We start from the raw sequence: 57,671 nt of genomic DNA, 5'->3' as shown, positions 1-57,671 counted from the left end.
GCGCCCAGCACGATCAAGCCATTCTTTTCCGCCGCCTCTGCAGTGGCCCACCAATTCTTTAGTGCTTGTTTCATGATCTCTTCCTTGATGTCAATGCTCAGTCTTCGCCGGTAATGATGAGCGCATCGCGCGATTAATTGCCATGCCCATTGCCCCCGACATGACGCCGAAGACGACCGCTTCATTTGAGAGTATCCGTACTGAGGGAAACGACTCAAAAAGAAATACCAGTAGCAGGGAGGACGCCAGTCCGAGTGCGGAATGTAGAAGCCAGATTTTTGTGGATAACTGCATGCTTTTCACTCAAATATCTCGTTTTTTTGCAAGAAATCTCTTGGTATGCGGCTCTTTACGAGGGCCGTTGCTTGTGAAAGTACGTGGTACCCTTCAATTCCCCGCTCGGCGAGAGCGCGTATCCCGGGATTTCTCCTACTCTTACCCAGTCGAGCTTTTCATACAGCTTTTCTGCATCACTACCCGATTCAGTGTCCAGCACTAGTGTATGTATTCCGATTGAGAAAGCATAGTCTTCGGCTTGTTCCACAAGTTTTGAGGCGATACCTTGCCCCCTGAATGCAGGATCTACAAATAGTTTTTGTATCTCTCCCCGCACGTATCCATTTTTCTTAGTGGGTCTTTCAAGTTGGACAGAGCCAACGATTTTTCCCTCTGCTTTTACTACCCAAAGATGCAGGTAGTCATTGAGGCTGACACGAACTGAGCGCCAGTACGATTCAGCATCCGAGGTAGTAAAATCTGAAAGAAATCCAACCGATGCACCGTTCGCAACGGTGGCCACAAGTCCAGCGCCTAATTCAGAAACTTCGACATCAGAAATTTCAGACAGCTTAACTATTTCCATATTACGAATTTTTTCCTAAAAGCTCGGGTTGGAGACGGTTGGGGCGCAAGGTGAACCGTCCAGGCCATGCCCTGCGCGACGAACGCCATTGATGACTATGTTTTGGGTCAACAGTGCAATATTTTTTTTACATTCAGCAATTAAGGCTAGCTTGTATAGCATCAAATCCAACGCAGAACCGCTGATTCGTATTCACGGTATTCACCGCCAAACTTTTCACGCATACACTGCTCCTCCGGAGTGATTTGGAAGGGGTTCATATACATCACGAACAGCGGGAGCAGCAGAATGCTTGCGATATTACTGAGAAAAACGGCCCAGCCGACCAGCATGAGCAGAAAACCAGCGTACATTGGGTTTCGGCTTATTCGATAGACTCCACTAGTGACGAGGCAAGTTGATTGATCTGGTACTCTGGGATCGACGGTAGTCCCCGCAGACCGAAACGCTAAAACGCCAAGTAAGATGAAAATCAGACCCGCTGACGCAAAGACTATGGCCGCGAGCGAGGAAGCGGCGAACGTAATGCTCAGTATTGGTAATAGCCCTGCCAATACCCACATGAAGCCTGCAAAGAAAAGTACTTGAACAATAGGTGGGATTTTCAGCTCCAATCTCTCCACTGCAACTCCTTTGGTGTCTGTTAAAGCAAGGGAAGATCACCGTCGGCTGCAGCGCCTTGTTAAATGCATTTGCTACGCAAGGTCTATGCGCATATACTATGCACATGATTCACGTGAGGACTGTGACCATGAAGTCAATTTATGACCATTCAGCGGCCAAGAAACCAACAAACCTTAGTCTAAACAAAGACTTACTCACTAAGGCTAAACAGCTAAACATTAACCTTTCCGCGACGCTTGAAAAGGCATTGGCTGCCGAAGTCAGCAAGCGACAGGCTGAAGAATGGCTAAAAGCCAATCAAAAGGGCCTTGAGGCATGCAATGAGTTCGTGGAAAAAAACGGCCTTTTCTCAGACGCGTTTAGGGGTTTCTAGTGAGCCAGTTTACCCTCTACGAAAACACGGATAAAACCACCAGAAAGGCCTATCCATACTTTTTGGATGTTCAGACTGACCTCATTTCTGTGTTGAACTCCAGAATCGTTATTCCGGTAATTCCCGCACAGAATCTTGAGCGAGAGGCACCTGAACGTTTATGCCCAATTTTTCAAATTGACAGCAATGAGTACGCGCTACTTACCCACCAGCTAACCAGTGCGCCGACATCAATATTGAAGCGCCCCGTCGAAAACCTAGAAACTTTCCGTGATGAAATTATAAACGCGATAGATTTTTTGATTACCGGCATTTAACGCCCCTTTGCAGCGAATTGTTAGACTGGTGGCCCTCAAGACTCCGTATAGTAGTTCATGATTTCCTCAGCCTTACGTTCTGAGATTACACCGAAAAGTACATTTGCGTCTAAGTAGGAAAGAAAATACTGAATCTCTAAAGAAACCCCTTCCGGCTCCAGATCTCGACTCATTTCATCTCTGACGATTTCTTCTATCTCTGAAATGACATTTTCTATAATCGACGCTTTTGATATACCTCGATTTTTTGCCGCATCTTTTGTTGCACAAATTGCGAGCTTAAGCACCTCAGAGGTGTCTGTAGAGTATTCTTCTACCACGCTGCCATAGCTATTATTTTCCATGGCAACGGTCATTTCTTCTAACCAATGCTTATTTTTTCTTGGTACTTTCATCGATTTTCACTTGAGCCTAACGCCCAGCGCTGGCTGTCGCTCTGCCGCTGATTGTTATGCTCCGCTACAAGGTTCCGAAGGTCAGCCACTTGAAGCAAGCTTTACTAAGCATGGTTTCGGCAGCCTCAGACAGCAGCTTTTCATCTTCCTTAGTTAATACACTTTTCCATCGACCGTTCTTTCCCTTATGAAAAAAGGTATCTGGGCCATTTTTAAACAGGCGATAGCCCCCAGGAAATAATTTATTGAGATTTTTCTTTGTAGATTCAAAGGAAGTGTAATTGGCCAGAGACTTCGCTTCCTCATCAGAAATCTCGACTTCAATAAATTTAGCGACCCGCTTAATTTCTGAATCACAATCAAGCAATAAATTGTTGTAATGCACGTGTAACACATTATCTAAATCTTTCACATCAAACCATGATTGCACATGCCTCAAGTTTGACCAGAAAGGATACCCCTCGCTCTCCCATTCAAAATACCCTTTTGTTAGCCATGACTTCCAGAATTCATGGATGCTATCAGGACACGGTGGTATAGGATGGACATCTGGCGGAAGGTCACTATTAACCAAATCAACATCCATATTTTTGTAGTGATTCCAGAGAGACATAAAGACATCCCTAGGATCACGATCAACTACAATATATTTAATACCTTTATCAAATTTGATTGCATCGAAGGGCAAATGGGTCTTAACGAACCTTCGTGAAGATTGGTCTTCAAGACGCGCAAGTGTCTCCTCCTCAGGTGCCGACCTAAAATCTATCCAGTGCCCCACCTCTCTCAACAACGGTGGATTTTTGATTCCATGCAAAAGTCCTAAAACAATCATTTGCATCCACGTAGTGCCAGATTTAAAAGGAGTGGCAATTACAATATCCCCACTTCTCGGTTCGAATTTTTTCCATCTGTCACTATCTAAGAAGGGGTGTAAATACCTTCTTCTGGCTGACATATTTTTCTCCGTGCTTACTGAGCATAACGCCACCATCAGCGGCGCGAGGAACGAGCGTCCGACTGCATGGTTTTGTTAGCCAATACTAAATTAGCAAAGCCCCCATTCGATAATCCGCCTAGGGGATTCATCATGTGTTTACCAATGATTTTCGAAAAACGTGAACTCAATATTGGTAGAAGCACTAATGACGCCGCCATTAAAATAACGATTTCATAGTCCTCATCAAAATACTTGTAAAACCCAACTGCTATCAAACCTTTCATCACGAAACCATGTAACACATATATATACAAAGAATCTTCACCATACTTTGTACCAATGCTACGATTATTTTTAGTTACCGATAATAATGCAATGCCAAGTAAAATGGCGGCAGCATATATTGAAGACCTATAGAAAAATCCCATTACCCAATCTACACCCAAGCTAGAGTAGGACCTGCTTCCATATAGCCAACCAAGTTTAATATCATTACTTTCAGGAACAGCTAAAATTAAAAGAAAGATACCTAATAAAACAACAGAACCAATTAGTTTGCTTTTATCATAGCTCCGCAATGTTCTAATAATTGTGGAATGATAATAATTGCCAATTAGGAAAAATGGGAAAAACACAAAAGTCCTTGAGAAGGAAAGATTGTAATTATATTCATTAACTCCACATGCAAGGCCTGCGAGTATTGCAAGCACAACAGGGAATCTAAATTGGTTAAAAATTGGCAACAATAGTCGCCACAAAACCAAGCTAAATAAATACCACAGAATCCAGTACGGAACCAGCGGCGTAACATTCAAGCTATTTCTTGAGAACAAGAAATAGTCAAACATTGAATAAGTTAATTCTAACAATACATATGGAATAATCAATTTACTTACAATATTTTTCACTACTGCATTGTTAATCTCCCTTGAAGATACCACCCCGGAAACATAAGCGAACATGGGCATGTGAAATATGTATATAAATATGTAAACGGATTTTGCCCAGTCAAACCGTCCAATAACAGGCTCGATAACGTGCCCAACTATTACTAGCGATATCAAAATAAATTTGAAATTATCTAACACTACATCGCGCATAAATTACCTTAAGTGGCTAACAGTTTTATTCAAAAGCCCCCAGATATAGACATTATGTCTATATCTGGGCATTTATATCCATGTGTAGCCATTATGTCCAAATGTAGGCATGGGCAATATGGCTATATCTGGGCATCTGGTTTGACGTCGATGCCTGAGAATCGATCGACCGCTTTCGGGTTGGCCGCTTTTTCTTCATGTCGCGTTCGCCTTTTCCCCTAGATATTCAACCGAAGATTCATGGCAATCTCGTCGATGAGGGGGCCGGGTACTTCATGGGTCTTGGCCAGTTCTCTCCAGCGTGAAACCTCGGTCACCACCTCGTCCACAATGCCGTCGATCTTTCTGCGGGAGAACAGCGGGCTGATTTTCTCCAGGCTGTAGAGGTCCGCGCGGGTGAAGTCTTCGCGCTTGCCGTTCAGGCTCATCCAGTGGCTGTTGATCCAGCGGCTGCCGGGCTTGTAGCTGTACGCGAGGTCGTAGGCGGGGGCCAGTTGCCAGGTTTTTTGCTTGAGCTGAAAGGCGAAGTTCTTGGCGTGGTCGTCGTGGTTGCGGGCGACGATGTTGAACACCATGCGCAGTAGTAGCTGTTCGGCGTCTTTGGCGCTGAGTTTCAGTTGCCGCGCGACGGCGAAGAGTTCGCCGTAGGAGAAGGAGCCGGGGGCCTTGTAGTCCACATGGGCCAGGCCGTTGAGGGTCTGGATGTGCCGTTTGTGGTTGCCGCGGCGGTCGAAGCGCTCGGTAATAAAGTGCCGGCGGTTACCTTCAGTGAGCAGGTGGCAGGGCATCATGTGGATACCGCAGTTGGTGGCCATTTCGTGGTAGACGTATTCCATGGCACCGAAGCCAAGCGGGTCGCCGAAGGTTTCCTGGTTTTTGTTGTGCTCGCTGACGCCGTCGAATTTCATCAGGTAGTGGGTGAAGCCTTCCGGTGCGTCAGCCTGCCCGGAGCGTACGTGGGTGAAGTCTTTGTTGAAGGCCAGCACGGCTTTGGGGCGGGCGCCGCCGGCGCTCATGCCCACGGAGAGCAGGGCGACCATGGCTTCACGGTTTGCGTCATCTTTGCCGAGCTCGATGTGAAAGTCGGCGCGGCTGTCGAGCACTTCCTGGGCGATACCCACCAACTCGTCAATGGCGATGTCCTGGGTGGCGTTGAGTTTTTTGATGCGGGTGGCGGGGGCGTATTCGAGAGCGCCCATGCCCCGTTTGCCGGTGTATTGCAGTCGTTGCAGCGGTGTGATGTCTTGCGGGTGTTTGCCCTGGGCGGCCATCCAGGCATTGAGTACGGCATTGCCGAAGTCATCGGGCAGGGAGTCGGCAATCAGCCCGGGCAGGCCGCGGAAGGTATCGAAGCGCAATACCGGGAAGCTATAGATGCGCGGTGCCAGGGGCATCTTGAGCGGGGAGAGTTCGATGCCGGTGTCGATGAAGGCCGGATCGTATTCGAAGGCGCCGACCCCGGTGTCGGTGTCGAAGCTGACGGCGCCGGCGGTGAGGGTCTTGCCGTCTTCGCTGGCGAAGTCCACACGGATGGCTTCCATTACCATTCCGGCTCCTCCTGTGTGTTTTCTTCCTCTTCACCACCGTGTTTGCCCCGTTGCCCGGAGGCGCGCTGGCGGCGCTTGCCCTGCAGTTTGGCAAGCTGGATGGGGGAGGGCGGTTGCGGTGGAAGGAATTTATCGAGCTGGGTGGTGAGGTCGAGGGCCTGGAGTATAGCCACCAGAACTTCCAGCTGCGTCTTGCCCTTTTCAGCGTTGAGCACCGCCTTGCGGCTGACGCCGGCGCGCTCCGCAACTTCCAGCTGGGTGAGGTCCCGGTTCAGGCGAGCCTGCTTGAGCCGTTGCCCCAGCACTTCGGCGATGGCTGCGGGAGATTTGCTGGTGTAATCCATAAAGTCCTTTTTGGCGGATATTGGGCCGCTCTTTAACAATTATGTGTCAGTTTTTGGACTTTGTTAAGGGTGTATTTAAAGTGCTCAAAATAGGATATAAGTCTATTTAAGACAGTTAAAGTCCAATTATATGGACTTTATGATTACTGCACCTCTAAAAGAGACTGCTCGGTCATTGACTTTCTAGGTGTGGCTCGACCGCTTTGACGCGCCGTTCCGCCGAGCTGGCGGTTTGCTCCAGCTCTCCGCCCCCGCCGGGGAGGATGGCTCCGCTTGCCGCTGCTGACACAATCGCTGCATAACCATAAGTCAGTCAGCGGTGAACCCAATGTCTCAAACTTCAACTACAGCGGCAGTTGCCGGCGCCAAGCCCCAGCTGAGTTTCTGGCAAATCTGGAACATGTGTTTCGGGTTTCTCGGTATCCAGTTCGGCTTTGCCCTGCAAAACGCCAACGTCAGCCGTATCTTCCAGACCCTCGGGGCGGAGATCGACGATATTCCGGTGCTGTGGGTAGCGGCGCCGCTGACGGGCCTGTTGGTTCAGCCGCTGATCGGCTACTTCAGTGACCGCACCTGGACGGGCTTCGGCCGTCGCCGCCCGTTCCTGCTGGCCGGTGCAATTCTGTCTTCTATCGCCATTCTGTTTATGCCCCACTCTCCCACTCTGTGGATTGCCGCGGGCATGCTGTGGGTGATGGATGCTTCCATCAATGTTTCCATGGAGCCCTTCCGCGCGCTGGTAGGCGATATGCTGCCCCAGAAACAGCGCTCGTTTGGTTACGCACTGCAGAGCTTTTTCATTGGCGTGAGCTCGGTGGTGGCCTCGGCGCTGCCGTGGATGTTGGCGAACTGGTTTGATGTTGCCAATACCGCGCCGGAGGGTGTGGTGCCGGATTCCGTGCGCATCTCCTTCTATGTTGGCGGTATCGGTTTCCTGTTGGCGGTGTTGTGGAGTGTGTTCCGCACCCGCGAATACAGCCCTGAAGAGCAGGCCGCGTTTGAAGCGGCGGAATCCCCGGAGCTGGCAGAGCAGGCGGGTGAGCCGGCTGCGGACCACAGCGCGGGCTACCGCAAGATCGGCGGTGCCATGCTGCTGGTGGGCGTGGCCTTTGGTGCCTTCGTGTGGCAGCAGGGGCTGGATCAGCAGCTGTACATTCTTGCGGGCCTGATCGCCGGCCTCGGTGGGCTGCAGTTGCTGGCGCTGGTGCTACGGCGCGGGCGCGCTGCCGATGCAAAAGAGGGAATGCTGGAGAGCATCGTCTCCAACCTCTATTCCATGCCGGATGCCATGAAGCGGCTGGCCTGGGTTCAGTTTTTCTCCTGGTTCGCGCTGTTTGCCATGTGGATTTACACCACCGCGGCTGTGACCAGTTTCCACTTCGGCACCAGTGAAGTGACTTCGCAGGCGTACAACGATGGCGCTGACTGGGTAGGTATTCTGTTTGCCACCTACAACGGCTTTGCGGCGCTGGCGGCACTGCTGATTCCGCTGATGGCCCGCCACTTCGGCATGCGCCTGTCGCACAGCCTGAACCTGGCACTGGGTGGCCTGGGGCTGTTGTCGTTCCTGTTTATTCGCGATCCCCAGTGGTTGCTGTTGCCCATGCTGGGCGTGGGCTTCGCCTGGGCGTCCATCCTGTCACTGCCTTACGCCATGCTGTCCACTCATGTGCCGCAGCGCAAAATGGGCGTGATGATGGGCATCTTTAATGGCTTTATCGTGATCCCTCAATTGCTTGCCGCCAGCGTGCTGGGCTTTGTGCTGCGCACCTTCTTCGATAACGAAGCAATTTATGCGCTGATGCTCGGCGGCGCCAGCTGGCTGCTGGCGGCAGTGTGTGCCCTGTGGGTCAGCGAGCCGAAAGCGGCTGAAGCCGATGGGAATCTGGCTCAGGCTGAGAGTTGAGGAAGTGGTTTTGGTCTCTGTGTTTCCTCTTTGACATTGCTAATTGATGTCACCTTTATTTTGCCCCGCTTGTCGGGGCTTTTTTTTGCCCGGGGAGAATATATCGCCAGTCATTGCGAGAATTTCTTTCGCGGCAATGTATTATTTGGGCGCCGCGGCGACACGCGCGCGCCGTATTTCAGAATAATAAGCAAGGACGACGTCATGCGATTTCCTCCCTCACCCAGAATTACTCGGGCTTTTTCCTGGTATGGATTGGCTCTGGCCGCCATGTTTTCACTCGCCGTGCAGGCTGCAGACGGTGCGTTGACCGCAAAAGATTACGGTGTTCTGCCGCAAGTGAGCATGTTGACGGTCTCACCCAGTGGTGACCGCATCGCGTATCGGGTGACCAACGAGGCGGGCGTTGACGTGGCAGTGGTGATGTCGCTGTCTGAACAGAAGCGCTTGAATGCATTGAATCTCTCGGAAATTACACCGAAGTCGATGTACTTTGCCAATGAGGACGAATTGATCCTGGTCGCCTCGCAGGTGCGCAAGATGTGGGGTTTCCGGGGCAAGATGGATCTCAGTACGGCCTATGCCTTCGGCGTTGGTAGTGGTGAAGTGCGGCAGCTGTTGACGCCGGGCGATGTGATCTATCCCGGGCAAACGGGATTGGGCAGTATTGTCGGCCTTTCGCCCGACAACAAATACGCCTATATGCCGGCCTTTGTACCGGATAGCAAAAACGATCAGAGCCCCAGAAAGTCGTTACTGCGGGTTGAACTCGATAGCCCACGGCGCCCAAGGGTGCATTTCAAAGGGCGCACCTCGTCCTGGGATTTCTTTGTCGACCATCGGGGAGAGGTGATCGCCCACGAGCTGTTCGACAACAGGCAGAATCTCCACCGAATGCTGGCATTGCACGGCGAGGAGTGGGAAGAAATTTATCGCCACGAAACCGAGATCCCGGCGATTGCGTTTGTGGGTATGACGCCGGACAGGGAGTCGCTTGTTGCAATTACCAACAACGAAGAAACCGGCCGCGATAATTTCTACACCCTCTCGCTGATTACCGGAGAATTCACCGATGTGGGTTTTGGCCGTGACGATGCGGATGTGGAGTACACCTACACCAGCCTCGACCGCCGGGTATGGGGGGTGCGTTATTCTGGGCTCACACCCAGTTACCGCTTCTTTGATCCCGCGCTGGATGCGCGTATGGAGAAAATTCAGTCGTACTTTGGCGGTCACTCGGTGTGGCTGCGGGACTGGACGCAGGGGTGGGAGCATCTGCTGATTTATGTCGAAGGCTCTCAGGTAGCGGGTGACTATTTCCTGTTCGCCGAAGAGGGTGCACCGGTAAAGCTGGCCTCTGCCCGCCCGCACATTAGCGGCGAGCAGGTTCATCCCATTGCCACGATTAATTTCAAGGCCCGCGACGGTCTGGTAATCCCGACATTGCTCACCTTACCGCGCAACAAAGTGAACGCATTGGAGAACTTGCCTGCGGTGGTCATGCCCCACGGCGGCCCGGCATCCTACGACCGCGTTGGCTTTGATTGGCTGGCGCAGGCGCTGGCGAATCGCGGCTATTTGGTGGTGCAGCCACAGTTCCGGGGCTCTACGGGTTTCGGGCTCGACCACTACAACGCCGGCAGCGGTGAGTGGGGGGCAAAAATGCAGGATGACCTGACGGATGCGGTCGACATGCTGGTGCGCAAAGGGCTGGTTGACCCGCAGCGGGTATGTATTGCCGGTATGAGCTATGGGGGCTACGCCGCGCTCGCGGGCGGTGCCTTCACGCCGGAAAAATATCGCTGTGTCGTTTCTGTGAATGGCGTCAGTGATCTGGAGCAGATGCTGCGAGCGGAAAAGCGCGACCACGGTAGCGATCACTGGGTAGTGGCGTATTGGGAGCAAAATATGGCGCGCGGCGAAGTGGATAAGGACATGTTGCGTGCAGTATCCCCGGCACGCCATGCGGAGCATTTCCAGGCGCCGGTGCTGCTCATTCACGGAGAGGACGATGTCACAGTGCCTATGCGACAGTCCAAGTACATGTACAAACGCCTGAAGCGCGAGAAGAAGCCGGTTGAATTTGTCGCGTTGAAGGACGAGACACATTACCTGACAACCGGCGATGCGCGGGTGCTTACCGCAGAGAAAATAGTGGCCTTTGTCGACAAGCACTTACAGCCATGATTTGAGATTTCACAGTGATTGGGCGAGGATAGCGGGTTAACCACTAACGGTAGCGCTCGCCCAATTATGTCTTTCCTCACCTCTCTGGAATCCGTCCTCAATACCTTCGTCGCCTACGCCTGGGGCACGCCACTGCTGGTGTTGCTGGTGGGCGGCGGCCTGTTTTTGCTGGTCAGCTCGCGCGGACGTCCTTATCGGCACCTTGGGCATAGCATCGATCTGCTGCGCGGTAAGTACGACGATCCCAATGATCCCGGCCAGGTACCCCATCGCCAGGCACTTTCCACCGCGCTTTCCGGCACCCTCGGCCTTGGCAATATCGCCGGTGTTGCCATTGCGATCAGTGCCGGTGGCCCCGGGGCCATCTTCTGGATGTGGGTGACTGCGCTGGTGGGTGTGGCGACCAAGTTCTACACCGCGACCCTGTCGGTGATGTACCGCGGTCGTGACAGCCGCGGCGAGATTCAGGGCGGCCCCATGTACGTAATCCGTGAAGGATTGGGCAAACGTTGGTTGCCGCTGGCTTATTTGTTTGCCATCGCCGGGCTGGGTGGGCTGCTGCCATCGTTTCAGGCCAATCAGACCGTGCAGCTGCTGCGGGTCTCCTTTGCTGAGCCTCTGGGCTGGGTGAGCCCGGAGAACGCGCTGTTATTCGAGTTTGGCCTGGGGGTTGTGTTGGCACTGGCGGCACTGGTGGTGATTGCCGGGCGCATCCAGCGTATTGGCCGCTTTGCGGTGCGCATTGTGCCGGCGATGGTGATTTTCTATTTGCTGCTGACCCTGGGTGTGATCGGCTACTTCTGGCAGGAAATCCCCGGTGCCTTTGCGCTGATTTTCAATGATGCCTTTACCGGCCAGGCAGTGGCCGGTGGCGCGCTCGGCACGGTGATCGCCACGGGTATTAGCCGGGGTGCTTTTTCCAACGAGGCCGGTATCGGTACTGAATCCCTCGCCCACGGTGCCGCCAAAACCACAGAGCCGGTGCGCGAGGGCGTGGTGGCGATGGTGGGGCCGATTGTGGATACCCTGATCATTTGTACCTGTACCGCACTGGTTATTCTTGTAACCGGCGTTTGGCAGCAGGGAGAGGGCATTGAAGGGGTGTCTCTGACGGCGAACGCGTTCAGCAATGTCTTCGGCGGCTGGGGCCCGGTATTACTGCTGATCATGGTGGTGCCGCTGGCGTTCAGTACCATTGTCACCTTCTGGTATTACGGCATGAAGTGTTTTGTGTTCTTGTTTGGTGACCGACTGCAGGTGGTTTACACCGTAATCTATCTTTCGCTGATCGTATTTGGTGCAGTGGCATCGCTGAACATCGTCAATAGCCTGCTGATTGGCATGTACGCGGTGATGGCGATACCCACAATGGTGTCCACGTTGCTGCTTTCCGGGCGGGTAAACCGCGCCGCCCACGACTACTTTGTGAAGACGCCAGAAGCATAATGGAAAGGTGGCTGAGTGTTTATTGGTCGACTTTAGGGGCGGTTTCGTTTGGCGCGTAAAAAATTATTGTGAAGGCCCTCACAAAGTCGGTGCAAGATTTGATTTTTGTCGCACTCCCTATGGGAACTGTCAGAGAAAACCGCTAAAAACGTTGTTTCACGAAAACAATAGCTCTCTACGGTTACATTAGGTTGAACAATGGCGAATCCCCTCGACCCTAAACCGGACGCAAGTCTGGATTCCAACTCTTTTCTCTCCGGAATGAACGATAGTGGTGCAACCGAGCGCCCGTTTGCGGACAAGCTCGATGCATCCATGGCGAAGGATCGCTCTGTAATCGGTAAGAACATCAAGTTCCGCGGCGAACTGATCGGCACCGAAGACCTGCATATCGAAGGCACCATCGAAGGCACCGTCATTATGGAAGGCCACGACCTGTCCATCGGTCGCGAAGGTGAGATCAATGCGAACATCCATGCGCAGAATATCGTGATCAACGGTACCCTGACGGGTGATGCGCTGGCAGACGAGCTGATCGAAATCCGCAATACCGCGGTTGTGAAGGGCAACCTGATCGCCCCGCGCATCCAGCTGGACGACGGCGGTAAGTTCCGCGGCTCCATGGATATGGTCGATACCGATGACGAGATGAAAGCCCGTCATTCCGAGTTCAAAGACAAGCTGGTTCACCCGAATCTGCCGCCAAAAGACGAAGCGCCGAGCCGACCCGCCGCGAAAAAGTCTTTTGCCCCGAAAGACACTGCCAAGGATTCGGCCAAGGAAACGGAGCTGGCTGACAGCTGATTCCTGCAGGAGCGCCGCATCCCCCGTGCGGCGCTGCCTTCTGCTTCCGTTTACAATCCCTGGCTCACGCCCCGAAATCCTGCGATAAATAATGCAACACCGATCTTTTGGCCTCGCTGCGTTAACGACCGAGATGGTCAAAAGTGGGGACAGAATCCTCGACCTTGGGCCACTCTCCTCCGGCACCACGCAAGCCTTTCTCGGCCTCAACTGCCAGTGTCATATTGAAGACTTGGTGGAATACCTGGCAGATAACCAGCACCGCGATGATCCGCTGGCCGCGCTGGAAGAACACCTGCTGCCAAAGCCCGCTAACCTGAAGTTTGATGTCATCCTGTGCTGGGATCTGCTGAATTTCCTCGAGCTGGATGTCATCCAGCACCTGATCCGCCTGCTGCAGCCGCATCTCAAGCAGGGCACCATCTTGCACACCATGCGTTACACCGGGCGCAATCAACCGCATAAGCCGCGGCGCTTCCGGCTGCTGGATAATTTCTGTTTCGAGTATGTGGACGACCCCAGTTATCCCGAAGTGGCTTCCAAGGGGCATTCCACGGTCACGCTGCTGAAATGCATGGACCGCTTCAGCCTGTTCAACTCCCTGATGAAGCGGGAGGGAATGGATCAGAATGTCACGGAACATTTCCTCGAATACGACAGCACCACCTCGCGCAATCAGGTGCGCAGTGGCGGCGCTTCGGATGTGAGCGCCTACTTTCGCCAGGTGCGCGACGATGAGCGCGTGCTATTTGCCGGTGTGAGCAAGGCCTTGGAGGCCCTGCCGGCCAACGCGACCGTACTGGATTGCGGGCGTAAAAACGGCCGCAATATCGATGCGTTGAAGAAGAAGGTGGGTTCACTCTATGTGGAAGACCTGCATGCGTCCCTGGCCTGGCGTCGGAAAATGCACGGGGAAAGTACTGACTTCAGTGCCTCCATGTTCAGTTTTGATCCCGGCACCAAACTGGATGGCGTGTTCCTGTGGGACCTGCTGAATTTCTGCAGCCCGGGACAGATCGAGGCCCTGGGGGAGCTGCTGGCGGGGCGCATGACACCCGGCGGGCAGCTGCACTTCTTGGTGTATAAATCCAGTCAGCACCCGGAGCGTCCGGCCATGTTCGAGGTGCTGGAAGATGAGCGGGTTGCGGTGACCGGGGTTTCCGAAAGCCGCACGGCTCGCAGCCTCGGCAATACGGCCGATCTGATGCGGCTGCTGCCCGGTTATCGTTTGTTCAGCCACCATCTGGCGCGGTTGCCGAGCGGTGATGCCGTGCAGGAATTTGTACTGCAGCTGAAAGGCTAGCCGGAACCCCTGAACTGAATAATGAAAAATTAATTCGAGAAGATTCCACAAGAGATTGCTTCCATGTCTGAATTCTTGCGCTCTATTTTTGTTGCCCTGAGCCCGGATGCGGTAACCGACGGGTTCCTCTCCGTGATGCTGGTACTGTTTGCCCTGGCGCTGGTGTGCCGGTTTATTCGTCGCGGTGGGGAGTTTGTGGAACAGTCTCCCGGGCTGCTTACCTCCCTGGGTATTCTCGGCACCTTTACCGGTGTGATTATCGGCCTGTTTGAATTCAGCCTCGCGGATATCGACCAGAGTATTTCCAATTTGCTGGAAGGTCTGAAAACCGCCTTTATTACCAGCGTATGCGGCATTGGCCTGTCGATCCTGCTGCGTGCCCTGACCCGCTTTATCCCGTTGCCGGGGGAAAACCTGCCGGTAACCGACTTGGCGGACGTGCGCGATGCGCTACAGCAGCTGCAGGTCGCATTGGTTGACGGGCAGGAGCGACAGTTGAAGCAGAGTGAGGCGCAGCTGGAGAATTTTTCCGGGCAGGTATCTCAGGCGCTGGTACAGGAAATGGAGCAGGTGGTTCAGCGTTTTAACGAGCGGGTGGAAAACCAGTTCGGCGAAAACATGACCCGCTTCGGGGAAAACTTTGCCCGCTTTGATGCCATGGTGGAAACCCTCACCCGCGAATACAAGGCCCATGAGGAGCGGGTGGAATATTGGTCCGAGCACTGCGATACGACGGTCATGGGGCTGGTGCAGGTGGCACGGGATCTACAGCAGATCCACCAGCAACTTGCGGATATTCCGCAGTTCTTCGAAGGCATGCAGGGCGTGAATGCACAGGCGCGCGAACAAATGCAGGCGCTCAATGAGCAGCTGGAACGCTACCGCGGGGTGAGTGTGCAGATGCAGGAAGTACTGCCGCACTTGGGTGAGCGCATCGATCAGTTTGTACAGGGCATCGATGTGGTACAGCAGGTCATGACCAGCGACATGAAGCAGTCACTGGTGAGCATCGCCCAGCAGAGTGAGATGCTGGGCGCGCAGATCAAGGCGGTGTCCGGCGCCTTCGAGAAAATGTCCAGCCTGGATGCCGACTTCATTCAGGGGTTGGTGCAGGAATCCATCACCACCCATCGCAATGGCATGCAGGAGCTGGCCCTGCAGCAGGCACGCACGCACAAGGAAATGGTGGATGCGCTCAGCCATGTGATTCGCAAAAGCATGGGCGACGCCGAGAATTCCATCGGCAAGCAATACCAGCTGGTGGAGCGCAAGATGGAAGAAGAGGTGGAAGGCGTTATTGCGGCCATGGGCCAGGCGCTGGCAACCATCAGCGGCCAGTTTACCCGGGATTACCGCCAGCTGGTGGCGCAGATGCAGCGTCTGACACAGGCTGCTCAAACCGCCGCTGCGAATGAGCGCGCGCGCGAGGAAATCGCCTGATGTCCACCAGGCCGGGGTTTCCCCGTTCCGGTTTGGCGAACCGCGGCGAGGGCGAATCCTCGTGGATCAGCGTGTCCGACCTGATGGCGGGGCTGATGATGGTGTTTCTGTGTATTGCAGTGGCGATGATGCGCTCGGTCATGATCGAGCGGGAAAAAATCCGCACCATCGCCATGTCGTACAAGGAAAACCAGCTGGCGATTTACGAATCACTGCAGAATGAATTCGCTCCAGATCTGGCGCGCTGGGGGGCCACCATTGACCGGGATACCCTGACGGTGGCCTTCAATAACTCCGATGCCATGTTCGATACCGGCGAGGCGGCGCTCACTGCTAGCTACAAGGTGGTGTTTGAGGAGTTCTTCCCCCGCTATATGAATGTGCTGGCGCCGTTTAAGGGGTCGGTAGAGGCGGTGCGCATCGAGGGGCACACCAGCTCCGGCTGGGGGCAGACCAGTGACCGCAATGACATGTACTTCAATAACCTGCGCTTATCGCAGGATCGCGCGCGTTCGGTGCTGCGCTACGTGTATACCCTGGATGAAGTGACCACTCACCACGCCTGGATGATGCAGAATGTGGCCGCTGTCGGGTATTCTTCCTCCCGACCCATCTACAATGCCGATGGCAGCGAGAATATCGAACAATCCAAGCGAGTGGCCTTCCGCGTGATCACCAATTCTGAAACCAAGATCCACAGCATCCTCGAGGAATCTTTCTGATGAGCCGCTGGAGCCGCCATCTGGAAGCACTCACCCAGGCCATTTCCGGTATGGGGGGCCGCGATGCGCACGACGCGGCTATCGGGCAGGATGTCCTGGAGCGCGAAGACCCGGAGGCCGTCGCAGAGTCCGCTGACGCCGCCGCGCCTGACCCCCACAGTGCGTCGGTCGAGCAGGCCCTGATCCGGGGAATGGAAGTTACTCTGGGAGACCTCGAGCAGACCGAGCACGGCTGGATGTACCGCGGGAGCCCGGTGATGGTGTATGCGGTGGATGTGGCTGCGGTGGAAGACCGGCAGGTGCGGACGGAATTCTTTCACCGTGTACACCTGGCCAGCTGTTGTGGCGCCCTGGAAGATCCCGCCCAGGTGGTCTGGATCGGTACCGCCCGGGAAGCACTGGCGGCACCCGGACTGAGCGGCACACCACACGCCTGCGAATATTGCCTGGCGAAAGTAAACCACCGCGGTTTTCGCGGCCTCGGCCCGCGGGACCGCACGCGGGTTGCCGAAGGGTTCAGTTTTCACTGGCATGTGAGCCAGTACGCGCAGGAGTTTTTCCCCAGCGAAGAAGCGCATTTCTGGGCGCCGGGTAAGCCGGTGCTGGGGGTGGGCGATGTCGAGCCAGAGGCCGCCGACCACGGTACCTGTGGCTTCTGTGAGTGGCCGGTACCCGCCGGGAACCACTGGTTTGTACCGGTGGAGCGGGGTGCGGCGCTGGGGCTGTCTATGGATGCCTGTATTCTTTGCGCCCAGCAGCAGGCCATGGGCGTACTGACATTGCCCGAGAACAGCGCACTGGCGGCTAGCCAGGCGCGGTTTGACGCGAAGCAGGAACACCCGGCAATGTCTGCGCACGACGCAGAAACGGAATCTGAACGCGACTGGTCCCGGGTGCGCCGGCAGCTGCCCTTGTCCTGGCACCCGCTGTGTGAGCAGCTGGAGCGCAAACTATCCGCCCCCGTAATGTTTCACCACTTTACCGGCTACGAGGGTGTAGCGGTGCTGGCGTGGCCGGAACATCGCCGGGGTATTGTTGCGACCGAGGAAGAGCGTGCACGTTTACCGGAAGGTTGGGATTTCTGGACCATGCGCAGTGTGCTGGGGAGCCTCGGCTAAGGCGCGCTACGGAATATAAAAAGGGCAGCGAAAGCTGCCCTTTTTCGTAGTGGTCGTGCGTTTATTGACGAACCGTGACCTTGGTGCCCGAGGGGGCATTTTCGAAAAAGATCTTCGCCATGTGCCAGGGCAGGCGAACACAGCCATGGGACTCCGGACGCCCGGTGACCTTGCCCGCATGCATACCTACCGCGCCATTGAAACGCATAAAGAAGTCCATCGACGCACCGCGGAATACGGTCCCCGCCGGACGCTTGTCGCGGCGCACATCGACGCTCGACTTGCGCACATAGCCGGCCCGGTCCACATAGTGCCCGAACAGATTGGAGCGGTGATCGATGTTTTTCTCTGAAATACGGAAGCTGCCAGTGGGCGTGCGGTAGCCGGCAATGCCTGTTGCCACCGGAGAGATGCCCGCGAGCTGGCTGCCCTTGTAGAAATAGGCCCGCTGTTCACTGATGTCGATGATGATGTGCGGCGCACCGCCCACAACATCCCGGCGCCACCAGGCACTTCCGTCGGTCATGGAGCGGTGCTGCTGGTAGGGATAGGGGTAGTCACCCGCCTGTGCCACCGGTGCAAAGACCGCCGACGCGGCGAGAACCAGGCTGGCGCCGAGGGCGATTTTTTTAAGAGCTTGCTTGATGAATGTGGAAGAGCCTTGCATGCGTACCTCATCTGCTCTCGCGAGCAACTTGCAGGGCGGCGTGCGGGTGCGCTGGAGGCATTCGTTCTCCAGTGAAATTCAGGGCGAACAAACCCCTGCACCGTCGTGCACTGACCAGACCTGTGAATTTCCCCAAAGCGGCGCGTCGGTGTATCCCGAATTGGCCGCGGGATGAGCCTGCCTATCGGCATCGCTGGCGAGCGAACCTCAGGGCAAGTGAGAGGCATGGTAGGGTCCGTGATTGGCGCTTTTTACATTGAAACGGAATGACGGGAGGCGGGGATATTATCTTTCGCTCGGGGGCGGTCACCGGTGATACGGGCAAAAAAAAGCCGGCTGGTAGCCGGCTTCAAACTTTCCAGAGAAACTGGAAATCGTGCTTTGACGAGAGCAACACTGGTTGACGATCTTATTGAGAGGTAATCCTTTGAGTGTGTAATGGAGCGCGGGTTCTGTGCAGTCAGGCAACCGCGCGCCAGTTTCTCGGATTTTTTCGCCGTTTTCTTTCCGTTTTTCTTCCGGCTTCCTCGCTGGTCGTCGAATACTGTTCTGGCTCAGTTGCGGCGGAATACGCGCGCGCCTGCCACCGGCAGTTCAACGGTCTCCGCGGTCACACTGCCGCTGAAACCGGCCGGGGTGATGTCTTCCGCCCCGACAAATGCTTCCGGCAAGGTATAACTCGCGGCTTCGCGCCCAAGGTTCAGCAGCACAAAATAGCGCTCGTCGCCGCTGCTGCGCTCGAATACCAGCAGGTCATTGCCGCTGTCGATAATGCTCTGCTCGGCGATCGCCAGTGCCGGCGACAGGTTCGCGTGCCACTGCAGCACGGCGCGGAAGCGGTTTAGCATGGAGTGCTGGTCGTCTTCCTGAACGGATGCCGCCAGGTGGTAGTGTTCTTCTGCGACCGGCAGCCAGGGTTTCACCTTGGAGAAGCCCGCGTTGATCTCGCCGCCGTTGAACCAGGGCATGGGCGTGCGGCAGCCATCGCGGCCTTTGAATTCCGGCCACAGGTTAATGCCGTAGGGGTCCTGCAAATCCTCGAACGCCACCTCAGCTTCCGGCAGACCCAGTTCCTCGCCCTGGTAGAGGCATACGCTGCCGCGCAGCATCAGCTGCATGAGCAAGAACAGTGGTGCGCGGGCGCTGGCGGTTTCCGGGTCGAAGCCCTTGTTCCAGCGGCTGAACGAGCGGGGTACATCGTGGTTGGAGATGGACCAGCACGGCCAGCCTTCCTCGGTAACCCGGCGGTTCTTCTCCAGAGTGTCACGCAGGAACTGTGCACTGCACTCTTCCGACAGCAGGTCGAACGAGTACGCCATATGCAGGCGGTGCTCGGTGGTGTAGTCGGCCATGATCTTGTGGGTATTGTCATCACCCACCTCGCCCACGGTCGCGGAACCGGGGTACTCATCCATCAGTGTGCGCACCCGCTGCAGGAAAACCAGGTTCTCCGGCTGGGACTTGTCGTGAATATGCCACTGGTATTCGTAACTGTTCACCGGCGGCAGGCCGTTCTTGTCCAGCTTCACCGGGCGCGGCGGGTTGTCCTGCAGGGAGCGGTTGTGGAACGCGTGGTTGATGGCGTCCAGGCGGAAGCCGTCGACTCCGCGGTCAAGCCAGAAACGCAGGTCGGCCAGCAGTTGCTCCTGAACTTCCGGGTTGTGCAGGTTCAGGTCCGGCTGCTCCTTGAGGAAGTTGGTCAGGTAGTACTGGCGGCGGCGGGTACACCAGCGCCAGGCACTGCCGCCGAAGTTGGACATCCAGTTATTGGGCGCGCTGCCATCTTCCTTTGCATCGGCCCATACGTACCAGTCGGCCTTGGGATTGTCGCGGCTCGCGCGGCTCTCCTCGAACCAGGGGTGCTGGTCGGAGGTGTGGCTCAGGATCTGGTCGATGATGACCTTCAGACCGAGTTCGTGCGCCTTGTCGATAACCTGGTCGAAGTCGTACAGATTACCGAAGATCGGGTCTACATCGCGATAATCGGACACGTCGTAGCCGAAATCCGCCATCGGCGACTTGAAGAAAGGAGAGATCCAGATGGCGTCGACGCCCAGGGATTTCACGTAGGGGAGCTTCTGGCAGATACCCTGAAGGTCGCCAATGCCGTCGCCGTTAGCGTCACAAAAGCTGCGGGGATAGATCTGGTAGATCACGCTGTTGCGCCACCATTCCCCGATTTGACTGCTGTTGGGATTACCGCTCATGCCTTGAGTCCGTTTTTGGATACTTATTAGGTTAGGGTCAGTATGGCGATGTGGCAGCACCCCTGCCTCCTCCCTTGCCGGGGGGGAGGGGGGCATCCGGTGGCCGGACAGGCGGGGTGGATGGCGGGTGCGGACAGGGAGGGAAGTCGCCCGGAAACGTGCCGGTCAGCCGCCCAAATTAGCCAAAGCTGGTACTGGCGTGCCCGCAATAATCCTTGAAGCCGATATTGGCGCTCTTTAAGATTCCACGCAGTTTCACAGGGATTTGAAATATTGCAAGGATTCGCATGGATACCCCACAAGTCGCCCCTCTGTCCTCACCTCAACGCTATCCACTCATCGCCGGTCAGCGCGCAGGCAAGCGCATTAGTTGCGTGCCCGAACTGAAACCGGTCTACGATCGCCTGCAGCAGGCCGCGCTGCGCAATCACCACTGGGCGCGGATTGCGGTGAAAGAGCTGAATGCGCTGACCACCGGCATGCTCGGTAAAAACAACGTGTACGTACGACCCGGCGAGCGTCAGTGTGGTACCGGCAGTGAGAAATACTATGTATTTTTGCCGGGCTTAAAAGCGACGGTGGTGCGCTGGATGAATGACCAGTTTTGTATTATGGAGCTGGTGTTGGATGATAATTATTACCGAACGCAGGATAGGGGCGTACAGCAAAGTCGATTAGGTACTTATCGCGCATCACTAGTGGCTGAAACCGGTGAATGGCGTGCGAAGTATGTTAGGGGTGGCAAGGTTAATCCCCAGATTGGGCGCCTTGTCGCAGTTGCAGATGCGAACTATGAATCTGCAAATGAAGCTGCGAACTACAGCATACCTGGTGCGTTAACATTCTTTGGGGATAACACATCCGCAATTGAGCGAACTGGCTGTGACCTTCACTTTACCCCGGGTCCGAAGCGTTTGGGTGGTTTATTCCGTTATAACTCTCTTTCCATAGACGGAAGCCGTAGCTCAGCTGTACATCTTGCGGCTACCATGGAAGCTGCAAGCACGATTGAATCGGTAGCTTGGGTTGCAGATTTCGGTGGCTCTGCCGTTCTTACCCAAGCAATGCAGATATTGGTCGATAAGGGACTTTCTTTAGAAGGGCACACTCTTTTTCTTCATCGCCCTAGGACTTCGCCCGCCAAGGCTCTTAAGCTTGCACACCAGCTAAAGCTGAGCCTGAATAAGCGGTTTGCAAACACCGGTGTAAACCCTCGTGGTGCATTGAGTCAATTTTCTGTCGCCGGTGCCCGGATGAATAATAGGAACGACCCTTATGGGCGCGATCAGCATGCCATGGCTTGGTTTAAAGGTGCGGTGGCAATTTCAACACCAGTTGGTATCGGAGCAGCACTTGCTAGCGGGCCTGCAATGGTTATGTTGGGGAGCGTAGCTACTGCTATCGGTGGGGCAGGCGCGGTATATGCCATAGGTCAAAGCGTAACCGAAGATATGCGACGCCGATTTAAACTCTAAGGAGGCCCTCAAGTGCGTAATATATTTAAGTATCCTCCACTGGAGTGGCGAAAACGGCACGAGTACACGATTCCTCAGGGACCGAATTATGCTTGGGCCTCACCGACAACTCTTAATATTGCGGGATCCCGCTTGGTGGTTAAAGCTCCTAGCCACAGCCCTCGGAATTTGATGATGAAGCAGACGAGATCATATCCGGGGAGCGATGCAATACTTGATGCACCGGCGGGCCTGCATACAGACTTTTCCATGCCCGGAAAGCGTTGGGGTATTGCTTGCCTCTGGTCGCGGAGGTGGGCGTTTTACGGGCCGTGGATGACTGGATGTAAAGCTGAGCTTTCTACTGCCATTGCCGTGGTCGGATGGTCAGATAGTTACCGAAATACCAATTTTTCGTTCCTTAATCCCAAGGCATTTGAAACGGTTCTGACTCACTACCTCAATGACCGTTATGGGCACGAAAATTGGGAGGGGGATATGGCTCATGTCCCTCGATACCATGGCCCTGTAGATTGGCGTAGCCACGATCATTTACCTGTTCCCGGCGCGAGCTTTAAGGTCTACAACCGGGCTGAAGATGTCCATGATCTTGTAATGCCGGATGACTTGTTTGTATTCCCTGTAAGCGATGAACATTTTGTGGTGGTTACAACTGTTCAGGACTACTACAGTCGCGACGAGAACGGTAATCTCGCGTTCGACAAAGGCCCGCTTCAGGAGCTACAAGACAATATATTTAACAGCATCACTCTGGAGCTGGGGCCAGAAACCCAGGCCAAAGTCGAAAAAATAAAAGCTCAGGTCGGCGATATGCAGCTGTGCAAAGAATTCGCCCCCCTGAAATGGCCCACCAGCATCTACCCGCCGGAGCCATCTGAAGCTCCGCAACAGCAAAGAACCCTCAAAGCCGGTTGTTAAGACCGGCTTGTGTTTCTCAGGGCTTGTCCTGTACCGAGCGCAACAGCTGTTCCGCCAATGCAATCGCCTGCTGGCGATCTTTCACATCCAGTTTCTGATACAGGCTGCGAATATGCGTCTTGATAGTGCTCGGCGCGACCTTGAAATGCCGGGCGATGCGCTCGTTGGAGAGGCCAGAGTGGATGGCGTTAAGTACCTGCCACTCCCGCGGGGTGAGGGGAGAGTGGCGTAGGAAATCGGGCACGGCGTCACTGGCGAGAATTTCGCGCACGATGGTTTCGTCCAGCTCAATGCGGATGCCGCCGCCCAGTTCCGGCTGTTGCTGGGCGAGCTTGATCAGCTGCTGGGCCTTATCCGCCTGAGCATCGTTCAGGGCGTTTTCCCCGGTTTCCTCCAGTGCGGCTTTTAACAGCACGATTATGGGTTTGCCGATTTGCAGGAAGCTCGCTCGCAGGTCGCTTTCCTGCATAATGGTGAGTGCAGCGCGCAGGTGCGCCAGTGCCGATTCGCGGCGCTCGCGTAGCCACGCCAGATGCGCCGCAAGCACCCGGTTGCGCAGCTGGTCGGTAATCAGGCCGCATTCTTCGGCAACCTGCTGCAGGCGCCCAAGCAGGCGGTTGGCATCGGACCAGCGGTGCAGTGAGATCAGGGCGCGTACGTGGTTGCGCCCATGGCACTGTTCGAAGTGGTTGCTGGGGCGGTCGGCCACCGCTTCGGCCTGTTCCTGCCAGCTGGCGATGGCCTCTGTATTTTCCAGGGCCTGCCATACACGCATGCGCGCCGCATCGGCGTTCGCCACCCAGTCGCGGTGATACTGCTCGCCGGTGAGCAGGTGTTCTACCCGCTCCATCCACTCCAGGCATTCATCTTTGTCACCCCGAGCAAGCGCGACTTTCAACAGCAATGTGTATTCCGGCAGCAGCCAGCGCTCGCCCACCTTGCGGTTGATCTGCATACCGCGCCGTGCGGATTCCGCGGCGCCGTCGAGATCGCCGGCTTCCCATTGCAGCTGGCCCTGCAGTCGGTAGATGAATTCAGAGATGGGCAGGCCCACCAGGTGATGCTCTTCCACCAGCCGCTGCGTGCGGGCCTGCAGGGCTGCAGCCTTCTTCAGCAGACCGTTGGCGAAGGCAATTTCGGTTTGTTGGCACAGGGCCCAGGCGGCATTGGGAATGTCCTGGCGGGCGAGGGTGGCTTGCTCCACCGCTTCCATGTGGTGCATGGCCTGGTCCAGCTCACCCAGGCAGAAACTGGTCTCGCCGATCACCAGCTGTGCGGCGATGCGGTCGCTCACCTGGTCTTCCGGCAGTAACTCCAGCGCCTCCTGGGCGTACTCTTTCGCTTTGAGGATCTGCCCGCGGGAAACGGAAACCTGTGCACGCATTGCGGCAAAGGCGCCCTCATAGGCTTGCCATTGCTTTGGGTCTTCCCGCTGCAGCCAGCTTTCCGCTGCCGCCAGCAGTTTGTTGCAGCGCTCGTAATCGAAGCTGTCGCGGGCAAGCCGGGCCGCCAGCAGGGTAAAGGAGGCGTGGCGCTTGATCTGCTCCTCGCCGAGCCAGTTGAGGCTGTCGTTCAGTACCCGGAATTGTCCCTCGCGCAGGAATTGCTCGCCCTGCTCGGCGATCAGCCGGTGGACCCGCTCGCGGTCCTCGGCCTTGAGCGCGTGGCGCAGGGCTTCCAGCGGTTGATTGAGCTCCTGCCAGGTATCGCTGGCGGTCTGGTGCAACTGGGTCAGCTGGTCGCCGTCGGATAATTGACGTTGCAGAAAGCGCGCGAACACCGGATGAAAGCGGAACCATTGCCGGCTTGAATCCTGGGCCTGCAGGAACAGTCCGCGGCTGGCGGCAGTTTCCAGCTGCTGCTGGCCACCGCTCTGGCCACTCAGGCGCTCTGCCAGCAGGCCGTTCACGCGGGTCAGGATCGAGGTCCGTGCCAGCAGCTGGCGCAGTTCCGGTTCGAGCCGTTCCAGTACTTCTTCGGCCAGGTAGTCGAGAATGTGCCCGTGGCCCTGCTCCAGTTCGCCGAGGTAGCGATCCACTTCCTCCTGGTTGCGCACCGACAGGGCGAACATCTGAATCGCCGGTGGCCAGCCCTCCGACAGCTGATGCAGCTGTGCCACGCGGTCGCTGCCGAGGGCGAATGGAAGGCGGCGGGCGAGTAGCTGGGTGGTTTCCTCGGTGGTGAGCGCGAGGTCTTCCGGGCCCAGTTCCAGTAGGCGCCCCTGCAAACGCAGGGCGCCGAGGCCCAGCGGGGGCTGGCTGCGACTGGTGATCACCACGCCAATACCGGCGGGCGCGTGGCGCAGCAGGAAGCGGGTCGCATCGTGCACCACCGGGTTGTCGATCTGGTGGTAGTCGTCGAGGACAATGCGCAGCTCGCTGGGCAGCTGACGCAGCTCTGCCAGCATTTGGCTGATGATGAGGGATGGGTCGAGGCTGTGCTGGGCGGCGAGAATCTTGCTGGTTTCGGGGACCCCGTTGCCGGTGGCGCGGTGCACGCTCTCCACCAGGTAGCGGCAGAACTGGCCGGGTTCATTGTCGCCGCCATCCAGCGAGTACCAGGCCACTGGATTGTCCTGCTCCACAGCCCACGAGGTGACCAGGGTGGTTTTGCCGTAGCCGGCGGGGGCGGTGACCAGTAATAGCTGGTCGCTCTGGCTCTGTTCCAGCAGCGATTGCAGCCGCGGCCGCTGTAACGTGTGTTCCGGGCAGTCAGGGAGGCTGTACTTGGAAGCTAGGAGCATGGCAATGACCGGTCAACAGGGCTTGGGCCGGGGTTTCCAGTCACCAACACATTATCTGGACCCCGGAAGGCGCAATTGTACAACGTTAGTGTGCCAGCCCCCCATTTGGTGCGCGTCCTCCCCCCTTGGGGGGGGGAGGGGTGTACCGCTGGGTGCCGCGCTGCCATGGGGTGTGGGGCGGCGCCGGACTGCAGGCTTTGCCCGCGGTGTTGACCGTAGGGGACAGAAATAGAAAGACAGAAAAAAGCCGGCGCAAGGCCGGCTTAAAGCAGAGATACGATGAGAGAGTTCGATCACCACGCGTTCAAACGATGTGATCTGGGGGAACTGGTATCTTTGAGTGGTCGCTGGCGTTGAAGTTCCTCGCTGGAAGGAAAAAAGCGAATTTTTGTGCAATTCCGTGGCAGCCACGGCGGTTTTGGCGCGTATATCGCCTTTTGTGGCGCGGTTCTTCCCATTGAGGGCGGAGGGTGGTAGCTTTTTCTGTTTGTGATGCCCTTTGTGGCGCCCGGGTCGCGTTTTTCCCGACCAGCGGCGCCAAACACGCACCATCGCACGGTAAACCAGAATAAAAACGGCGTGCAGGCAATCCCGGGCGAGGTGGTCGCATCCATAGCAAGTCTGGTTGCCGCCCAGAGAAGCACGCAGACAGCAGCACCAACAACAATACCAACAATAATTTTACGGGGAGCGACAATGGCTGATCTGGTCATCCTGGCGGCGCCGGGCATGGGTGCCGTGGACGAAGGCTTCGCCGAGCCACTGTTTCAGGCACTCAGGAGCGGACTGGGGGACGACTGGTCCCGCGTCCATACCGATACCATCCTCTACCAGGGGCACCTGCAACCGAATCTGGAGCGGGTGTTCGACGCCATGCAAAAGCGCGACATGGACTACCTGCGCGCGCGCAAGTTCATGCTCTACGGCCTCGCCGAAGCCGCTGCCCAGCTCACCGACATCGACCAGCGCGGTGGAAATTACGACAAAACCCAGCAGGCGATCTACCAGACGTTCGAGCGCGCCGCCAAGGCCGCCAGCGACACTGCGCCGGTGATTCTTGTCAGCCATTCCATTGGCTGTAGCATCCTGTCAAATTACCTTTGGGACGCGCAGCGCCCCACCATCAACCACGGGATCTGGCGCGATGGCGGCCCCAAGGGTGTACACAAGGGTTCCGCCAAGGATCTCTTTCTGCGCGGTAAAAGCCTCGCGCACTGGTATACCCTCGGTGCCAGTAATCCCCTGTGGACCGCCGCCATGGCCCGGGACCAGATCCAGGCCGTTACTTCCGACACCCGCGGTTACAACTTCCGCTGGAAGAACTTCTATCACCCGGACGACCTGTTCGGCTGGCCGCTCAAGCCCCTCAGTCCCTCTTATAACCAGGCCGTCTACCGGGACTATGAAACCCGTCCGCTGGCAGACTGGAGCGCCGCCAGCTGGGGGCCCCAGCTGGTGTCTCACGATGGTTACTGGCAGAGCCCGCTGGTGCAGAGGAGTCTGGTCGAAGACGTGAAAGAAGTGTTGAAAAAGTCCGCCGCGCGCCGCCCCAGTGCGCTGCAGCGAACGCCAGAGGTGGTTTAAGCCTCTGGATCGCCCACCCGGTAGCGACACTGCCACCCGGCCAGCAACGAAGTACCTGAGCCTCCTTAGCCGGATAAGACCCCGGGCGTTATACTCGGCACCGAAGACAACACAGGTATTCCCATGGCTCTGCAATTTCACTCGGTCCCCGTCACGCCCTTCCAGCAAAACTGCACCCTGTTGTGGTGTGATGACAGCAAGCGGGCCGCGGTTGTGGACCCCGGTGGCGATGTGGATCGTATTCTGGCCGCCGTCGAAGAGCGCGGTCTCAAGCTGGAAAAAATTCTCCTCACCCACGGCCACCTCGACCATGTCGGTGGCACTGCACCACTCGCTCGCGACCTCAAGCTTCCGGTAGAAGGTCCGCATAAGGCCGATCAGTTCTGGATCGAGCAAATCACCACCCAGGCGCAGATGTTCGGGTTCCCTCCAGTGGAAACCTTTACCCCTGACCGCTGGCTCAACGACCGTGACACCGTCACGGTGGGCGATGAAGTGCTCGAAGTGGTGCACTGCCCGGGCCATACCCCCGGCCATGTCATCTTCTTCCACCGCGCGGGCAATCTCGCGCTGGTCGGCGATGTGCTCTTCGCCGGCTCTATCGGCCGCACCGACTTCCCCATGAGTAATCACCAGGACCTGATCGACTCCATCACCCAAAAGCTCTGGCCTCTTGGGGATGCGGTCCAGTTCATTCCCGGTCACGGCCCGATGTCCACCTTCGGCCAGGAACGGCAGAGCAATCCGTTTGTTGCCGACAAGCGTTTTGGATGATTCAGCAAAGGTTCACAGGGAAAGGCGTGTAATAGGGCCATTCTATTGGCGGATCCCATTATGAAACTCTGGAAACTGGTCACCCTGCTCTCCATCCCAGCCTGGCTGGTGGTGGCCAGCGGCTGCGCGATTATTTCTGAAAACGAGTGCCAGGCGGGCCTCTGGTATGAGCGGGGTATTGAAGATGGCGCCCGCGGCCAAACCCAGGCTACCGTGTATAAAATTGCCCAGAAGTGCCATGAATACGGCGTGCGTACGGACACCTCGGCCTGGATGCGGGGTTATGAAGAGGGGATAGAGCGCTACTGCACACCGGAAAACGGGTTTGTGGTTGGCCGCCGCGGTCGCAACTATGAGGGTGTGTGCACCGGCCCCACCGCAGATCTGTTTCTCGCCAATTATGAACGTGGCCTCGCGGTGTACCAGGCCGAACAGCAATATGCCGCGCTGGTTGATCGTTACGAGAGTGCGGAGCGAGAGCTCTACCGGGTGGAGCAGGCCCTGGACGAAGCGGAAAGCAAAGAAGAGCGTCGCGCCCTGCGCGGCCAGCGGCGCAGCCTGCTGCGGGAAATGCGTCACCTGGAAGCAGAAATGATGCATTTTGGCGGCTTTGGTGCTTTCAATCCCCTGCTGTTTTACTGATATTCAGCTTCCACTCCGCTGCATATTTTAGAGGTGACCCCATGGCGATCTGGCACAGCAGCCCGACCGTAGAAACCGTCAATCAAGGCATGGGCGAGTGCATGCCCACTTACCTGGGAATGAGAATTACCGAAGTCGGCGACGACTACCTGGTAGGCACCATGCCGGTGACCGACCGCACCCGTCAGCCCTACGGTATTCTGCATGGGGGTGCCAGTGTGGCACTGGCGGAAACCCTCGGATCCGTGGCCGCGAATCTGGTGGTGGATGCCAATAAATTCTATTGCGTGGGTCAGGAGATCAACGCCAATCATGTGCGCCCGGTGGCCGATGGTGAGGTAACCGGCAAGGCGCAGGCGGTACATATTGGCCGCACCAGCCAGGTCTGGGAAATTCGTATGCACGATGCCCGAGGCAAGCTCAATTGCATTTCCCGTATCACCATGGCGGTGGTGCCGGTACCTTCCTGATAATCACTTTATGCGACTGACGTTTTTGCCGTGACCGGAGATCTGTTTTCTTTCGAAGAGGTAACCTACCGACTGGCGCGTTCACCGCGCCGCAAGCGCCTCGGGTTGGTGGTTACCGACAAGGGCGCGGAAGTGCGGATCCCCCAGCGCTGCGCCGAGCGTCACGGTCATCAATTTCTGCGGGAAAATATCCAGTGGGTGCGCGCGCAATTGCGCGGCGTTGCCGAGCGTCAGTCCCAGGTCCCCGAGCACCACTTTGCCTTTGGTGCGCACTTTCCGTGGCTGGGTAAAACCCTGGAGCTGGATCGCGCCGCCTGTGCGGCGGATGCGGGTATTCGCGACGGTTTTATCCAGCTCTACAGCCGTGTGCGCGAGCCGGATGAGGAGCAGATCCAGGCGGCGCTGCAGAAGCTTTATCAAAAGGAAGCCCTGCGGCTGCTCGTGGACAAATCCCAATACTTTGCCAGGTTGCTGGGGCTCGAATTCTCCTCGGTAAAAGTCCGCCGCACCCGCAGTAAGTGGGGACACTGCACCATTCGCGGTGAGTTGCAGTACAACTGGCTGGTGTGCCTCGCACCAGAGCCGGTGGTGGACTATCTGGTAATCCACGAGGTCTGCCATCTCCAACACCATAACCACAGCCCTGCGTTTTGGGCCCTGGTCGCCAGCCTCTGTCCCGATTACAAACGATTGCGGCGTTGGCTGAAGGAGAACGGGCACACTTTACAGCTGTAGTGGTGAGCTCACGACATCCCAGCGCAAGTTTCTACTTCTCCCGCCTAATCTGGCGTAAACTCCCGACATCACTTTTAAGGCAAACTGGTATGGATTTGGAACCACTCGGAGACGACTTTGAGGAAAACTGCGCCCGTTTTCTGCCGGAAGCGGTAGAGCAGGGCTGCGTGTGGGCACTGGAGGGGGAAGAGGGTTTTGCCCTGTGTGAGTCGGAGCGTCGCGCAGACACCGATGTCATCCCGTTCTGGTCCCAGCGTGAATTTGCCGAAGCGCATATCGCCGATGACTGGTCGGAATATCAGGTTGTGCCCGTCGACCTCGAAGAATTTATGGACGACTGGCTGGAAGGCATGCATGAAGACGTGCTGCTGGTGGGCATCAACTGGAACGCGGACATGGAAGGAGAGGAAATCGAACCTCTCGATTTGCTGGAACAACTGGAGCAGGAGCTCGACTAGCGCCCTTCAGGTGCGCAAAAAGCAAACAAGAATAAGTTGGCGACAACTGTCAGAAAATGCACAGTGAAGCCGGAAACAAATCTCCTGCAGGAGGTCTGAAGTGAGTCAGTTTTCAGGGGTGCAGAGCGTCATCTACGGCGTCACTAATCTGGAAGAAGGCAAAGCGTGGTATACCACCCTGCTTGAGGTTGAGCCCTACTTCGAGGCCGACTGTTATGTCGGTTTTAACGTCGGCGGGTTCGAGCTGGGACTGGATCCGGATGCCCGAAATGTGACCAGCCGCGCCGATGGCGTGGTAGCCTACTGGGGGGTTGAGGATATCGCCGCCCAGGTAGAGCGGATCAACAGCCTGGGCGCGCGCCAGCACGGAGAAATTGTCGATGTGGGAGAGGGCATACTGATGGCCAGTTTTCTCGACCCGTTTGGCAACGTCTTCGGGCTGATCCAGAACCCGCATTTTCAACGGACACCGGGCCAGCCCAGCGATGCGGCCGCGGCGCCGTCCGACTAAGATCGAACGCAGTTTTGGACTCAGTTTTGGACGCAGTATTGGACTCAGTTTTGGAGTAGTAACGTGAGCAAGCCCCCCGCCAACCGCTTCCGCCCATCCGATCACACCTTTGCCGCCGAGAGCCTGGCGCAGATCGGTCGCGGTTACGTGGTACCGGACCGGGTGGCGCTGATCACCGGCTGCTCCAGTGGCATCGGCCGGGAACTGGCGCTCGCCCTGCACAGCCGTGGCACCATTGTGATCGCCACCGCACGCCGTGCCGAGAGCCTGCAGGAACTGGCGGACGTGGGGATCGCTACCGAGGCCCTGGACGTCAATTCCCAGGCGGACATCAACCGGGTGGTGCACGCTATCAAAACCGCCTATGGCCGTCTGGATATCCTCGTGAACAACGCCGGTTACGGTCAGATGGGGCCGCTGCTGGAGCTGGATAGCCGCACACTGGAAGCCCAGTTCCGCACCAATGTTTTCGCGCCCATGGCACTGGCGCGCGCCTGTGCACCCTTGCTCAAATCCCGTCGCCGCGGTGTCATCTGCAATATCGGCTCCGTATCCGGGGTTCTGCCCACACCGTTTTCTGGCGCCTACTGTGCGTCCAAGTCCGCCCTGCATACCCTGTCTGATGTGTTGCGTCTGGAACTGAAGCCCTTCGGTATTCGCGTGGTCACGGTACAGCCGGGGGCCATCGCCTCCGAGTTTGGTCGCCACGCCGAAACGTCGCTGCGCGGTCTGTTGGCGCCGGACTCCTGGTACAAGCGCAGTGAAGACCATGTGCGAGCCCGTGCCGTCGAATCCCAGCAAAACGCCACCCTGGCGCGGGACCTGGCCAAGCGCCTGGCGGCGGAACTGCTGCGCAAGCGCCCCGCCACGCTGCTCCGAATCGGCAATAAAAGCCGCCTGCTGCCGTGGATGGCCCGTTGGTTGCCGCGCTGGCTGCGGGACCGTCTGCTGTCCAAGCGATTCGGGTTGAAGCGGCTCCAGCTGTCCAATCAGTAACCGCCCGCGGGCGCCTGCCCCTGTTGTGGCCAGGTCCCGCCCTATCTTGTCCCGTCCGGTCCCGCCCGGTCCCGCCCCATGCGTGCCCGCGTGAATCCGGGGAGCGATAAATCCGCTATGTTTGAGGTTGGACCGGTCGTTTTTTGCCGGTGAACGCAACCCGGGATCCCACCCTTCCATGACCGTTGATCAGATCCTCATTCTGTTGATTCTCGCCGTGACCATTGTCCTGTTTATATGGGGCCCCTGGCGGCACGACATGGTGGCGCTTGCGTCATTGCTGGGGTGTGTCTTTGTCGGGCTGATCGAGCCGCGCGATGCTTTTGCCGGGTTCGGCCATCCCGCGGTGGTCACGGTCGCCTGTGTGCTGATACTGAGTCGCGGACTGCAGAATACCGGTGCCATGGATGCGCTGGCGCAAAAAGTGGTTCCGAAAAAGGGTGGCATCACCCTCGCCATCGCGGCCCTGACTGCCCTGGGTGCGGGGATGTCCGGCTTTATGAACAATGTCGGCGCCATGGCGCTGCTGATGCCGGTGGCCACCGACCTCGCCGACCGCTATGAGCTGCCCCCCGGCAAAGTACTGATGCCGCTCTCGTTTGGCACCATCCTCGGTGGCATGACCACGCTGATCGGCACGCCCCCCAACCTGATCGTGTCCGGTTTTCGTGCCAGTGCCGGCGCTGGCAGTTACGGCATGTTCGACTTCACCCCGGTGGGGCTGGTGGTCGCCCTGGTGGGGGTGTTGTTTGTGGCGCTCATCGGCTGGCGTCTGGTGCCAGCGCGGCCACAGGCCGGTGCCGGCAGTTTTGACACCGGCAGATACCTCACCGAAGCCCTGGTGGGCGAGAAGAGTGCGGCCATTGGCAAGTCGCTGGCGGAGCTGGTGAAAATGATTGGCGATGAGGATGCGCAGGTGATCGGGCTGGTGCACAACAATGCCCGTGTCTCTACCGCGATGCCGGGACTGCGGGTCCGCGCGGGCGACCTGCTGGTGATCGAATCGGAGCCGGAATCCCTCGCCGCGGTGCTGTCGAACCTGGGGCTGACACTGGCCGCGGACCCGGCAAATGGCGACCGGGAAAAAAAGGCCGCAGCGCAGGCCGAGCCAGCGCTCGAAGATGTGGCTGACACTGGGGAAAATACAAGGCAAAACACAAAGCAAAGCACAAAGCAAAGTGCCGAGTCGGCGGGAAAATCCGGGTCCCTCAAGGCACAGGCGATGCCTGGTCCCGTGCGCAAAATTTCCGACCTGGGGCCCCTCGGTTCCCCACCGCAACAGGCCCTGGAGGAGGGTGGCTCCGCTCCACCCGCAGACGACAGTCGGGATAAAGAAGAGAAGGAAGACCGGCGTTCGCGAGACCGCGCCGAAGTGGTATTGCGTGAGCTGGTGGTGTTGCCCGACTCGTTCCTGATTGGCCGCACTGCGGAAAACCTGCGCCTTGCGGGCCGCTATGAGATCAACTTGCTGGCACTTTCCCGCCAGGGCCACCGATCGGTAAAACGGCTGCGCTCGACCATGCTCAAAGGGGGCGATGCGCTATTGATGATGGGCACCGAAGAAAACCTGCGCAGTTTTGCCAACGAGCAGCGTTGTGTGCCGCTGGCGCAGAGAGATATCACCATCCCCAACCGGGAGAAGGCCTATGTGGCGCTGGTGGCTATGGGCGCGGCGGTGGCCGGTGCCGCCTTTGGCCTGTTGCCCGCGGCGATCTCCTTTGCCACCTGCGTGCTGGCATTTATGGCGCTGAAGGTAGTGCCTTTGCGCAGTATGTACGAGGCGATTGATGGCTCCGTAGTGGTGTTGCTGGGGGCGCTGATTGCCGTGGCGGAGGTGATGAGCACCACCGGGGCCGCGGACGTGGTGGCGGAATCCATGCTGGATAACCTGGCACAGGGCAATCCGGTGTTCGCCCTGGTGTTGATTTTGCTGGTCACCATGACGCTGTCCGACTTTATGAACAATGCCGCAACCGCAGCGGTGATGTGCGCCATCGCGCTCAGTGCCTCAGATCAACTTGGGGTCAACCCGGACAGCTTCTTGATGGCGGTGGCCATCGGGGCCTCCTGTGCCTTTTTGACCCCGGTGGGGCACCAGAACAACACACTGATTCTGAGCCCCGGTGGCTTCAAGTTTGGCGACTATTGGCCCATGGGCCTGCCAATGGAAATCATTGTGGTGGCGGTGTCGGTGCCTATGCTTCTGTGGGTGTGGCCGCTGTAGGCCACACCTTTAGGCCACACCTTTAGAACGCGCCTTTAAAACACGGCTTTACGCCACATCGTCATCGGGTGAACGGGTCAGGTCTGCCAGGTATTCCCCGCAAAAGCGCAGCGCATCCGTCACGGTGACGATGCCGGCCAGTTCGCCCTCTTTCATCACCAGCACCGAGCCGATCCCGGTATTGGCCATGGCCAGCAGGATTCTGTCCAGCGGATCGTGGATATCTGCGATATACGGTCGCCGGGCGCACAGGTCGCGTACATACAGCTGTTGTTCTTCCAGCCGGTGCCCCGGTGACTGGGCGCGGTCGATGTCACCCTGGGATATGATGGTTTCCAGATCGCCCTCTCGGGTCACGGGTAAATGGTGGACCCCGTGCTCCTCCATCAGCGCCACGGCAGCCTCAATGGGCGCGTCGATATCGATGTGATAGGGAAACGGCGTCATCAGTGCGGCCAATGTCGGCATGTGATGGATGTCGCGAGTTTTCGCCATTCGCTTGATACCCCCTGAATAGTGATTGGATCTGGAATATTAGACTCATATCCAGTGAAAAGAATAGAACAAGGCGTGGTTTCGGCGCGCAGTGCTAAAAAGATATCCAAGCGGTTGGCGAAAGAAAAACAACGCAGTATCATGCGCCACGCTTGAGGCCCTGCCCGCGCGCTGTTGGCAATATAGCCAGCGCCGGTGGCCCGATAGCACTGTCCCGACGTATGCTTGAATTATCGGCATATGCCCCCATTTGAGGGTTCATTCGGTAGCGATAAAAGAAATTAATCTGCTTGATTGCCAAGGGCGTATATTCATCCGTCCGTTTTTATCGTTCTATTGCGTTGCTAACACGTTGACCTATATCGATATTTGTAGCGACATTTATAGCGACTGAGGATATTTATCGGGTTGATCCGGATCAATTCCCGATTGGATTCGGTAAATCCATAGCGCGGCAATCAATAATATAAGTGTGTTGGGCGTGGGATATCCGCAAATTAGCCCAGGTTATTTTTATTGGACTATCTTATAAGTATCGGATATCCGCGGGGTATATCCGCCTGGCGATCAGGATGACCTTTTTAAACCAGCCAATGACCTGTATTTCCAATATGCATCCGCTGTGCAGGTAGCCAGTTACCCGCGCGGCATTATTAAAAAACACTATCTAAAACAACAACCGTTTATATCGAGGCTCTAATCACATGTTTCAGGAATACGACCAGATCGAACAACAGATCGCGGAACACCAGGCCAAAATCGAAGAACTGCAGGAGCAGATGGCCAAAGCAGAACGCAAGAAGCAGGGTGTGATCGCTTTTGACAAGGCGCTGATCAATCTGGCGGCTGAATACGAACTGGAAGAGGAAGAGCTCTACAGTATCCGTGGAGAGCAGATTGTCGATTGGCTGGTTGGGCAGCTGAACGATGACAATGCGCCGGATTACGTGCGCACGCTCAAGGCGCGGGTAGCCCGTGCGCTGAAGCGGGAAGGCGAAGCGCCCCGTCGCACCGCCCGCCGCGCTGCCTCCAACAAGCCGGCAGAGCCGAAGCTGGAAACGGGTCACTATCGCAACCCGTACACCAACGCCACGATCGAGAAGAAAAAGCGCAATCCCAAGCAGTTGAACCAGTGGGTGGCCGAACACGGTCTGGAAAAAGTGCAGAGCTGGAAAATCTGATTTCCCATGTCCTGCGCCTGGTCTTGCGATCAGGTAACGAAGCCCCCGCCAGTCCCAGCTGCCGGGGGCTTTTTTTAGCGCCGCATACCATTGGCTGAATGCGCGCCGCTCGTCTGGACATCTGGCAGTAAAGCCCTCCCTAGGCCGCGCAACCCATTCCTTTGCACGTCAATTGGTCCAATTTCGCGAAACTTTCCCGCCCGCATAGGGGAATTCAGCAATACTTTTTGGAGGTCATAAAGTCGACGTTGTCGGTGTAGCGGTAGTTTCCGTTCGGCGAGGAGTGCCCCGTGCCAGGAAGGCTCGTTTTAGCAGTTGTCGTACCCCCTTTCCTGCAGCTGATGCCAGGGTTATCGCGGGCATGGTGCCTACTCCTGTGTCTTTGCCTGGCAGCCTGTGATTTCAGCAGTGACAGCAAAGATTCCAGCGCACGCGCACTGGGCAGCTCTACCAGCTCAAGTAGCTCCGGCGGCACCGGGAGCGGCAGCTCCAGCAGTGGCGCCACTGCTGGCAGCGGCGCGGAAATGAGCGGGATATTTCTGGCCGGACGCGTCGCAGGGCTGGGCTATCGCACACCGAGCTTCTCCGGTATTACCGACAGCGCAGGAACCTTTCGCTATCGCGATGGCGAAGAGGTCGAATTTTTTCTCGGGGGCGTGCATCTTGGCGCGGCCCGCGGTGCAGCGGAGCTGAGCCCCTTTGACCTGGCGGGGACGGCCCCCATCACCGAGGAGGCCGCACTGCGCGCCGCGCTGGAAAATCACCAGCGGGCGGATGCACTGGATCTTGTGTCAAACATGATGCGATTGCTGCTGATCCTGGACCGGGATCAGGACCCCGCGAACGGAATCGACCTGCAGGGCTGGGATACCGAGCTCGCCGACTATGCGGTTGACTTCGCCTACGACCTCTACGCCTTTCCCTGGCGGCGCGGACTGGATTCACTGCCCGCGATAACGACCGCGTTTTCCATTAAGTACCAGCTACCGCTGGATGCCCCGCTTGTCTATCTCTACGACGCGCTGGGTATTGTGGTGCCAGTGCATTTACCGGTGCGCGAAACACGTAATATCGAGGATGACGAACGTATCGAGCAGGAGGTGCGGTGGGAGTACAACGATCTCGGCCTTCCCCGCATCAATTACTTTACGGTATTGCCGGAAACAGCCGAAAACTGGCGGGAGCGGGTGGAGTACACCTATGACAGCCTTGGCCGCTGGGATTTTTTGCTGCGGGAAACCGACAGCGACGAGAATGGATTCGTGGATTTCTTTACGCGCACCGAGCGTTTTTTCAGTAGCCGGGGCTTCCTGAAGCGCATCGTCGAAGAAGAGGGGCGGGGGCTGGTGGGTGAGCGTCTTGTGGTGCGGCTGGATTATGACGACGGCGGCAACAAGGTGTTTTCAGTCGTCGAGCTGGATCAGGGGGTCGATGACATTCTGGACTCACTGCGGCGCGTGGAGAGCGCCTATGACGGGGACGGCTTGCTGGACTGGCGCCTTGAAGAACTTGACCTGAACGCCGATGGACTGGTGGAGCGCCGCCAGCGCTTTGTGTTTGGCTACAACCGCAACGGACTATTGCTGGAGCTGGCGGATACCGTGGATGACGGCGATCTCGCAACGGTCGACGGTATCGCCGATGCCACCATCGAAATTGCTTTTCGTTACAGCAGCGCTGGGCGGTTGTTACGGGAAGTGCAGCGTATCGACGACAACGGGGACGGTGTTGTCGATCGGATAAATACCTACGAATATTTGTACCTGAGCAGTGGCCAGCTGCGCGAAGAGAGCTGGGAATTCGATATTGATGCCGACGGCACGCCAGAATCCCGCCGTACCTTCACCTATCGCTACACCAGTGACGATTGGCTGTTCAGCGAAGAGATGCGGTTTGATAGCGACGCCGACGGTACACCAGAGGCGCGTGAACAGGTTGAGTACCGCTATAACAGCCGCGGGCAATTGCGGGAAACGGAGATCTCTACCTACAACGGTGTGGATGACTTGCAGAGCCGCCTGAAAACCCTCCGAGCCTATGGTGCCAACGGCCAGCTGGTGAGTTGGTATCGCGAGGGCGAGGGGCGCACCGGCACCAGCAATACGCCGATCCGCATACGCTGGGACTACCTTACCTTTGATGATGGCCTGCGCTACCTGGTCGATCACTATCGCTATCGCCAGCCGGCGTATACGGAACCCGGCCTCCCGGAATTCGCTACCCCCGAGCTGGCACTGCCCTGTGAGAACTACCGCTTTGCGGAAAGCGGCACCCTGTGTGCACTGAGCTGGCCGCAGCGCTGGCAATTGCTGTGGGCAGAAACCTGGAAGGCGCCGGGTGTGAACCTGAGTGGCCCAATTGTGGTCCGGCCCTAGCCAGCCAGTTCAGAAACCCAGGTGCCGGTCCGCGCTACAGCAGATAGTGCTTACCCATGGCGCGCACCATCTGCCCCCACTTTACAAAGTCCATCAAATCATTATTAATAAACTTCCTCACAGGCTCAATCACAATAATCAAAACGCCAGGACTCCCCATGCGCCGCATCATTGCCCTTGCCCTGTTCATGCTCACCAGCGCCACCGTACTGGCATTAGAGGCGCCACCACTAAAAGTTGCCACGCTGGACCGCTTTACGCTGGAGAGTGGTGCTGTGTTGAAGGAGGCAAAATTGGGATACCGCACCTCGGGTCGGTTAAATGCGGCCCGTAACAATGCCATTTTGTACCCAACCTGGTTCGGTGGCAGCTCTCAAGACATGTACAACTACGGGGCGATTGATCCCATCGATACCGACAAATTTTTCGTGATTGTGGTGGATGCCCTTGGCAATGGTGTTTCTTCATCGCCGTCCAATCATGAAAATTTTCCCGGCATTACCATCGGCGACATGGTAAAAGCGCAACACCAACTGCTCACACAAACACTGGGTATTACATATTTACATGCGGTGGTGGGTACCTCCATGGGGGGGATGCAGGCGTTTGAATGGATTACCCAGTTCCCTGCCTTTATGGATAAAGCCATTAGCCTTGTGGGCTCACCCCGGTTAGATACTTACGATCGCCTGTTGTGGCAAACACAGCTTGAGGCCATGGCGCTGGCCGAAAAATCTGGCGATATTCAGCATGCCAAAGCGGTTGTTTCCATGATCGATGCACTGGCACTTTACACGCCGGAGTATCATGCCAGGCGCACACCGGTAAGCCAGGCCGAGGAATTTATTCGCACAACCCAAACCAGTGATAAACGCGATATGCGCGACAAGGCGGCACAGCTGCGGGCCATGCTAAGTCACGACATCAGCAGGAATTTTGATGGGTCCATGGCAAAGGCTGCGGCAGCCGTGAAAGCGCAGGTGCTGAATATTGTGGATCAGCAAGATCACATGGTAACGCCAAGGCCCGCTATCCGCTTTAGTGAACAGCTGGGATCCGAAACGTTAGAACTCAGCACCTATTGCGGGCACATCAGCTCGGCGTGCGCCGGTGGAGACATCAATCGGGCGATCCGAAAATTCCTGGCCACGCCATAGCACGTGGCGGTTGTCCAACGAGCGTGCCAGTGGTGCGAAGGCCCGGGTGCTATCCCGGGCGCCCCGATGGCACATAGCCGTAGTGAGCCAGATCAGAAACGCAAGCGCAGGTCCGCGTAGACACTACGCGGCTCGCCTATGAAATAGCGCTCTCCGCCACCGAGGCTGGAATAGTCCGCGCGCTCCGCGTAATCCACATTTGCCAGGTTTTCGATGCGTAGCCCGATCTCGGTGCCTGCGCTCAGGGACTGTTGCACGCTCAGGTGTAGCAGATCGTGCCCCGGGTATCGATGTGCGTTTTCGATATCGGTGTAGTAGCTGCCGGTGTGCTGCCAGCGAAGATCCACCCGGGTTGCGTCAGTTGCCAGCCAGCGCACCCGGAGGTTGTGCAGTGTGCGCGGAGCGGTGTCGATATCGTTGCCATTGCTCGCAATCAGGCCAGCACCGGGCGCACTGACGTCATTGGTATAGCGGTGCCGCGCGAAGGTGCCCGCGGCCGCCAGCTGCCACTGTTCCGACAGCGTCCATTGCCACTCGTACTCCAGGCCATAGTGTCGGCTCTCACCATCACTCAGATTTAACCGATCCGAAGACTGGAACACCACATCAGATTTCTCCATATAGAATCCGGTCACACTTGCGCGCAAATGGTCCGTGTCGTGGCGCAGGGTCGCTTCCAGGCTATCAATGGATTCGGAGTCCAGATCCGCTACCGTCTGGCCATTTTGCAGCCGGTAAAGCTCCGTTGCCTGCGGTGCGCGGAAGCCGTGTGCCATGCGCAGGCTGCCGGTCGTCCCATGGTCAAAGGTGTGCACCAGGGCGGCATTCAACGAGAGGTTGGCAAAGTCATCACGACGATCCTCTGGCCGAGAATAGCGACACCCGATGGCGCCGGTAAAACCACTGATACACACATCGCCATTATCCTTTGTGTCACCACTGAGCATGTGGTTATCGTAATCGTAGTGCAGGTATTCGCCACGGGCGCCCAGGATCGCGGTGGTGGTTTCGCTTACAAACAGTTCCGCCTGGCTAAATGCTGCGGCAACCGCTGCGGATACGGAGTAGTCGTACTGTTTTCCACTGGGGAACACCGAAAACCCGCCCTGCTGGCTTTGCCCCAGCCAGGCCGATGTGTACTCCAGGTCAATGCCGCTAATGAAGGCCAGCCCTTCTTCGTTACCGTGTCGCAGCGCCGTCTGAACGCCGATCCCTTTCTGGCCATTTTTTTCCAGCGGTGTACCCGGCAGGAAATGCATTAAAAAATCCATATCGGTATAACGGGCGTAGGGCGTGACCTGCAAGTGGTCGCCGTTGTCCAGTGTGCGCTCGAACTTAACCTGGGCACGAGCGGACTGGCTGTCTCGAAACGCTTCCGGATTAGGGTTTTCCCGCTTGCGAGCATCGTCCTTGTAAGCGTCCTTGCCGACAACATAGCCGGCGGTTTCCTGATTCAGATTGCTCAGATTGACCAGGGCGCTTACGGACCAGTCGGCCCACTGCCCGTCGTTACGCAATTGTAATTTTTGCTGGTCGTACCCCGAGTCGTCCTTGTAGCCGCCGTCGCGCGCACCGCTGAAGCCGATACGAAAACCGCCTTGTGTGTCGCCGCGGCTGTGTTCCAGACGCACCCGTTGAAAGTCGTTGGCACCCCCCTCGATGGCTGCGCTGGACGCATGGCCGTTCACCGGGGCTTCGCTGATGACATTGATCACCCCGTGCTGGGCATCGGACCCAAACAGCACGGTACCCGGTCCGCGCAACACCTCAATGCGCCCGGCCAGTTCAAAGTGGGTGTCGAACAGCTGGTTCACATTGCAAAACCCGGTGCCGCGCACCGGCACCCCGTCCTGGGTAATTGCAAAAGCGCCGCAGCTGCCGGCACCGGTCAGGACCGGTGAGCGGATCGCGATCAAACTCTCCTGGCCGTTGCCGCGGCTGATCAGCGCGCCCGGCACGGTGGACAGCACCTGGCTCGGGTGTACCGCGTTCACCGATTGCAGGGTGTCATCGTCCAGTACCGTCAGTGCGGCCGGCTGCGCACGCAGGCGCTGCTCGCTGCGGGCTGCGGTCACGACCACCTGTTCCATCGCTGCGTCGAGAACCGGTTCTGCGACGGGGTTTGGGCGCGTATGCGGGTTGGCGGTGGTTACTGTGGTTGCGGCGAGGGAACCCAGGGCGAAAGCGATCAGTGGTGTCATTGCGGTAATACCATGTGTCGGGCAGTCGGGGGCTTATGTACGCGGGGTGGCCGGTAAAGGATCATGTTACCGGCGCGATGTGATGGGGGAAAGCGCCGCCACTGTGGCGGCGCTGTGAATCAATCCGGGCGCAATTGACAGGGGGTCTGTCTGGCTGAGGGTCAGTGCATTTTCAGTCGCGGCTTGACGAAGCGGTTAGCCTGCCCGATCACATACAGCAGCATTGCCTTGGGCCAGCCGTGCAGGGCCGCCAGATGCATGCGATACAGGGAGCGGTAGGCGAGTCCCGCTAGGCGCCCCTCGATGGTAAGGCTGCCTTTCACCAGCCCGCCCATCAGGTTGCCCACGGCGTCGAACTTGGACAGGGACACCAGTGAGCCGCGGTCCTTGTAGGTAAATGGCTGCAGTTCCGCGTCCGGGTTTTCGATCAGACGGATCAGGTTGTCGCTGGCGGTTTTGGCCATCTGTTGCGCCGACTGCGCGCGGGGTGGCACTTTCTGGCCGTTGGCGTCTTCACAGCCGGCACAGTCACCCAGAGCGAAAATGGCCGGGTCGTCCTTGCTGCGCAGGGTCGACTCTACCTCGATCTGATTCTGGCGGTTGAGGGAGAGGCCATCCATGGATTTAAGAAAGTCCGGTGCCTTCACGCCCGCCGCCCACACGCGGATGGCCGCGGGTATTTCCTCGCCGTCCTTGGTCACGAAACCGGTGGCGGTGGCTTCGGCAACCTGGGTCCCGGTGAGTACCCGTACGCCGATTTTGCTGAGTTCTTTTTGCGAACTGTTGCCGAGTCTGGATGGCAGTGCCGGCAGCAGGTGTGGGCCGGCCTCGATCAGGGTGACCTTCAGATCGCCATTTTTGATACGGCTGTAGTGGCCCATCTCATGCACTGCATCCACCAGTTCCGCCGCCAGTTCCACGCCGGTGGCACCGCCGCCGACAATCGCAATGTGTACCTCTTCTGCAACCCGGTTTTCCAGTTGTAAGAATTGATCGAGCAGCTTGGTGTGAAACTTCTGCGCCTGCTCGGCGCTGTCGAGAAACTGACAATGTTCGCGCACGCCGGGGGTATGAAAATCGTTGCTCTGGCTGCCCAGGGTAACTACCAGGTAGTCGTACTCGAGATTGCGCGGGGGGACGAGTGGTTGACCGTCGCTATCGCAGACCTCGGCGAGCTCGATGGTTTTTGCCGCCCGGTCTAGCCCGCGCAGGCTGCCGAGTTCGAAATGAAAACCGTTGGCACGCGCGTGTACCTGGTAGTTGAGCGCGTCCAGGCTGGAGTCAAGCGCGCCGGTGGCTACCTGGTGCAGCAGGGGTTTCCAGATATGGGTACGGTTTTTATCCACGAGAATGACTTCCGCCACCGGGGATTTATTGCGGCGGTGAAATCGGTTGAAGGAAAAGTGGCGCCCCAGGCTGGTGGCCAGTTGTAATCCACCGGCGCCACCACCAACAATGACGATTCTTTTCATGACAGAGATTTCCTTAGAGCTAAAAAAATAGGTGCTCTTCGCGCGCCCTTGCATGACCGGGCTTCGCCGGTGGGACAATCGGGTGTCGAATGATAGGCAGTCGGGCGGCGGTCTCTGTGAAGACCCGGCAGGAGGGCTTTAATGCCCCTTTTGATTCTATGGGCGCAATGTTAACGCACCCAGCTCCGGTGGCAATGGAAACTTGGTTTCACCAGAAAGCGTTTTTCCGCGGGGATGCGCTGGTGCGCCCTGAAGGACGCTACCGCGTTCAGGACGTCACGGCGCTCGGTCGTTGCGCCAGACTGTTCCAGTCGCCACCTTTTACCAGATGAATGGGCTGCGTGGCATAAAGCCGTTGCCCGCTGGACTGGGGTAGTTCGTCGACAACGCCAATGATTGCCGCGTGCCGACACCCGGCCGCCTGTAACTCCGCCAGGCAGCTCTGGGCATGCTCGGCGGGAACAGTTGCGAGCAGTCCACCGCAGATTTGCGGGTCCACCAGCAGTGGTAGCAGAGGGTCTGCGCGCCAGGGTGTGGGGTTTTGCAAAGCATCATAGGCGCGGGCATTGTGCTGGTGTTGCGCAGAGAGAAAACCGTGTCCCGCACAGCAGGTGGCGCCGGGCAAAAACGGGAGGGCGTCTGTTAACAGCTGGGCGCCTAGGTGAGGTGCGGTTGCGTGTGCGCCGTGCTTGCCGTGGGCTGCTCGGTGGTTGCGCCACTTGAGCAGGGTCAACAGTTCACCCAGTAAACCCGTATCGCTGATGTTGTGCAGCCCATGGGCGCGATGGTCGGCAAAGATATCGGCGGCGGTGGCATTGCTCTGCAGCATCATCTCCAGGGCCTGCTGTATCCAGCGGCCGCGCGCCTTGCCCTGGCATTCCGCTGCGAACAGAGCGCCGGTGCCGAGCGGCTTGGTGAGAATCAGGCAGTCCCCGGCGCGCGCGCCGAGGTGGTCGGGCTGGTGCTGTTGCGGGTCGATGGTACCGTTGACGGTCAATCCCAGTTGCAGTGCACTGCCGGTACTCGCGCTGCCGCCGTTCAGGGCGCAGTTATGCTGGTTGAGTTCGCGCGCGGCGCCGTCCAGCAATTGCTGCAGGTCCCTTGCCGCGATCTCTGGTGCCCCCGGTGGAAGCGTGACCAAAGCCTGTGCGGTACACGGTTGCGCGTGTGCGGTCAGCAGCGACGTGAGCGCATGCAATGCACTCAGTCGGCCGTACAGCCAGGGGTCCGCGACGGGTGCGGTTATCTGGCTCGAATGCTGCAGCAGCGATTGATTGGCGGGCAGGGTGATCGCCGCAGTATCGCGGCCGCGGGCGAGCGTCGACACGATAGGCTGGGGCTGAGGCAGCGACGCCAGGGCGCGATCCAGCAACCTAGCCTCGCTCGTCCTCGAGGGACTGTGATGGCGCAGACCGGCAACGGACATGTTATTGCGCTGGTCAAGACCGCAGGGCGCCGGTTGCATCAGGGTGCGCCACAGGGCAGACAGGCGCGTGGGAATCCGTTGCCGGGCCGATTCGGCGTGTGCCGCCGCTGCCCCTTCAAAGGCGTGCATCAGGCGGCGGTCGTGCAGGTCCTTCCAGTGCCACATCAGGCTGCCCACCGCCGCAAAGCCACCGCGGGCGACAATGGCGCGCTGGCTGCCGCAGGCAAGCTGGTGGAAAAAACGTCGCGTTTCCCGGTAGGGCTTGAGCGGTTGTTCCAGCAGCGTGGCACGCAGGTTGTGAAACAGCGCTGGGCCCTGGTTCAGTGCATTCCTGGCGGATTTGCGTTGGCGTTGGCGCTTCCCGCCGGACGCCGGGCTGGCGACGTCACCGGCGGCAAATACCGAGGGGTGTTGCTCTGCGCGCAGGTACTCGTCGACGCGCACAAAACCCTGCTGGTCCAGTGCCAGCCCGGACTGCGCCAGCCAGGGGGGCGCCCCGGCTTCGGTGCACAGCAAAACTTTGTCCAGTGCCAGGAACTCTCCCTCGTCGTTGTGCACGCCGCACGGGGTAATCTCCGATACCCGCCAGTTGCGGTGCGCCCGTACCCCCAGTCGTCCCAGCTCCCGCGCCACTAACCTGCGGCCGAGCAGGGAAAATTCCTGAGGAAGCTTTCCACTTGCCTGCAGCAGGTGTATTTCCACGCGACCGCTGTACACCGGCTCTTCCAGTGCGCTGGCCATGGCCATGGCCAGCTCGCAGCCGCCCAGGCCGCCACCCACCACGCCGAGGCGCAGCGGCTGGTGCTGGCGGTAAACCTGTTGTCGCAGTTGTTGCCAGTAGCGGTGGAAGTGGCCGACGGGTTTAACGGGGATCGCCAGCTCCGAGCCCGGTATCTGGCGACAGGGGGTGGCGCCAATGTCGAGGGAAATCAGGTCGTACTCCAGATCCGGGCGTCCCAGCAGGGAGACGGTTTTCTCCACCGGATCGATATGGTGTGCGCACGCCTGCACGAAACGTGCGCCGGCCGCCCGACACAGCCGCGGCAAGTCGATGTGGATATCGCTATAGCTGTAGTGGCCGGAAATCATCCCGGCGAGCATGCCGGAATAGGTACTCAGTACTTGCGGCGACACCAGGGTCACCCGCACCCCGGGTAGCGGTTTTTTTGCCCACAGCTGCAGGAACACACTGTGGCTGTGACCGCCGCCAATCAGCACGATGTCCTGATAGTGAGTATGCGCTCCCGTGGGCTGCTTTTCTGACTGTTTCACCGACACCTGCCCCAACCGCTAAGGCTGTACCAAATTGATTGAAATATAAACAGTGTAACGGTGCTTCGGGGTTTAGCACGGCCCGCGGGTGACGTAGCGAGGCAAGTGGCGCCGGAATGTTTGGATACGGCGGCGCAGGGTTCGTCGCCCGGAATAAAAATGCCCGGTTGCGGTATTTCGCGACAGATGGGGCGAGTCTGCTGGTCTTTACTGTAGAGGGCGTGCAGCTGCTAAATGAACCAAACTGGCTGCGCGAAATTCCTTGTGCGCCGAGTTTAGATGTCCACATCGTCCGCGAATCCGTCAGCAGAATACCGGGGTGCCCGCCGCCTGTTGTGGCTGCTGGTATTTACCCTGTTGCTGATTGGCGCGCTGAATATTCTGGTCGCGGTAATGCTTCCCGGTGCAGTGCAGCGCTGGTTACAGGAGCGCGGTCTGGAAGCGCAGATCGAGCACATTGATGTCTCCCTGCCGCGCCTGCGTACACACCTGCGGGGCGTATCCGTGCGCAACGAATCCGATCGTGGATTCAAGGTAAGGGAGGCCACGCTGGGGCTGAGCTGGTGGCAGTTATTGCGGGGCAAAATCCACGTTAATCGGGTGGAACTGGATGGCGCCTATCTGGACCTGGTGTCGTTACCCGGCGAACACGGGCGGGTGTGGGAAATTGGTGGCTGGCGATTGAAAGAGGGCGGGGAGAAAAAGCCCAGAAACTGGCGGGTGGATCTGGCCGCCGGCAGCTTGCGTGACACGGTCGTCTGTTACCAGCACAAACCCCAATGGGCGTCCCCCAGTTGCGCGCGGATTGGTGCACTGGAAACGGAGGATTTTTATGTCGGCGGGCGTCGCGAACTGGTCGATGAGCCACTGCAGTTTTTGATCGGCGCGGACAAGATGGCGCTGGATAACGTGCTGGTCTGGGACGAGCTGCACGGCGAAACCGCGTCGCGCGGATTGGGCGCTAAAACCGGGGAAACCGGCACGGGTGACCGGCGCAAGTCGGCGCAGGAAAATCCGGTACTTGCAGTGGTGCGATTCAAAACCCGGCAAGTGCGTTTCGAGCGGCCCGCCAACCGCCTGAGCCTGTCGGAGGCCACCACGCGGAAATTTGCCGCCTGTCTATCTGAGCGCTGGGCCGAAGCGATACCAGGCCTGCGCCGCGTGACCAGCCACTGTGGCACCACGCGACGTCTACAGGTGCGCGGGCCGGCGAGCTTTTCATTTGGCAAGCAGTCGGAGGTGGCCTGGTACCGGATCAACGGACAGGAAGTGCGGCTGCGCTATCAGAACCGACGTCATCCGAATTGGCACGCGGAAACCATTGCCATCAATGACTTTGACTTTGTGCGGGATGCCAAATCCCTGCAGTGGCAGAGCGCCGGGGCCAGCGGTTTTTCCTGGTGCCCCAATCGCCTGCGCACCGGGACCTCCCAATCTGGCCGCCACCACTACTGCATTCGCGCGGGCAGCCTGCGGCTACCCCAGCCGACAACCTTTGCCTGGCAGGACGGGTTTCGCGCAGACCTGGCGGAGGCGAGCCTGACCCAGGGCACTGTGGTGGACCTCGACGCACCGAGGCCACCAGCAAACCCTTTCACCGCGAATAATCTGCGCCTGGCAAGCCTCCAGTACCGCAACGACCGGCGTCGCCTGGCGATTGAAAACCTGTCGCTGGACGGCGCCTCCGGCTGTATTCCCGCGCAGCTCTGGGGGCGCGTGGACCATTGTGTGCAGCTCAATCAATGGCAAATCCCAGAAAGCGTAAATCTCCAGTTCGCCCGCGAAGTTCCTCGGGAAAATCAGCCGGCACAATCCTGGGCCGTGGAGAGCGGACCATTTTCCCTGAAGAAGCTCAAGCTGTGGCCCGCCGATGCTGCGCCCGACGATGTGGAAAACCAGCTGTTGCTCGCCGATCTCGATTGGCGCCGGATGGAATTGTCGCCCCGTGCGCAGCGCTACCTGCTGGAAGATCTTCACCTGCAGACACTGCAGGGATGTGTGCCCGATGGCTGGTTGTCGCAACGCCTGTCGCCGCTGTGCGGCCATCTGCAGCGGCTGCGGTCAGAGGGCGACTTTGTGTTTACGGGCAAACCGCAGCCCTCGCTGGTGCTCGGCAAACTGGCGGTGGATTCCCTGCTGCTCTCCGATCACCTGAGCCGGGACCCCAAGGCGCAGACCGGATTGGTGTTGCAGAAACTGAGCACCGGCAACGGGCTGTTCCGCCTGCGCCGTCAGACATTGGCGCCGGGCGAGTATGTCGCCAGCGGTGACGCGTTTGGCTGGTTTGCCGAACAAGCCCCAGTGGACGATGCGCAGGACGAAGGCGTGGAAAAAGGCCGCCTGCCGGAGGGCGCGCAGACACAAGGCGCGCTGCGCGACGCTGGGCGTTCGTCGTCGGGATCCGGCCATTTGGCGGGCAAGCCAATCGGCCGTGCGGTCGCTGTGCGCACCCTGGAACTGGAGCTCGACGCCCTGTCACTGGCCGCGCTCGATGGTTGCCTGCCGGTTTCGTGGCGGGCCGCCACCGGCGGCGGGGGTAACCAACGGCGGCCGGCGTGTTTTGCGGTACACAATCTGCAGCAGAACAAGCCACTGCAGCTGGCCGTGGCCCGCCAGTGGGGCGCGGGTGATGGGGGTGATGAGGATACCGGCGGCGAGCGTGACCGCCGCGCATCGCAACTGCGGGTGCTGTTTGCTGCCGCCGATCTGAGCCTGGAGCGCGCGGATGTACACAGTGCAAATCAGCAGCCGCTGCTGACGTTGTCACAGCTGCAATTGCCAAGTGCCGATTTCCGTTTGCAATCGCACCCTGCCCGCCTGCGCCTCGATCTCCCCGGCGCCGCACTGGACAACGCCAGTTTCTGTCTCGCCGAGGGCCGTTGCGTCGCGGCAAAAACCCTGCGCACCGGCACGCAATTCGCCGTGGATTACGGGCGCCATCAATTCAACGCCAATATCAACGAACTGTCCGTCGATGCCTTTTCCCTGAGCGGCAGCGCGCAGGACACCACCCTGGATGTTCGCAAACTGTCGGGGCTCGAGCTGGCGGCAAAACTGCCGCGTACACCCGGTGCGCGCACCGACTGGAAAATCCAGGTGCTCACCGCGGAGGCGATTGACCTGTGCCTGCCCCTGGGCGAGGGCGGCGACCGGATGCTGCCTCGCTGTGTACGCGGACGCCAGCTCAGCTCGGCAAACGGCGGCCTGTCCGTGGCCAACCTGACCCTGCACCACCGTCTCGACGACCCCGCACAGTTGCAACTGGGGGCATTGAGTGTGGAAAAAGTCGGCATGGTTCAGGTGGCGGACCCGGGGCATCCGCTGGCGCTGAATCTGCATAACCTGCGACTGCAGAGCGCGGATGGGTGCGGCCTCAAGGACTGGCTGGGAGCTGCGGCCATACGTGCCGACAGCAGCGCGCGCTGGCGCGGTTGCCTTTCCACCGGCCGCGTGCAATTGCGCGGTGACAATCTTGTGAGCCTCGGCAGTGGCGATCACTTCAACGACGGTGAGATAGAACGGCTCGCACTGGGCCCCTTGCAGGCCTCCAAACTGCAACTGTCGCCCGTGGCGGGCACCCCGTTGAAGCTGAATTACCTGGAGTGGCAATCCATGCGCTGGTCCGGTGGCGCTCGGGTGCAGGTGGAGGACCTCTTTGCGCGCGACTTCGCCGGCTGCTTGCCGGAGCAACGTCGCGACCGCGCGGCGGTAGGTAAAGAACCCCTGTGTTTTTCCTTCGCTGCACTGCGGATTGATGGCAAACAGCAGCTGGCGATCGAGGACGCGCTGCGGGCTTCGGGGCGCATCGCCATGGAAGACTTTGCGTTCCACCAGGGGCAGCGCAAGCGGCTGGGTTTTACCCATCTGGGACTCAACGGGTTGGCACTCTCGCGCGACACACTGGCGCTGAACCGCGGCGAGGTCACCGGGCTCAGCGGTTGCTTCAGTGCTTTTCGGTTTGGGGAAAAGCCGCTCGCGCCCTGTTACGAGGTGGGCAAGATCACCGTCGGCAGCGAACACCGGGTGCAGCTGGGGGATCTGCGCAGTGGCCTGGCCCAGCGCCAGTTTCGCGATATCAAGGTCGATGGCTTGCGGGTGACGCAACGGGATTTTCCCCAGGGTTTACCTTCCGAGCTACTGCATGTGGCTGCGCTGCAGGCGGACGTGCTGGGCTTTGGGCAGCAGGCACTGGAAGGGAAAAATCTGCAACTGGAAAACGTCAGCAGCTGTATTCCGCAGGGGTATATCCGCGGGGTACGCAACTGCGTCCACCTGGACAGCGCGCGCACCTCCGGAAAGTTCAGCTTCGAACAGCGTCGGCTGGATTTACCGCTGGCGCAGCTTGAGGGTTTGATGGTGATCGATATGGATGGTGACCAGCTGCTGGAAACCGCCTATATCGAAATGCGCGAGCTGACGGTGGCCAAGTCCCTTGTGCGCATGCTGTTTCTGGAAATCGCCGACAGCCGCCTGTTGCGCCGCGATGTGCGCGCCCAGGAATACGTCAATCATCAGTGGAATACGGAGATTGAGTCGCTGAGGGTGAGCCAGTTCGAGTATTTCCCGGCGGATAAAATGCTGCAGATCGACACCGTCGACGTGATTCGGCCGCGCAGTATTCTGGCGCGCGGTCGCGAGGGGAGGCTGGGTGCCTGGGAGCGTTTTCGCGACCAGGGCCCAGACCTGCAGCGTTTCCGGTATCAGCGCGCCGATAGGGCCCGAAACGCGAACCGCTTTCGCTACCGGGTGCGCCAGCTGTACGTAGACCGCGGGCATTTTCTCTGGCTGGATAATACCCATGAGTATCACGCCCACCTTCCGGTACGCCAGATCAACCTGTTATTGCAGGGGGCGAGCAATTATCACGAAGACCCGCCAGCACTGATTGTGTTCAATGCAAGCCCCGGCGGCTTCAGTGAAATGCACCTCGCGGGCCAGATCAATCTGTTGGAAGACAAACGTTGGGATGCGGGTGTGCTGGGCTATGTGGAGGGCGCCAACCTGATTCCGGCGACCCCGTATATGGCTGGTTTGCTGGGCTACAAGATTCTGCAGGGGCAGCTGGATGCGGTGGTCAACATTGCGGTGGACGACAACGCGGTCAATGCACTGGCGAAAATGGATCTGCAAAAGATCAAGGTGCGGCGGGTGCGTGACGCTGACCATCTCGCCGTCAAGAAAAGCCTGATTCCCCTGGGCCTGGCACTGGCACTGATGAAGGACGGTGACGGCGACGTGCGTTTTGATATGCCGGTCACCGGCGACTTGTACGATCCCAAGTTCTCTTTCAGCTTTATCTTCAGTGACCTGTTGCAGCGGGCCATCCTGGAGGCGTTGTTTGCTTATTTTACTCCGGTCGGTTTCTACAGCCTGGCGAAACTCGCATGGGCGCGTTTCCGCGCCGTCGAATTTTCTGACCTTGAGTTTACCCCGGGAAGCGATACCCTGAGTGAGACGGCCAAAGCGCAGCTCAACGGCATGCTGGAAAAAATGCGCGACAACCCGAAAGCACGCCCTGGAATCTGTGCTGTGGCAACGGCGCCAGATCTCGAAATCCTGTTCCCCCATGAGGCCAGTGCCATGCGCGGCGCAGGCGAGGCGCGTGAGAATTTTTACAAAGACCCCCCGCGGGGTATGCGCGAAGAACTGTCGCGGCTTTCCAACCGACGCAGCCGCGCCGTGCAGAAGTACCTGATTGAGGCCGGGCTGGATCAGGAAGACTTCATTCAATGTGCCCCCGACTATATTGGAACGGATAACGATGCCCCGTATGTCGAGTTTTCCAACTGAGTGCATGCCCACTCAACGTGGAAACAATCGGATGTGCTGGGCCACTCATGGAATACAGGAGCGACGTCATGGCAAAGAACCTCACCCGGCAACTCATCGAGCAGCACCTGGTCAGTGGCACCATGAAGCCCGGCGAAGCGGTAAAGCTCAAAATTGACCAGACCCTGTGCCAGGACGCCACCGGCACTATGGTGATGCTCGAGTTTGAGGCGCTGGGCTTGCCGCGGGTCAAGACCGAACTCTCCGCACAGTATGTGGATCACAACCTGATTCAGGCGGATTTCAAAAATGCAGACGACCACCTGTTTTTGCGCAGCGCCTGCCGCAAGTGGGGGCTCTGGTTCTCGCGGCCGGGCAACGGCATCAGCCATGCGGTGCACATGGCCTGCTTTGGTGTGCCGGGCAAGACACTGCTGGGTTCCGACAGCCATACCTGTGCCGGTGGGGCCATGGGCATGCTCGCCATGGGGGCGGGCGGATTACAGGTGGCGCTGGCGATGGCCGGCCTGCCGTATTCCCTGACCATGCCAGAGGTGGTCGGCGTCGAGGTCAGCGGCAAGCTGCCCCCGTGGGTGAGCGCCAAGGATGTGATCCTGGAAATGCTGCGGCGTTACGATGTGAAAGGCGGTGTGAACAAGGTGTTCGAATACTACGGCCCGGGGCTCGACAATCTGACGGCCATGGATCGTCACGTCATCGCCAATATGGGGCAGGAAATGGGCGCGACCGCCAGCGTGTTCCCCGCGGATGACATGCTTCGCGCGTTTCTCCGCCAGCAGGGGCGCGAGGATGACTTCGTGGAACAAAAAGCCGAGGAGGGCGCCGACTACGATCACCGCGAGCAGATAGACCTTTCTGCGCTGGAGCCCATGATTGCCTGCCCATCCAGCCCGGGCAATGTGGTGACCGTGCGCGAGGTGGCGGGCAAGCCGATTTACCAGAGCTATATCGGCTCCAGCGCCAACCCCGGCCTGCGGGATTTTGTAGTGCCGGCAAAAATGGTGGCCGGGAAAAATATTCCCGAAGAAATTTCACTGGATATCAATCCCACCAGCCGCCAGTTGCTGGAAGAGCTGAGTCGTACCGGTGATCTCAACCGCCTGTTGCAGGCGGGTGCGCGTCTGCACCAGACCGGCTGTAACGGCTGTATCGGCATGGGCCAGGCACCCGCCAGTGGCCGTATCAGCCTGCGCACGGTGCCGCGCAATTTCCCCGGGCGCTCTGGCACCAAGGAAGATCAGGTTTACCTGTGCAGCCCGGAAACGGCCACCGCCAGTGCCCTGACGGGGGTGATTACCGACCCCCGCGATATGGATATGGACTACCCGGCGTTCGCCGAGCCGGACACTCTCAACGACATGCGCCCGCTGATGCTCGCACCGCGGGATACCAGCAACGAAATACCCGTAGAACTGGAGAAAGGCCCGAACATTCAACCATTGCCGGATTTCGAAGCGCTACCGGATGCCCTGAGTGGCCCCATTCTGCTCAAGGTGGGGGACAATGTTTCCACCGATGAAATTCTGCCAGCCGGTACCGATATCCTGCCGCTGCGCTCAAACATTCCCGCCATCAGCCATTACACCTTTTCCCGCGTTGACGAATCCTTTTACGACCGCGCGAAAAAGCTCGACGGCGACTGCTTTGTGATCGGTGGGGAAAACTACGGGCAGGGCTCCAGCCGCGAACACGCGGCAATCGCACCGCGCTACCTCCGTGTGCGCGCGGTGATCGCGGTTTCCATGGCGCGTATCCACCGCCGCAACCTGATCAACTTCGGCGTGGTGCCGCTGCTGTTCAAAACACCTGAGGATCTTGCGCGCCTGAACCAGGACGACACCCTGGCCTTTGAGGATCTGCCGGGGCAGCTGCGCAAGGGTAAGTCGGTGAAGGTGCAGCTGGCCGACGGCAACACACTGGAAGTCACGCACAATATGAGTGAGGAAGAGGTTGCCACAGTGCTTGCGGGTGGGCTGATCAATGAGGTGCGGAAAAACCACCTGGAGTGATCTCCGCCTGTGCGTCAGCAGCGCCAGCGCGCCTCGCGGCTAGCTGGCCAGGCGGTCCAGCCGCAGCCTCTCGCGCCGGTCGAACAGGCGCCGCGCGCACAGTGCCACTGCCGCGAAGGTGCCGAAGCCGGTGCCGGCGGCGATGGTGAACATGATGAGTATCTGGTACTTCACCGCCAGAGCCGGCGAGCTGCCGGCAAGAATCTGGCCGGTCATCATGCCCGGTAGCGACACGATACCCGCCGCCGCCATGGCGTTGATGGTGGGCATGAGACCGGCACGCATGGCGTCGCGGCGCAATTGACCGCTGGCCTGGTGCCAGGTTTCCCCCAGCATCAGGCGGTTTTCGATTTCACCGCGCCCGCGCCGCGCGCCCTCCGTCAATCGTTCCAGCCCCAGGGCGACACCGGTCATGGTGTTGCCCAGTAGCATCCCCAGCAGGGGAATGGCGTACTGCGGGGTGTACCAGGGCTCGGGGCCGATGATGACCACCAGCGTCAGCACGGTAACCGCAAACGCGGAAATGAACATGGACAGGGTGCCGATGCCGAAACTCCAGCCCCCGCGCAGGGGATGATTCTGCCGGGCCACCACTTCGCGGCCGGCCAGCAGCAACATGGCAATCCCCATCAGCGCCACCCACCCCAGGCTGCCCGCGGTAAACAGCGTCTCCAGCACCAGGCCGATCAGCGCCAGTTGAATGGCGGTACGCGCGGCCGCAATCAGTAGTGATTTACCGATGTTGAGTTGTGCCAGCCAGGTGCATACCGCGAGTGCCACTACCAGGCCGGCGGCAATACCCAGCTGCCACCAGCTCAGATCGATGACATTCATACTGTGCGCTCCTCCATACTGCCTTCGTCATCGAGGTGGAAATGCCGCTGCGCCACACGTGTAATCTGTGCGCGGGCATGGGCGACCCACAGCACCGGTAGTTGCCGGTTTTGGATTTCCTCCTGCAACCAGTGCTCCACCTGTTCGGTGGTGTCTTCGTCGAGGTTTGCGGTGGGCTCGTCCAGCAGCAGGGCGCACGGGTCTCGGGCGAGGGCGCGCAGCAGCGCCAAGCGCTGCTTTTCCCCGGAAGACAGCCGGGACACCGGCCACATCATGCACTCTTCCGCTAAACCAAGGGCGTCGGGCACGGTGGTACCCTCCGGAAAATGTTCCCCGACCGTTTCTCCCCACCAGGCACTGTCTGCCGGCACCATCATCACCGCCTGGCGCCAGCGGTGCGCGGGCATGGCTGCGCGCGCCTGGTTTCCCAGATGCACCTCGCCACTATGCAGCTCCATGTCCGTGATGGCGCGCAGCAGTCGGCTTTTGCCGATACCGGAGGTGCCCGACAAGCAGACGATTTCGCCGGGTGCAATTGTTAGGTCGACCGGTTTGAGGTCGCCAATAGCCAGTTGTGCAATGTCCAGCGAGTTTGCAGTGTTCAAGTTGGGTTGCCTGGATCCGTTTGAAAGCCGTGGGCCACGGGCCATACACGGGGTGGGGGAACGCTGTTTTTAGCAGCAATGGTACCGCCACCGCAATCCGCGATTGCCGCAGGTATGGGGTGAAATGCACGGGTAGTGGACGGGGGTCTTTGAACCACTGGCGTCTGTCCGCCATAATCCCCCCCAACTTCTACCTTCATTTCGAACAGAATAACGAGACTCTCGCAGTATGACCGAGCCCTCCGTCTTTGACGCATCCGAACGCCAGCACCTGGCGGAGTATACCGAGAAGGCGTACCTGGACTACTCCATGTACGTGATTCTCGACCGCGCCCTGCCCAATATTGGCGACGGCCTCAAGCCGGTACAGCGCCGCATTGTCTACGCCATGAGCGAGCTGGGGCTGAAGAATACCGCCAAGTACAAGAAGTCTGCGCGCACCGTGGGCGACGTGATCGGTAAGTACCACCCGCACGGCGACAGCGCCGTGTACGAAGCCATGGTGCTGATGGCACAGCCGTTCAGCTACCGCTACCCGCTGGTAGACGGCCAGGGCAACTGGGGTTCGCCGGACGACCCGAAATCTTTTGCCGCCATGCGTTACACCGAATCTCGCATGGGTAAATACTCCGAGGTGCTGCTGTCGGAGCTGGGTCAGGGTACCGTGGACTGGCAGGCGAACTTCGACGGCACCATGGATGAGCCGGCCGTGCTGCCGGCGCGGGTGCCCAATATCCTGCTGAATGGCACCACCGGCATTGCCGTGGGCATGGCCACCGACATTCCCCCGCACAATCTGCGTGAGGTGGTGGATGCCACCGTGCACATGCTGGAAAACCCCAAGGCCACCGTGAGCGAGCTGTGCGAGTTTATCCAGGGCCCGGATATGCCCACCGAGGCGGAAATCATTTCGCCCCGCGCCGATCTGCAAAAAATTTACGAGACCGGCAAAGGCTCGGTGAGAATGCGTGCGGTGTGGAGCAAAGAGGACGGGGACATCATCATCACCGCGCTGCCTTATCAGGCCAGCGGTTCCAAGGTGCTGGAGCAGATTGCTGCACAGATGCAGGCCAAGAAGCTGCCGATGGTCAGCGACCTGCGCGATGAGTCGGATCACGAAAACCCCACCCGCCTGGTGATTGTGCCCAAGTCCAACCGGGTCGATCTGGAGCAGGTGATGAACCACCTGTTCGCCACCACGGACCTGGAAAAGAGCTACCGGGTCAACTTGAACATGATTGGCATCGACGGCCGCCCGCAGGTGAAGTCCCTGGACAAGATCATCGCCGAGTGGCTGAGCTTCCGTACCGTCACCACACGGCGGCGCCTGCAGTTCCGGCTCGACAAGGTCGAGCGCCGCCTGCACCTGTTGGATGGTTTGCTGATCGCGTTCCTGAACATTGATGAAGTGATCGAGATCATCCGCACCCATGACGAGCCCAAGCAGGAGCTGATGCGCCGCTTTGAGCTGTCGGAAGTGCAGGCGGAATATGTGCTCGACACCAAGTTGCGCCAGTTGGCGCGCCTCGAAGAAATGAAAATTCGCGGCGAGCAGGCGGAACTGGAAAAAGAGCGCGACATGCTCACCAAGACCCTGGAAAGTGCCCGTCGCCTCAAGACCCTGATTAAAAAAGAGCTGCTGGCGGCCGCGGACGAGTTCGGGGATGAACGCCGCTCGCCGATTGTCGAGCGTGAGGAAGCCCGCGCTTTCAGTGAAACCGAGCTGCTGTCCAGCGATCCGATCACCGTGGTACTGTCGGCCAAGGGCTGGATCCGCCAGGCCAAGGGTCACGAAATCGACCCCGAATCCCTCAGCTATAAGGCCGGCGACGGCTTCAAGTATGCCGCCCGCGGCAAGAGCAACCAGCCGGCGCTGTTGCTCGACAGCACCGGGCGCAGTTACGCCATCGCCGCGCATACCCTGCCGTCGGCGCGGGGTCAGGGTGAGCCGCTGTCCGGGCGTATCAACCCGCCGTCAGGGGCGACCTTTGAAGGCCTGCTGATGGGCGGCGACGAACAGAAAGTGCTGCTGGCGTCCGATGCCGGCTACGGGTTTATTGCCAAATACGCCGACCTGCAATCGCGCAACAAGGCGGGCAAGGCCATGCTGAGCCTGCCGAAAAACGCTCGCGTACTGCCGCCGCAGGAAATTGAAGATCCGGAAAATGCGTTGCTCGCGGCGGTTACCAGTGAGGGGCGCATGCTGGTATTCCCGGTAGCGGAATTGCCGGAGCTGTCCAAGGGCAAGGGCAACAAGATCATCAATATCCCCGCCGCCCGCGCTGCCAGCCGCGAGGAAATCGTGGTCGGGGTTGCGGTACTGGAGGGTAAAGACCAGCTTCTGATTCATGCGGGCAAACGCCACACCAAGATCAAGATTGCCGAGCTGGAGCACTATCAGGGAGAGCGTGGACGGCGTGGCAATAAATTGCCGCGCGGTTTCCAGAAGGTAGACCGGGTGGAGGTGGAGCGGAAGTAAAATTTCGCACTCACTCGCAGTAATAAAAAAAGAGGGCATATTGCCCTCTTTTTTTATTTTCTGAGCCTGGCTCGGAATCGATTACTTGGCCGGATACCAGGTCTGGGTGCGGTAGAAAAAGCCGAGGTAGCCGCGGACTTTCAGGTTGCCGCCTTCCTCCCACATTTTACAGTCGTACACCTTGCCCTTGGCCGGATCGAGGATCTGGCCGCCCTCGTAAACGTCGCCCTTTTTCACCATGTTGGTGATGATGTTCATACCCACAATCTGTTTGCCCTTGCGATCGCCGGGGCAGGCGTCACACACGGTGTCGTCCGGCTTCATCAGCAGGTCGACCACGCGACCGTAGTATTTGCCACCCTGTTCGTAAATCTCGACGATGGACTTTTTCTGTCCGGTTTCGTCGTCGATGGTCGTCCAGCGTCCGACCACATCAGCGAAGGCGAGTTGGGTAGAAACGAGTAATGCAGTAATGGCAAGCAGTAGAGTTTTCATAAGAGGTCCATCGCTAGAATAAGGTGTGACCATAACACCATATTCGGT

45 protein-coding genes (1 of these 45 cut by a window edge) are annotated in these 57,671 nt (G+C 58.4%); 27 read left to right on the top strand and 18 right to left on the bottom strand.

The window, feature by feature from the left end; genetic code table 11:
• From AU182_RS16695 to AU182_RS15915, 3 genes are all read right to left on the bottom strand, one after another.
• Positions 1–74, bottom strand: partial view of a hypothetical protein gene (locus tag AU182_RS16695; RefSeq protein WP_193754362.1) — the 5' portion only. The gene continues 70 nt to the left of window position 1, outside the view; only the first 74 of its 144 coding nucleotides appear in the window; its start codon is at positions 72–74; its stop codon lies beyond the left edge, outside the window.
• Positions 75–349: 275 nt separating this feature from the next.
• A complete protein-coding gene (locus tag AU182_RS15920; protein WP_082859477.1) occupies positions 350–862 on the bottom strand; it encodes a GNAT family N-acetyltransferase in 513 nt (170 codons plus the stop codon).
• 161 nt (positions 863–1,023) lie between these two features.
• Positions 1,024–1,485 (bottom strand): isoprenylcysteine carboxylmethyltransferase family protein, encoded by a 462-nt coding sequence (locus AU182_RS15915; RefSeq protein ID WP_153039260.1) that lies wholly within the window; start codon positions 1,483–1,485, stop codon positions 1,024–1,026.
• Positions 1,486–1,613: 128 nt separating this feature from the next.
• On the opposite strand from AU182_RS15915, the gene AU182_RS15910 reads away from it, so the two are divergent.
• Positions 1,614–1,859 (top strand): type II toxin-antitoxin system CcdA family antitoxin, encoded by a 246-nt coding sequence (locus AU182_RS15910; protein ID WP_066968291.1) that lies wholly within the window; start codon positions 1,614–1,616, stop codon positions 1,857–1,859.
• Positions 1,859–2,176, top strand: a complete 318-nt coding sequence (locus AU182_RS15905; protein ID WP_043320702.1) for a CcdB family protein — start codon at positions 1,859–1,861, stop codon at positions 2,174–2,176. Before AU182_RS15910 ends, AU182_RS15905 begins: the two co-directional genes overlap by 1 nt.
• Positions 2,177–2,211: 35 nt before the next feature.
• Here the strand turns inward: AU182_RS15905 and AU182_RS15900 are convergent, their stop codons facing one another.
• From AU182_RS15900 to AU182_RS15880, 5 genes are all read right to left on the bottom strand, one after another.
• Positions 2,212–2,571, bottom strand: coding sequence for a hypothetical protein (locus AU182_RS15900; protein ID WP_153039259.1), 360 nt, complete (start codon positions 2,569–2,571; stop codon positions 2,212–2,214).
• Positions 2,572–2,635: 64 nt separating this feature from the next.
• On the bottom strand, positions 2,636–3,529 hold the full coding sequence (locus tag AU182_RS15895) for a sulfotransferase domain-containing protein (protein WP_066967398.1): 894 nt from the start codon (positions 3,527–3,529) through the stop codon (positions 2,636–2,638).
• A 35-nt stretch (positions 3,530–3,564) separates the two neighbouring features.
• Positions 3,565–4,611 (bottom strand): acyltransferase family protein, encoded by a 1,047-nt coding sequence (locus AU182_RS15890; RefSeq protein WP_066967395.1) that lies wholly within the window; start codon positions 4,609–4,611, stop codon positions 3,565–3,567.
• Positions 4,612–4,829: 218 nt separating this feature from the next.
• Entirely contained in the window at positions 4,830–6,152 is a 1,323-nt protein-coding gene (locus AU182_RS15885) for a type II toxin-antitoxin system HipA family toxin (protein WP_227718301.1), read from the bottom strand.
• The gene (locus AU182_RS15880; RefSeq protein ID WP_066967389.1) at positions 6,152–6,502 is read right to left on the bottom strand and encodes a helix-turn-helix transcriptional regulator; all 351 of its coding nucleotides are present in this window, start codon (positions 6,500–6,502) and stop codon (positions 6,152–6,154) included. Before AU182_RS15880 ends, AU182_RS15885 begins: the two co-directional genes overlap by 1 nt.
• Positions 6,503–6,830: 328 nt before the next feature.
• Between AU182_RS15880 and AU182_RS15875 the strand changes: the two genes are divergently transcribed.
• The 8 genes from AU182_RS15875 (at position 6,831) to AU182_RS15840 (ending at position 17,428) form a co-directional block, all read left to right on the top strand.
• Positions 6,831–8,408, top strand: a complete 1,578-nt coding sequence (locus AU182_RS15875) for an MFS transporter (protein WP_066967386.1) — start codon at positions 6,831–6,833, stop codon at positions 8,406–8,408.
• Between the two features lie 270 nt (positions 8,409–8,678).
• Complete coding sequence (locus AU182_RS15870) at positions 8,679–10,595, top strand: S9 family peptidase (protein WP_066968288.1); 1,917 nt, start codon at positions 8,679–8,681, stop codon at positions 10,593–10,595.
• A 66-nt stretch (positions 10,596–10,661) separates the two neighbouring features.
• Positions 10,662–12,041, top strand: coding sequence for a sodium:alanine symporter family protein (locus tag AU182_RS15865; RefSeq protein ID WP_066967382.1), 1,380 nt, complete (start codon positions 10,662–10,664; stop codon positions 12,039–12,041).
• 198 nt (positions 12,042–12,239) lie between these two features.
• On the top strand, positions 12,240–12,845 hold the full coding sequence (locus AU182_RS15860) for a polymer-forming cytoskeletal protein (RefSeq protein ID WP_066967379.1): 606 nt from the start codon (positions 12,240–12,242) through the stop codon (positions 12,843–12,845).
• A 91-nt stretch (positions 12,846–12,936) separates the two neighbouring features.
• Positions 12,937–14,148, top strand: coding sequence for a class I SAM-dependent methyltransferase (locus tag AU182_RS15855; protein ID WP_153039258.1), 1,212 nt, complete (start codon positions 12,937–12,939; stop codon positions 14,146–14,148).
• Between the two features lie 63 nt (positions 14,149–14,211).
• Entirely contained in the window at positions 14,212–15,588 is a 1,377-nt protein-coding gene (locus AU182_RS15850; protein WP_066967373.1) for a hypothetical protein, read from the top strand.
• The gene (locus AU182_RS15845; RefSeq protein ID WP_066967370.1) at positions 15,588–16,310 is read left to right on the top strand and encodes an OmpA family protein; all 723 of its coding nucleotides are present in this window, start codon (positions 15,588–15,590) and stop codon (positions 16,308–16,310) included. Before AU182_RS15850 ends, AU182_RS15845 begins: the two co-directional genes overlap by 1 nt.
• Positions 16,310–17,428 (top strand): hypothetical protein, encoded by a 1,119-nt coding sequence (locus AU182_RS15840; protein ID WP_066967368.1) that lies wholly within the window; start codon positions 16,310–16,312, stop codon positions 17,426–17,428. The genes AU182_RS15845 and AU182_RS15840 overlap by 1 nt, the downstream gene beginning before the upstream one ends.
• Positions 17,429–17,489: 61 nt before the next feature.
• On the opposite strand, the gene AU182_RS15835 is transcribed toward AU182_RS15840, so the two are convergent.
• Both AU182_RS15835 and AU182_RS15830 read right to left on the bottom strand, forming a co-directional pair.
• Positions 17,490–18,095, bottom strand: coding sequence for a L,D-transpeptidase (locus AU182_RS15835; RefSeq protein WP_227718300.1), 606 nt, complete (start codon positions 18,093–18,095; stop codon positions 17,490–17,492).
• Between the two features lie 554 nt (positions 18,096–18,649).
• Positions 18,650–20,302, bottom strand: a complete 1,653-nt coding sequence (locus AU182_RS15830) for an alpha-amylase family glycosyl hydrolase (protein ID WP_066967366.1) — start codon at positions 20,300–20,302, stop codon at positions 18,650–18,652.
• Positions 20,303–20,589: 287 nt separating this feature from the next.
• Here AU182_RS15830 and AU182_RS15825 point away from each other — a divergent pair, with 287 nt between their 5' ends.
• Positions 20,590–21,777, top strand: coding sequence for a hypothetical protein (locus AU182_RS15825; RefSeq protein WP_066967362.1), 1,188 nt, complete (start codon positions 20,590–20,592; stop codon positions 21,775–21,777).
• A gap of 171 nt (positions 21,778–21,948) precedes the next feature.
• Positions 21,949–22,695, top strand: a complete 747-nt coding sequence (locus AU182_RS16590; protein WP_153039257.1) for a hypothetical protein — start codon at positions 21,949–21,951, stop codon at positions 22,693–22,695.
• 16 nt (positions 22,696–22,711) lie between these two features.
• Here the strand turns inward: AU182_RS16590 and malT are convergent, their stop codons facing one another.
• Positions 22,712–25,438 (bottom strand): HTH-type transcriptional regulator MalT, encoded by a 2,727-nt coding sequence (gene malT / locus AU182_RS15815; protein WP_066967356.1) that lies wholly within the window; start codon positions 25,436–25,438, stop codon positions 22,712–22,714.
• Between the two features lie 696 nt (positions 25,439–26,134).
• On the opposite strand from malT, the gene AU182_RS15810 reads away from it, so the two are divergent.
• From AU182_RS15810 to AU182_RS15770, 9 genes are all read left to right on the top strand, one after another.
• Positions 26,135–27,022 carry a hypothetical protein gene (locus AU182_RS15810; RefSeq protein WP_066967353.1) on the top strand — a complete coding sequence of 296 codons (888 nt, stop codon included), beginning with the start codon at positions 26,135–26,137 and terminating at the stop codon, positions 27,020–27,022.
• A gap of 123 nt (positions 27,023–27,145) precedes the next feature.
• Positions 27,146–27,796 (top strand): MBL fold metallo-hydrolase, encoded by a 651-nt coding sequence (locus AU182_RS15805; protein WP_066967351.1) that lies wholly within the window; start codon positions 27,146–27,148, stop codon positions 27,794–27,796.
• 60 nt (positions 27,797–27,856) lie between these two features.
• The gene (locus AU182_RS15800; protein ID WP_066967347.1) at positions 27,857–28,438 is read left to right on the top strand and encodes a DUF2799 domain-containing protein; all 582 of its coding nucleotides are present in this window, start codon (positions 27,857–27,859) and stop codon (positions 28,436–28,438) included.
• A gap of 41 nt (positions 28,439–28,479) precedes the next feature.
• Entirely contained in the window at positions 28,480–28,908 is a 429-nt protein-coding gene (locus AU182_RS15795) for a hotdog fold thioesterase (RefSeq protein ID WP_066967345.1), read from the top strand.
• Between the two features lie 30 nt (positions 28,909–28,938).
• A complete protein-coding gene (locus AU182_RS15790; RefSeq protein WP_066967342.1) occupies positions 28,939–29,643 on the top strand; it encodes a M48 family metallopeptidase in 705 nt (234 codons plus the stop codon).
• An 89-nt stretch (positions 29,644–29,732) separates the two neighbouring features.
• A complete protein-coding gene (locus AU182_RS15785) occupies positions 29,733–30,101 on the top strand; it encodes a DUF2750 domain-containing protein (protein ID WP_066967340.1) in 369 nt (122 codons plus the stop codon).
• A gap of 100 nt (positions 30,102–30,201) precedes the next feature.
• Positions 30,202–30,612: a VOC family protein gene (locus AU182_RS15780; protein ID WP_066967337.1), complete on the top strand. Its 411-nt coding sequence runs from the start codon at positions 30,202–30,204 to the stop codon at positions 30,610–30,612.
• Between the two features lie 63 nt (positions 30,613–30,675).
• The gene (locus AU182_RS15775) at positions 30,676–31,608 is read left to right on the top strand and encodes an SDR family oxidoreductase (RefSeq protein WP_082859474.1); all 933 of its coding nucleotides are present in this window, start codon (positions 30,676–30,678) and stop codon (positions 31,606–31,608) included.
• A gap of 178 nt (positions 31,609–31,786) precedes the next feature.
• A complete protein-coding gene (locus tag AU182_RS15770; protein WP_066967334.1) occupies positions 31,787–33,832 on the top strand; it encodes an SLC13 family permease in 2,046 nt (681 codons plus the stop codon).
• Positions 33,833–33,880: 48 nt separating this feature from the next.
• On the opposite strand, the gene AU182_RS15765 is transcribed toward AU182_RS15770, so the two are convergent.
• Positions 33,881–34,327: a CBS domain-containing protein gene (locus AU182_RS15765; protein ID WP_227718299.1), complete on the bottom strand. Its 447-nt coding sequence runs from the start codon at positions 34,325–34,327 to the stop codon at positions 33,881–33,883.
• 704 nt (positions 34,328–35,031) lie between these two features.
• Here AU182_RS15765 and AU182_RS15760 point away from each other — a divergent pair.
• From AU182_RS15760 to AU182_RS15750, 3 genes are all read left to right on the top strand, one after another.
• Complete coding sequence (locus tag AU182_RS15760) at positions 35,032–35,508, top strand: hypothetical protein (RefSeq protein ID WP_066967332.1); 477 nt, start codon at positions 35,032–35,034, stop codon at positions 35,506–35,508.
• Between the two features lie 290 nt (positions 35,509–35,798).
• Entirely contained in the window at positions 35,799–37,883 is a 2,085-nt protein-coding gene (locus tag AU182_RS15755) for a hypothetical protein (protein WP_153039255.1), read from the top strand.
• 158 nt (positions 37,884–38,041) lie between these two features.
• Positions 38,042–39,040 carry an alpha/beta fold hydrolase gene (locus tag AU182_RS15750; protein WP_066967326.1) on the top strand — a complete coding sequence of 333 codons (999 nt, stop codon included), beginning with the start codon at positions 38,042–38,044 and terminating at the stop codon, positions 39,038–39,040.
• A 92-nt stretch (positions 39,041–39,132) separates the two neighbouring features.
• On the opposite strand, the gene AU182_RS15745 is transcribed toward AU182_RS15750, so the two are convergent.
• The 3 genes from AU182_RS15745 to selD form a co-directional block, all read right to left on the bottom strand.
• Positions 39,133–41,241, bottom strand: coding sequence for a TonB-dependent receptor (locus tag AU182_RS15745; protein ID WP_082859472.1), 2,109 nt, complete (start codon positions 41,239–41,241; stop codon positions 39,133–39,135).
• Positions 41,242–41,402: 161 nt separating this feature from the next.
• Positions 41,403–42,713, bottom strand: a complete 1,311-nt coding sequence (locus AU182_RS15740) for an NAD(P)/FAD-dependent oxidoreductase (protein ID WP_066967323.1) — start codon at positions 42,711–42,713, stop codon at positions 41,403–41,405.
• A gap of 268 nt (positions 42,714–42,981) precedes the next feature.
• Positions 42,982–45,411, bottom strand: coding sequence for a selenide, water dikinase SelD (gene selD, locus AU182_RS15735; RefSeq protein ID WP_193754361.1), 2,430 nt, complete (start codon positions 45,409–45,411; stop codon positions 42,982–42,984).
• Positions 45,412–45,690: 279 nt separating this feature from the next.
• Between selD and AU182_RS15730 the strand changes: the two genes are divergently transcribed.
• Together AU182_RS15730 and AU182_RS15725 are read left to right on the top strand one after the other, a co-directional pair.
• Positions 45,691–51,201, top strand: coding sequence for a DUF748 domain-containing protein (locus tag AU182_RS15730; protein ID WP_153039254.1), 5,511 nt, complete (start codon positions 45,691–45,693; stop codon positions 51,199–51,201).
• 68 nt (positions 51,202–51,269) lie between these two features.
• Entirely contained in the window at positions 51,270–53,210 is a 1,941-nt protein-coding gene (locus AU182_RS15725) for an aconitate hydratase (protein WP_066967315.1), read from the top strand.
• Positions 53,211–53,249: 39 nt separating this feature from the next.
• On the opposite strand, the gene fetB is transcribed toward AU182_RS15725, so the two are convergent.
• Together fetB and AU182_RS15715 are read right to left on the bottom strand one after the other, a co-directional pair.
• Positions 53,250–54,044, bottom strand: coding sequence for an iron export ABC transporter permease subunit FetB (gene fetB, locus AU182_RS15720; protein WP_066967312.1), 795 nt, complete (start codon positions 54,042–54,044; stop codon positions 53,250–53,252).
• A complete protein-coding gene (locus AU182_RS15715; RefSeq protein ID WP_227718298.1) occupies positions 54,041–54,649 on the bottom strand; it encodes an ATP-binding cassette domain-containing protein in 609 nt (202 codons plus the stop codon). Before AU182_RS15715 ends, fetB begins: the two co-directional genes overlap by 4 nt.
• A gap of 229 nt (positions 54,650–54,878) precedes the next feature.
• Between AU182_RS15715 and parC the strand changes: the two genes are divergently transcribed.
• Positions 54,879–57,128, top strand: coding sequence for a DNA topoisomerase IV subunit A (gene parC, locus AU182_RS15710; protein WP_066967309.1), 2,250 nt, complete (start codon positions 54,879–54,881; stop codon positions 57,126–57,128).
• A gap of 81 nt (positions 57,129–57,209) precedes the next feature.
• Here parC and AU182_RS15705 read toward each other — a convergent pair whose 3' ends face one another.
• Positions 57,210–57,623: a DUF2147 domain-containing protein gene (locus AU182_RS15705; protein ID WP_066967306.1), complete on the bottom strand. Its 414-nt coding sequence runs from the start codon at positions 57,621–57,623 to the stop codon at positions 57,210–57,212.
• Between the last annotated feature and the right edge of the window lie 48 nt (positions 57,624–57,671).

The organism is Microbulbifer sp. Q7 (assembly GCF_001639145.1).
Taxonomy (GTDB): Bacteria; Pseudomonadota; Gammaproteobacteria; order Pseudomonadales; family Cellvibrionaceae; genus Microbulbifer.
This window is presented reverse-complemented; position numbering and strand designations above follow the sequence as displayed.

Bases quoted from the DNA above. Each gene is read 5' to 3' on its own strand.
- AU182_RS15920 (WP_082859477.1), bottom strand. From the start codon at position 862: ATGGAAATAGTTAAGCTGTCTGAAATTTCTGATGTCGAAGTTTCTGAA.
- AU182_RS15910 (WP_066968291.1), top strand. From the start codon at position 1,614: ATGAAGTCAATTTATGACCATTCAGCGGCCAAGAAACCAACAAACCTT.
- AU182_RS15900 (WP_153039259.1), bottom strand. From the start codon at position 2,571: ATGAAAGTACCAAGAAAAAATAAGCATTGGTTAGAAGAAATGACCGTT.
- AU182_RS15895 (WP_066967398.1), bottom strand. From the start codon at position 3,529: ATGTCAGCCAGAAGAAGGTATTTACACCCCTTCTTAGATAGTGACAGA.
- AU182_RS15890 (WP_066967395.1), bottom strand. From the start codon at position 4,611: ATGCGCGATGTAGTGTTAGATAATTTCAAATTTATTTTGATATCGCTA.
- AU182_RS15885 (WP_227718301.1), bottom strand. From the start codon at position 6,152: ATGGAAGCCATCCGTGTGGACTTCGCCAGCGAAGACGGCAAGACCCTC.
- AU182_RS15880 (WP_066967389.1), bottom strand. From the start codon at position 6,502: ATGGATTACACCAGCAAATCTCCCGCAGCCATCGCCGAAGTGCTGGGG.
- AU182_RS15875 (WP_066967386.1), top strand. From the start codon at position 6,831: ATGTCTCAAACTTCAACTACAGCGGCAGTTGCCGGCGCCAAGCCCCAG.
- AU182_RS15870 (WP_066968288.1), top strand. From the start codon at position 8,679: ATGTTTTCACTCGCCGTGCAGGCTGCAGACGGTGCGTTGACCGCAAAA.
- AU182_RS15865 (WP_066967382.1), top strand. From the start codon at position 10,662: ATGTCTTTCCTCACCTCTCTGGAATCCGTCCTCAATACCTTCGTCGCC.
- AU182_RS15860 (WP_066967379.1), top strand. From the start codon at position 12,240: ATGGCGAATCCCCTCGACCCTAAACCGGACGCAAGTCTGGATTCCAAC.
- AU182_RS15855 (WP_153039258.1), top strand. From the start codon at position 12,937: ATGCAACACCGATCTTTTGGCCTCGCTGCGTTAACGACCGAGATGGTC.
- AU182_RS15850 (WP_066967373.1), top strand. From the start codon at position 14,212: ATGTCTGAATTCTTGCGCTCTATTTTTGTTGCCCTGAGCCCGGATGCG.
- AU182_RS15845 (WP_066967370.1), top strand. From the start codon at position 15,588: ATGTCCACCAGGCCGGGGTTTCCCCGTTCCGGTTTGGCGAACCGCGGC.
- AU182_RS15840 (WP_066967368.1), top strand. From the start codon at position 16,310: ATGAGCCGCTGGAGCCGCCATCTGGAAGCACTCACCCAGGCCATTTCC.
- AU182_RS15835 (WP_227718300.1), bottom strand. From the start codon at position 18,095: ATGCAAGGCTCTTCCACATTCATCAAGCAAGCTCTTAAAAAAATCGCC.
- AU182_RS15830 (WP_066967366.1), bottom strand. From the start codon at position 20,302: ATGAGCGGTAATCCCAACAGCAGTCAAATCGGGGAATGGTGGCGCAAC.
- AU182_RS15825 (WP_066967362.1), top strand. From the start codon at position 20,590: ATGGATACCCCACAAGTCGCCCCTCTGTCCTCACCTCAACGCTATCCA.
- AU182_RS16590 (WP_153039257.1), top strand. From the start codon at position 21,949: ATGATGAAGCAGACGAGATCATATCCGGGGAGCGATGCAATACTTGAT.
- malT (WP_066967356.1), bottom strand. From the start codon at position 25,438: ATGCTCCTAGCTTCCAAGTACAGCCTCCCTGACTGCCCGGAACACACG.
- AU182_RS15810 (WP_066967353.1), top strand. From the start codon at position 26,135: ATGGCTGATCTGGTCATCCTGGCGGCGCCGGGCATGGGTGCCGTGGAC.
- AU182_RS15805 (WP_066967351.1), top strand. From the start codon at position 27,146: ATGGCTCTGCAATTTCACTCGGTCCCCGTCACGCCCTTCCAGCAAAAC.
- AU182_RS15800 (WP_066967347.1), top strand. From the start codon at position 27,857: ATGAAACTCTGGAAACTGGTCACCCTGCTCTCCATCCCAGCCTGGCTG.
- AU182_RS15795 (WP_066967345.1), top strand. From the start codon at position 28,480: ATGGCGATCTGGCACAGCAGCCCGACCGTAGAAACCGTCAATCAAGGC.
- AU182_RS15785 (WP_066967340.1), top strand. From the start codon at position 29,733: ATGGATTTGGAACCACTCGGAGACGACTTTGAGGAAAACTGCGCCCGT.
- AU182_RS15770 (WP_066967334.1), top strand. From the start codon at position 31,787: ATGACCGTTGATCAGATCCTCATTCTGTTGATTCTCGCCGTGACCATT.
- AU182_RS15765 (WP_227718299.1), bottom strand. From the start codon at position 34,327: ATGGCGAAAACTCGCGACATCCATCACATGCCGACATTGGCCGCACTG.
- AU182_RS15760 (WP_066967332.1), top strand. From the start codon at position 35,032: ATGTTTCAGGAATACGACCAGATCGAACAACAGATCGCGGAACACCAG.
- AU182_RS15750 (WP_066967326.1), top strand. From the start codon at position 38,042: ATGCGCCGCATCATTGCCCTTGCCCTGTTCATGCTCACCAGCGCCACC.
- AU182_RS15745 (WP_082859472.1), bottom strand. From the start codon at position 41,241: ATGACACCACTGATCGCTTTCGCCCTGGGTTCCCTCGCCGCAACCACA.
- AU182_RS15740 (WP_066967323.1), bottom strand. From the start codon at position 42,713: ATGAAAAGAATCGTCATTGTTGGTGGTGGCGCCGGTGGATTACAACTG.
- AU182_RS15730 (WP_153039254.1), top strand. From the start codon at position 45,691: ATGTCCACATCGTCCGCGAATCCGTCAGCAGAATACCGGGGTGCCCGC.
- AU182_RS15725 (WP_066967315.1), top strand. From the start codon at position 51,270: ATGGCAAAGAACCTCACCCGGCAACTCATCGAGCAGCACCTGGTCAGT.
- fetB (WP_066967312.1), bottom strand. From the start codon at position 54,044: ATGAATGTCATCGATCTGAGCTGGTGGCAGCTGGGTATTGCCGCCGGC.
- parC (WP_066967309.1), top strand. From the start codon at position 54,879: ATGACCGAGCCCTCCGTCTTTGACGCATCCGAACGCCAGCACCTGGCG.
- AU182_RS15705 (WP_066967306.1), bottom strand. From the start codon at position 57,623: ATGAAAACTCTACTGCTTGCCATTACTGCATTACTCGTTTCTACCCAA.